The 42,803-nt window shown below is 70.2% G+C and carries 46 protein-coding genes and 1 pseudogene; 24 read left to right on the top strand and 23 right to left on the bottom strand.

Going from position 1 to position 42,803, the window contains the following annotated elements; all coding sequences use genetic code 11:
• Positions 1-807, top strand: a pseudogene (locus tag VF522_RS11945) (AAA family ATPase); the annotation flags it as partial.
• 86 nt (positions 808-893) lie between these two features.
• On the opposite strand, the gene VF522_RS11940 reads toward VF522_RS11945, so the two are convergent.
• Complete coding sequence (locus VF522_RS11940) at positions 894-1,475, bottom strand: hypothetical protein (RefSeq protein ID WP_330908488.1); 582 nt, start codon at positions 1,473-1,475, stop codon at positions 894-896.
• A 47-nt stretch (positions 1,476-1,522) separates the two neighbouring features.
• Entirely contained in the window at positions 1,523-1,726 is a 204-nt protein-coding gene (locus VF522_RS11935) for a hypothetical protein (protein ID WP_330908487.1), read from the bottom strand.
• A 246-nt stretch (positions 1,727-1,972) separates the two neighbouring features.
• On the opposite strand from VF522_RS11935, the gene VF522_RS11930 reads away from it, so the two are divergent.
• Both VF522_RS11930 and VF522_RS11925 read left to right on the top strand, forming a co-directional pair.
• Positions 1,973-2,152 (top strand): DUF3606 domain-containing protein, encoded by a 180-nt coding sequence (locus VF522_RS11930; RefSeq protein ID WP_330908486.1) that lies wholly within the window; start codon positions 1,973-1,975, stop codon positions 2,150-2,152.
• A gap of 97 nt (positions 2,153-2,249) precedes the next feature.
• Positions 2,250-4,592: a DUF3482 domain-containing protein gene (locus tag VF522_RS11925; RefSeq protein WP_330908485.1), complete on the top strand. Its 2,343-nt coding sequence runs from the start codon at positions 2,250-2,252 to the stop codon at positions 4,590-4,592.
• A gap of 12 nt (positions 4,593-4,604) precedes the next feature.
• On the opposite strand, the gene VF522_RS11920 is transcribed toward VF522_RS11925, so the two are convergent.
• A complete protein-coding gene (locus tag VF522_RS11920; protein WP_330908484.1) occupies positions 4,605-6,569 on the bottom strand; it encodes a hybrid sensor histidine kinase/response regulator in 1,965 nt (654 codons plus the stop codon).
• A gap of 185 nt (positions 6,570-6,754) precedes the next feature.
• Between VF522_RS11920 and VF522_RS11915 the strand changes: the two genes are divergently transcribed.
• On the top strand, positions 6,755-7,534 hold the full coding sequence (locus VF522_RS11915; protein WP_330908483.1) for a transglutaminase family protein: 780 nt from the start codon (positions 6,755-6,757) through the stop codon (positions 7,532-7,534).
• A gap of 60 nt (positions 7,535-7,594) precedes the next feature.
• Here VF522_RS11915 and VF522_RS11910 read toward each other — a convergent pair whose 3' ends face one another.
• The 6 genes from VF522_RS11910 to VF522_RS11885 all read right to left on the bottom strand — a co-directional run bounded on the left by VF522_RS11910 (position 7,595) and on the right by VF522_RS11885 (position 13,555).
• Complete coding sequence (locus VF522_RS11910) at positions 7,595-7,894, bottom strand: hypothetical protein (protein ID WP_330908482.1); 300 nt, start codon at positions 7,892-7,894, stop codon at positions 7,595-7,597.
• 118 nt (positions 7,895-8,012) lie between these two features.
• A complete protein-coding gene (locus VF522_RS11905; RefSeq protein ID WP_330908481.1) occupies positions 8,013-9,962 on the bottom strand; it encodes a hybrid sensor histidine kinase/response regulator in 1,950 nt (649 codons plus the stop codon).
• The gene (locus VF522_RS11900; protein WP_330908480.1) at positions 9,955-10,413 is read right to left on the bottom strand and encodes a response regulator; all 459 of its coding nucleotides are present in this window, start codon (positions 10,411-10,413) and stop codon (positions 9,955-9,957) included. The genes VF522_RS11905 and VF522_RS11900 overlap by 8 nt, the downstream gene beginning before the upstream one ends.
• A complete protein-coding gene (locus VF522_RS11895) occupies positions 10,413-12,629 on the bottom strand; it encodes an ATP-binding protein (protein ID WP_330908479.1) in 2,217 nt (738 codons plus the stop codon). The genes VF522_RS11900 and VF522_RS11895 overlap by 1 nt, the downstream gene beginning before the upstream one ends.
• Complete coding sequence (locus VF522_RS11890; RefSeq protein WP_330908478.1) at positions 12,607-13,185, bottom strand: biliverdin-producing heme oxygenase; 579 nt, start codon at positions 13,183-13,185, stop codon at positions 12,607-12,609. Before VF522_RS11890 ends, VF522_RS11895 begins: the two co-directional genes overlap by 23 nt.
• Positions 13,186-13,372: 187 nt before the next feature.
• A complete protein-coding gene (locus VF522_RS11885) occupies positions 13,373-13,555 on the bottom strand; it encodes a hypothetical protein (protein WP_330908477.1) in 183 nt (60 codons plus the stop codon).
• Positions 13,556-13,700: 145 nt separating this feature from the next.
• Here VF522_RS11885 and VF522_RS11880 point away from each other — a divergent pair, with 145 nt between their 5' ends.
• A complete protein-coding gene (locus VF522_RS11880; protein ID WP_330908476.1) occupies positions 13,701-14,444 on the top strand; it encodes an aldolase in 744 nt (247 codons plus the stop codon).
• Here the strand turns inward: VF522_RS11880 and VF522_RS11875 are convergent.
• Positions 14,348-14,668, bottom strand: coding sequence for a DUF2917 domain-containing protein (locus VF522_RS11875; RefSeq protein WP_330908475.1), 321 nt, complete (start codon positions 14,666-14,668; stop codon positions 14,348-14,350). The two genes, VF522_RS11880 and VF522_RS11875, sit on opposite strands and share 97 nt — an antisense overlap.
• 82 nt (positions 14,669-14,750) lie before the next feature.
• Between VF522_RS11875 and VF522_RS11870 the strand changes: the two genes are divergently transcribed.
• Positions 14,751-15,704, top strand: coding sequence for a LysR substrate-binding domain-containing protein (locus VF522_RS11870; protein WP_330908474.1), 954 nt, complete (start codon positions 14,751-14,753; stop codon positions 15,702-15,704).
• On the top strand, positions 15,704-16,108 hold the full coding sequence (locus tag VF522_RS11865) for an SRPBCC family protein (protein WP_330908473.1): 405 nt from the start codon (positions 15,704-15,706) through the stop codon (positions 16,106-16,108). Before VF522_RS11870 ends, VF522_RS11865 begins: the two co-directional genes overlap by 1 nt.
• Here the strand turns inward: VF522_RS11865 and VF522_RS11860 are convergent.
• The 4 genes from VF522_RS11860 to VF522_RS11845 all read right to left on the bottom strand — a co-directional run bounded on the left by VF522_RS11860 (position 16,041) and on the right by VF522_RS11845 (position 18,467).
• Positions 16,041-16,724, bottom strand: a complete 684-nt coding sequence (locus VF522_RS11860) for a hypothetical protein (RefSeq protein WP_330908472.1) — start codon at positions 16,722-16,724, stop codon at positions 16,041-16,043. The two genes, VF522_RS11865 and VF522_RS11860, sit on opposite strands and share 68 nt — an antisense overlap.
• A gap of 14 nt (positions 16,725-16,738) precedes the next feature.
• The gene (locus VF522_RS11855; protein ID WP_330908471.1) at positions 16,739-17,692 is read right to left on the bottom strand and encodes a Ku protein; all 954 of its coding nucleotides are present in this window, start codon (positions 17,690-17,692) and stop codon (positions 16,739-16,741) included.
• A gap of 107 nt (positions 17,693-17,799) precedes the next feature.
• Positions 17,800-17,970 (bottom strand): hypothetical protein, encoded by a 171-nt coding sequence (locus VF522_RS11850; protein ID WP_330908470.1) that lies wholly within the window; start codon positions 17,968-17,970, stop codon positions 17,800-17,802.
• 35 nt (positions 17,971-18,005) lie between these two features.
• Positions 18,006-18,467: a hypothetical protein gene (locus VF522_RS11845; RefSeq protein WP_330908469.1), complete on the bottom strand. Its 462-nt coding sequence runs from the start codon at positions 18,465-18,467 to the stop codon at positions 18,006-18,008.
• A gap of 59 nt (positions 18,468-18,526) precedes the next feature.
• On the opposite strand from VF522_RS11845, the gene VF522_RS11840 reads away from it, so the two are divergent.
• Complete coding sequence (locus VF522_RS11840; RefSeq protein ID WP_330908468.1) at positions 18,527-18,763, top strand: hypothetical protein; 237 nt, start codon at positions 18,527-18,529, stop codon at positions 18,761-18,763.
• Here VF522_RS11840 and VF522_RS11835 read toward each other — a convergent pair.
• A complete protein-coding gene (locus VF522_RS11835; RefSeq protein ID WP_330908467.1) occupies positions 18,760-18,963 on the bottom strand; it encodes a hypothetical protein in 204 nt (67 codons plus the stop codon). The two genes, VF522_RS11840 and VF522_RS11835, sit on opposite strands and share 4 nt — an antisense overlap.
• 86 nt (positions 18,964-19,049) lie before the next feature.
• Between VF522_RS11835 and xth the strand changes: the two genes are divergently transcribed.
• Together xth and VF522_RS11825 are read left to right on the top strand one after the other, a co-directional pair.
• Complete coding sequence (gene xth, locus VF522_RS11830; protein ID WP_330908466.1) at positions 19,050-19,853, top strand: exodeoxyribonuclease III; 804 nt, start codon at positions 19,050-19,052, stop codon at positions 19,851-19,853.
• 106 nt (positions 19,854-19,959) lie between these two features.
• On the top strand, positions 19,960-20,592 hold the full coding sequence (locus VF522_RS11825; protein ID WP_330908465.1) for a hypothetical protein: 633 nt from the start codon (positions 19,960-19,962) through the stop codon (positions 20,590-20,592).
• Here VF522_RS11825 and VF522_RS11820 read toward each other — a convergent pair.
• Positions 20,584-21,138, bottom strand: a complete 555-nt coding sequence (locus tag VF522_RS11820) for a DUF924 family protein (protein ID WP_330908464.1) — start codon at positions 21,136-21,138, stop codon at positions 20,584-20,586. The two genes, VF522_RS11825 and VF522_RS11820, sit on opposite strands and share 9 nt — an antisense overlap.
• Positions 21,139-21,206: 68 nt before the next feature.
• Positions 21,207-21,449, bottom strand: coding sequence for a hypothetical protein (locus VF522_RS11815; protein WP_330908463.1), 243 nt, complete (start codon positions 21,447-21,449; stop codon positions 21,207-21,209).
• A gap of 223 nt (positions 21,450-21,672) precedes the next feature.
• Here VF522_RS11815 and VF522_RS11810 point away from each other — a divergent pair, with 223 nt between their 5' ends.
• The 5 genes from VF522_RS11810 to VF522_RS11790 are packed head-to-tail and all read left to right on the top strand — an operon-like array spanning position 21,673 to position 24,611.
• On the top strand, positions 21,673-21,876 hold the full coding sequence (locus VF522_RS11810) for a hypothetical protein (protein ID WP_330908462.1): 204 nt from the start codon (positions 21,673-21,675) through the stop codon (positions 21,874-21,876).
• A gap of 46 nt (positions 21,877-21,922) precedes the next feature.
• A complete protein-coding gene (locus VF522_RS11805) occupies positions 21,923-22,342 on the top strand; it encodes a CHRD domain-containing protein (RefSeq protein ID WP_330908461.1) in 420 nt (139 codons plus the stop codon).
• Between the two features lie 48 nt (positions 22,343-22,390).
• Positions 22,391-23,983, top strand: a complete 1,593-nt coding sequence (locus VF522_RS11800; protein WP_330908460.1) for an FAD-dependent monooxygenase — start codon at positions 22,391-22,393, stop codon at positions 23,981-23,983.
• Positions 23,980-24,162, top strand: a complete 183-nt coding sequence (locus VF522_RS11795) for a hypothetical protein (protein WP_330908459.1) — start codon at positions 23,980-23,982, stop codon at positions 24,160-24,162. Before VF522_RS11800 ends, VF522_RS11795 begins: the two co-directional genes overlap by 4 nt.
• 5 nt (positions 24,163-24,167) lie before the next feature.
• Complete coding sequence (locus tag VF522_RS11790) at positions 24,168-24,611, top strand: MarR family winged helix-turn-helix transcriptional regulator (RefSeq protein WP_330908458.1); 444 nt, start codon at positions 24,168-24,170, stop codon at positions 24,609-24,611.
• Here VF522_RS11790 and VF522_RS11785 read toward each other — a convergent pair.
• Positions 24,608-26,227 (bottom strand): methyl-accepting chemotaxis protein, encoded by a 1,620-nt coding sequence (locus tag VF522_RS11785; RefSeq protein WP_330908457.1) that lies wholly within the window; start codon positions 26,225-26,227, stop codon positions 24,608-24,610. The two genes, VF522_RS11790 and VF522_RS11785, sit on opposite strands and share 4 nt — an antisense overlap.
• Before the next feature lie 173 nt (positions 26,228-26,400).
• Here VF522_RS11785 and VF522_RS11780 point away from each other — a divergent pair, with 173 nt between their 5' ends.
• On the top strand, positions 26,401-28,650 hold the full coding sequence (locus VF522_RS11780) for a YgiQ family radical SAM protein (RefSeq protein WP_330908456.1): 2,250 nt from the start codon (positions 26,401-26,403) through the stop codon (positions 28,648-28,650).
• 62 nt (positions 28,651-28,712) lie between these two features.
• On the top strand, positions 28,713-30,398 hold the full coding sequence (locus tag VF522_RS11775) for a hybrid sensor histidine kinase/response regulator (protein WP_330908455.1): 1,686 nt from the start codon (positions 28,713-28,715) through the stop codon (positions 30,396-30,398).
• On the opposite strand, the gene VF522_RS11770 is transcribed toward VF522_RS11775, so the two are convergent.
• The gene (locus VF522_RS11770) at positions 30,374-31,291 is read right to left on the bottom strand and encodes a CoA transferase (RefSeq protein WP_330908454.1); all 918 of its coding nucleotides are present in this window, start codon (positions 31,289-31,291) and stop codon (positions 30,374-30,376) included. The genes VF522_RS11775 and VF522_RS11770 overlap by 25 nt on opposite strands.
• Positions 31,292-31,444: 153 nt before the next feature.
• Between VF522_RS11770 and VF522_RS11765 the strand changes: the two genes are divergently transcribed.
• Positions 31,445-32,419 carry a tripartite tricarboxylate transporter substrate-binding protein gene (locus VF522_RS11765; RefSeq protein ID WP_330908453.1) on the top strand — a complete coding sequence of 325 codons (975 nt, stop codon included), beginning with the start codon at positions 31,445-31,447 and terminating at the stop codon, positions 32,417-32,419.
• 106 nt (positions 32,420-32,525) lie between these two features.
• Here the strand turns inward: VF522_RS11765 and pobA are convergent, their stop codons facing one another.
• On the bottom strand, positions 32,526-33,707 hold the full coding sequence (gene pobA / locus VF522_RS11760; RefSeq protein ID WP_330908452.1) for a 4-hydroxybenzoate 3-monooxygenase: 1,182 nt from the start codon (positions 33,705-33,707) through the stop codon (positions 32,526-32,528).
• Positions 33,708-33,817: 110 nt separating this feature from the next.
• On the opposite strand from pobA, the gene VF522_RS11755 reads away from it, so the two are divergent.
• The 6 genes from VF522_RS11755 (at position 33,818) to VF522_RS11730 (ending at position 39,152) form a co-directional block, all read left to right on the top strand.
• Positions 33,818-34,576 (top strand): IclR family transcriptional regulator domain-containing protein, encoded by a 759-nt coding sequence (locus VF522_RS11755; RefSeq protein WP_330908451.1) that lies wholly within the window; start codon positions 33,818-33,820, stop codon positions 34,574-34,576.
• Between the two features lie 125 nt (positions 34,577-34,701).
• Positions 34,702-35,691 (top strand): sulfate ABC transporter substrate-binding protein, encoded by a 990-nt coding sequence (locus tag VF522_RS11750; RefSeq protein ID WP_330908450.1) that lies wholly within the window; start codon positions 34,702-34,704, stop codon positions 35,689-35,691.
• 7 nt (positions 35,692-35,698) lie between these two features.
• Positions 35,699-36,583 (top strand): sulfate ABC transporter permease subunit CysT, encoded by an 885-nt coding sequence (cysT, locus tag VF522_RS11745; RefSeq protein ID WP_330908449.1) that lies wholly within the window; start codon positions 35,699-35,701, stop codon positions 36,581-36,583.
• 1 nt (position 36,584) lies between these two features.
• Positions 36,585-37,487 carry a sulfate ABC transporter permease subunit CysW gene (cysW, locus tag VF522_RS11740; RefSeq protein WP_330908448.1) on the top strand — a complete coding sequence of 301 codons (903 nt, stop codon included), beginning with the start codon at positions 36,585-36,587 and terminating at the stop codon, positions 37,485-37,487.
• Entirely contained in the window at positions 37,484-38,578 is a 1,095-nt protein-coding gene (locus VF522_RS11735; protein WP_330908447.1) for a sulfate ABC transporter ATP-binding protein, read from the top strand. The genes cysW and VF522_RS11735 overlap by 4 nt, the downstream gene beginning before the upstream one ends.
• Before the next feature lie 31 nt (positions 38,579-38,609).
• Positions 38,610-39,152: a disulfide bond formation protein B gene (locus tag VF522_RS11730; RefSeq protein ID WP_330908446.1), complete on the top strand. Its 543-nt coding sequence runs from the start codon at positions 38,610-38,612 to the stop codon at positions 39,150-39,152.
• Positions 39,153-39,267: 115 nt separating this feature from the next.
• On the opposite strand, the gene VF522_RS11725 is transcribed toward VF522_RS11730, so the two are convergent.
• The 3 genes from VF522_RS11725 to argA all read right to left on the bottom strand — a co-directional run.
• Positions 39,268-40,614, bottom strand: coding sequence for an erythromycin esterase family protein (locus tag VF522_RS11725; RefSeq protein WP_330908445.1), 1,347 nt, complete (start codon positions 40,612-40,614; stop codon positions 39,268-39,270).
• 23 nt (positions 40,615-40,637) lie between these two features.
• Positions 40,638-41,321, bottom strand: coding sequence for a dienelactone hydrolase family protein (locus tag VF522_RS11720; protein ID WP_330908444.1), 684 nt, complete (start codon positions 41,319-41,321; stop codon positions 40,638-40,640).
• Positions 41,322-41,474: 153 nt separating this feature from the next.
• Positions 41,475-42,803 (bottom strand): amino-acid N-acetyltransferase (gene argA, locus VF522_RS11715; RefSeq protein WP_330908443.1); only part of this gene is annotated, 1,329 nt, incomplete at its 5' end.

The raw sequence follows: 42,803 nt of genomic DNA, 5'->3' as shown, positions 1-42,803 counted from the left end.
AGCCCGGCGGACCTGGAGACGATCGTCAACCAGGCCGGCATCACCGCGGTGCAGGCGGGCGACCTGATCGACGCCGACACGCTGATGCAGGCCGGCGAGCGCGTGCTGGTGGGCAACGTCAACGGCAACACCACCAAGGAGCGCGAGCGCGACCGCCGCATCATCGCGATCCACGAGTGGGGCCACTTCCTCGTCGACTTCGAGCTGGAGCGCAAGAAGGCCGGCGGCGACTGGGAAAAGATCCTCGGCGAGATGAAGACCATCAAGATCTCGCTGAAGGCCAACCCGCGCAACAACGCGCTGGGCTTCGTCTTCCACAAGCAGGGCAACAACCTGCTGAAGACCAAGTCCGACATCGAGCACGACGTGCGCGTGCTGCTGGGCGGCATGGCCAACGAGGAACTGTTCTTCGGCGAGGAGGGCACCACCAACGGCGCCCACAACGACATCACGCGCGTCACCAAGCTGCTGCACCACGCGGTGGCCGAGATGGGCATGTACCGCAAGACGCGCCTGAACTTCGGCGCGCTCAACGAGGGCAGCAGCCGCACGGTGGACGAAGAGACCCGCTCGATCATGGAGATGCAGAGCGAGCGTCTCTACGGCGAGACCAAGGCCACGCTGGCGCGCCTGAAGCCGCTCACCGAGCACCTCGCGGGCAAGCTGATGGAGCAAAGCGAGATGAGCCTGAAGGATGCGCTGCACGAGATCCGCGCCTTCGAGGCGGCCTGCTTCACCTTCAACAGCAAGGTGGGCCTGAACGGCGCGACGAACAACGCGCTGCCGGCGTCCGACGAGGCGGCCTGAGCCGATCGAACGGCAAGTGAAAAGCGGCCCCGCAGGGCCGCTTTTTTTCTTCGTCATTCCCGCCTCCGCGGGGATAACGGGAGGCTTTACTTCTTGGGCGCGGCCGGCTTGGCCGGGGCGGCGGCGGCGTTCGGCGGCGGCACGCCCAGCTTCTTGGCGAAGCTGTCTTCCAGCGCGCGCAGCTTGGGCTCCACCTGCGGGCGGGTCTCGGCCACCAGCTTTTCCACCATGGTGCGCTGGATGTCGTTGCCGAGGGCGTTGAACTTGGCCAGCACCGGCGACTCCAGCAGCGTCGCGAGCTGCTTGAGTTCCTCCTCGCTGAACTTTTCCTCCAGCAGCGGGCCGACGGTGGTCGGCGCGAGCTTGACGGCGCGGTCGCGCACCATCGTGGAGGTGTCGTCCACGTACTTGCGGGCCTCGGCCTGCATCTCCTTGCCCAGGGCTTCGCGCTTGTCGGCGGCCACGCGCTGCTGCAGTGCCCCACCGGCGGCGTCCATCAGCGGGACGACCGAATCCTGCACCAGGGCACGGGCCATGTTCTCGATGCCGGGCTGCTGCACTTTCAGGATGCGCGCGACGGCTTCCTTCTTGCCCGGGGTGGATTGGGCCAGCGCGGGTGCGCTGGCTGCGGCGGCGATCGCGAGGATCAGCAGGGATTTCTGGAACATCGCGGCAGTGTAATGCCCCGACGTAACGCCCTCGTTACGGCCCCCCGCTACGCGGCCGGTCCTTCGCGGCGGCGGCGCGCGCCGATCCTGCGCATGCCGCGGCGCTCGGCGGGGTCGGCCGTCGCCACGGGCCGGGCGACCACCTCGGTGATGTCGACGGGCAGCGTCTGCTTCGGCCCGCGGTAATGGTCCCAGGCCTTCTTCGCGATGCCGGAAGTGACGGCGAAGACGAACAGCTTGCGCAGCAGCATGGTGAATCTCCCTGTTCGCCGCATCCTCGCCGCCGGCGCGCGGCGGGCCTGTAGTCGCAGCGCCCAGGCGGGGGCAGGACGCCCGCTACGCGGGGACAGCCGCATGCGCCCCCGGCAGGCGCAAGCCCGGCCGAGCGTCCTACGCCCCGCCAACACGTGGTCGCACGGCAGCGCGCTGGAGTGTCCTGCCGCGCCATCCCGGCGCCTCCACTAATCTGAACGCATCGGAAAAGGGGGATAAAGACCATGTCCGAAGACGCCAACAAGATGGGTACCGAGCAGCTCCTGATCCACCTGGAGCCCGAATGGGAACGCCGCAACTGGTGCAACTGGCTGGGATGCAGCGAGGACGAACTGGAGCACGCCGTGACCTATGTGGGCCACGACCCCGACAACGTGCGCCGCTTCCTGCGCCAGGCGCGCTGAAGCTCCGGGCGGGGCCGCCCGGAAAATCCATGTAGAACGGTTACCGCTTGTGTCCACGCGTCATGCGTGCCCGGCCGCGCCCTAGACTCTGGCCACGGTGGAAGACGGAATCCTGCATCTCGACGAGGCCCGTGCGCGCCAGCTGGTGCTGGTGCGCGCGATCGACGATGTGGATACGCAGGGCAAGCTGCTGAGCGAGCCCGAACGCGACCGGCTCGAGCAGGAAGCGGCTGAATCCAGCCGGCGCACGGCCGGCGCGATCGACTTCGGCGAATACCTGCAGCAGCGCGCGCGCCGCGTGCTGCAGGCCGTGGAGAACCGCAATCCGCGGGTGGCGGCGCTGCAGGACCGCGAGTCCTGGAGGCCCTGGCTGACCGTGGGCCTGCCGCTCGCCGCCGTCGTCCTGGGAACGGTCCTCGACCGCATCGACAACCCGCACCAGGTCAACATGCTGTCGCCGCCGCTGCTCGGCGTGCTGGCCTGGAATCTCGCGATGTACCTGCTGCTGCTGGTGTCGGCGGTGCTGCCGGCGCGCTGGTGGCAGCGCACGCCGGTGGCGGCCGTGCAGCGCTGGCTGTCGGGCGTGCCCGCGGGCCGGCGCCGCACCGGGCGCCTGCGCGCGGACGTCCTGGCGCGGTTCCACGAGCAGTGGCTGCGGGCCGCCGGCGCGCAGCAATGGCTCTGGTGGAAGCAGCTGCTGCACCTCTCCGCCGCCGGCTGGGCGCTGGGGCTCGCCTTCTCGATCGTCCTCGGCGGCGTGGTGCGCGAATACCGCGTCGGCTGGGAAAGCACGCTGCTGGGCGTGCAGCAGGTGCACGCCTTCCTCAGCGCGCTGTTCGCGCCCGTGGTGGCGCTGCTTCCGTTCGAGCCCTTCAGCGTGGGCGACCTGCAGCGCATGGCCTTCCGCTCCGGCGCCGACATCGGCGTCGACGAGGCGCGCCGCTGGGTGTGGATGTACGTCGCGCTGCTGTTCGTGGCGGTGATCGTGCCGCGCCTGCTGCTCGCGGCCTGGGCCGCCTGGCAGCGCCGGCGCCGCAGCCGCGCGATCGCGATCGACCTGCGCGATCCCTACTACGTGCAGGTGCTGGCGCGCGTGAGTCCGGCGCGCGTGACCTTCGCGATGGTCGCGGCGCAAGGACGCGGGCGCGAAGCCGTGATGCGGATGCTGCGGGAAGTCGCCGACCGCTCGCCAACGCGCGACCCCGAAGACTGGAACGTGCTGGGCACCGCGCGGGGCGACGTGCTGCGCGTGCTCGACGTGCCCCCCGGGTTCCGGCCGCCGGCGCCGGCGCTCGCCGCGCATGCGGGCGGCCCGGCCGCGGCGCAGGCCTGGCTGCAGGACCTGCTCGGTCGTTTCCGCGCGCCGGCACGGGCGCAGGAGCGCGACGCCGTGCATTCCGCGTTGTCCGAGACCGACGTGATGCTGGTGGTGCCCGGCCGCCCGGCGGACCTGCAGGAGCTGATGCGCCTGCTGCATTGGGTCGCGCAGCCCGCGATCGTGCTGGCGCCGCAGGACGCGCCGGATTACCGCTCCGCGGTGCATCGGCTGGGTCTCGCCGCCGACGTCCTGCCGCTGGAAGAGGCCGTGGGCCATTGGGGGCGCGATGCGCTGCTGCTGGACGCCGTGCTGGCACGCATCCCTTCGGGCAAGCGCGCCGGCTTCGAGCGGATCGCGGCGGCCTGGAAGGACCGCCAGGCGGCGCGCTTCGCCGAGGCGATGCGCATGCTGGCCTCGGAACTCGTGCGCGCGGCGCGCGACAGCGAGGAGGTGGGCAGCGCGCCGGTGAGCCTGCGCCAGCTGGTGAGCGCCGCCGAGCGCGACGTGGCGCAGCGTGCCCGCGAGGGCGCCCGGGCCGCGCTGCTGCAAAGGTTGCGCGCCGGCGAGGCGGCCTTCTTCGCGGAACTGGTGCAGTTGCATCGCAGCGGCACGCCCCTGGCGCCCGTGCCCGCGGCGCGCGTGGACGGCGGCTTCACCGAGCACCAGCCCGTCGACACGCCGCAGGCCGGCATGGCCGGCGCCGCCACGGGCGCGGCGATGGGGGCCGGGCTGGACCTGCTCACTGGCGGCCTGACGCTGGGGGCGGCGACGGCGCTGGGCGCGCTGATCGGCGGCGGCACCGCCTTCGCCGCCGCGGCCTGGCGCAATCGCTCCAGCGTCAGCGGCCAGCCGCAGGTGCAGCTGGGCGACGAGCTGCTGCAGAACTTCACCGAGGGCCTGCTGCTCGCCTACCTGGTGGTGGCGCACCGAACCGTGCGCGAAGGCGAGGAAGCAGCGCCCGCGGCCTGGCGCAGCGAGGTGATCGCCGCGGTGGAGGCGCGCCGCATGGAGCTCGCCGCGCGCTGGCAGCAGGCGCGCATCGCGGGCGATCCGGCGACCGCCGTCTCGCCGCTCGCGTTCGAACTGGAAGAGATCGCGCGGGGATTGCTCGCCCGCGTCTAGGGCGGCGCCTGCCTAGCCGGCGTTCTTCGCCGCGGCTGCCGCGCGCAGCAGCTCCTCCACCGCCGGCAGTTCCGCCGGTTTCGTGAGGTGCCGGTCGAAGCCGGCTTCGCGCGTGCGCTGGCGGTCGTCCTGCGTGCCCCAGCCGGTGAGCGCCACCAGCAGCGTCTTCTGCATGTTGGGCAGCAGGCGCATGCGCCGGGCGACGTCGTAGCCGGTCATGTCGGGCAGGCCGATGTCGAGGAACACCACGTCGAGCGGCTGGGACTGCGCGAGCTGCAGGGCCTCGGCGCCGTTGTGCGCGATGTGCGCGGCGTGGCCCTCGATGTCCAGCAGCACGCCGAGGCTTTCGGCGGCGTCGGTGTTGTCGTCGACGACCAGCACCTGGAGCTGGCCGGGTTTGGTGGTTGCGGAAGCGGAGCTGGACTCTGGGTTCATGTCTTTTCCCTCCGAAAGCGGCAGGCGCACGCTGAATGTGCTGCCTTCGCCGGCGCCGGGGCTGGCGGCCGACACGCTGCCGCCATGCAGCGCCACCAGGCTCTGCACCAGCGACAATCCGATGCCGAGTCCGCCCTGCGGCTTGCCCGCGCCGGGCACCTGGGCGAACATCTCGAACACCTTGGTCAGGGCCTCGGGTTCGAGCCCGATGCCATTGTCCGTCACGGACAGGACCGCCTCGCCGTTTTCCACCCCGACCCTGAGGGCGATGCGGCCCCCCTGCGGCGTGTACTTGGCGGCATTGTTCAGGAGATTGCTGACCACCTGCGCGATGCGCGTGGGATCGGCGTCGATGGGCAGCGGCTGCGGCGGGACCTCCACCGTGAGCTTGTGGCCGCTGGAGTCGACCAGCGAGGCGCTGGTCTCCACCGCGGTCGCGATGATGTCCTTCAAGTCGATGCGCTGGCGGCGCAGTTCGACCTTGCCAGTGCTGATGCGCGCCACGTCCAGCAGGTCGTCGACCAGGTGGACCATGTGCTGGATCTGCCGCTCCATCATCAGGCGCGTCTTTTCCATCAGCTCCGGCTTGCTGCCGGCCATGCGCATCAGGTGCAGGCCGTTGGACAGCGGCGCGAGGGGATTGCGCAGCTCGTGCGCCAGCGTCGCCAGGAACTCCGTCTTGCGCCGGTTGGCGTGGGCGAGCTCCTCGTTGAGCCGCCGCATGTCCTGTTCGGCGACGAGCCGCTGCGTGATGTCGGAGAACAGCACCGCGACCAGGTCGCTGCCGGGGCCGCCCAGCCGCGTGGCATAGACGTCGAACCAGCGGTTCATCGCCTTGGCCTCCTGCACGAAGCGGGTGGCCTCGCCGGACCGCGCCACGCGGTCGTAGATCTCGAACCAGTGCGCGTCGTGGCCCGGCACCATGTCGCGCACCGTCTTGCCGACCGCATCGGCGAGCCCGGTGTGGCTTGCGAAGGCCTCGTTCGCTTCCTCGAAGCGGTAGTCGCGCACGCTGCCGGGGGCGTCGCGCAGCAGCTTGATCACGCAGAAGCCTTCGTCGATCGACTCGAACAGCGCCCGGTAGCGCTCTTCCTTCGCTTCTAGCTTCTGCTCGAAGTCGCGCCGTTCGCGGGCCCGCAGTTCTTCCTTGCTGCGGTACAGCTCGACGAAGACGCCGACCTTGGCCTTGAGCATCTCGGTGCGCAGCGGCTTGGCCAGGAAGTCGACGGCGCCGAGCGCGTAGGCCGAGCGCATCGCGTCGTCCGGATCGTCACCGGCCGTGACGAACAGGATCGGGGTGAAACGGGAGCGGGGCCGCGAACGGATCTCGCGCGCCACCTCGAAGCCGTCCATGCCGGGCATGCGCACGTCCAGCAGCACGGCGGCGAAGTCCTGCCTGTCGAGCGCGGCCAGCGCCTCGGGACCGGACTGGGCGCGCACCATGTCCACGCCCAGGGTATCCAGCGCGGCCTCCATCGCGAGCAGGTTCGCGGGCTGGTCGTCGACGAGGAGGATCTGGGCGGGGATGGCGGAATGTGGCACGGCGTGAATGGGCCGGACAGCGCACCGGCAGGCCGGAGTCTAAGGCTTGCCCGGACCACGGTTGGGCCGGGCGGTTCAGGTAGCGGAGTTGTCCTGCACGCGTGCCGGAAAACACCTCGCCGGCGCGCAGGGGCCGCTCCTACGGCAGAGCCATCGCCAATGGCTCATCATCCGCGCGCACGCCCATGAGACTCCGCACCCGCAACCGCATCGCCATCCACTGCGAGGAAGACTGTCCCCTCGCCGCCATCCTCCGGCCGCGCAGCGGCCCCGACCAGTGGGTCGTCGCGGAGCGTTACGAGATCTCGCCCACCGTGCCCGCCAGCGAGTACGTGGATGGCTTCGGCAACCTGTGCCAGCGCTTCACGTTGCCGCAGGGGGACAGCGTGCTCACGGTGGAACACGAGGTCGAGGTCGCCGAGCAGATCGCCGTGGACCGCCGCGCACCGCGCGTCCCGCCCGCGCAGCTGCCCGACGAAACGCTCGTCTACCTGCTGCAAAGCCGCTACTGCCCGAGCGACAAGATGGAAGAGCGCGCCAAGGCCATCGTGCAGGGCTGCGCCCCCGGCTACCCGCAGGCCCAGCGGATCGCCGAGTGGATCCGCGACAACATCGAATACAGCTATGGCGTGAGCGAGGAAAGCACCTGCGCGCTCGACACGCTGGACCAGCGCGCCGGCGTCTGCCGCGACTTCGCGCATGTCGGCGTGGCCCTGTGCCGCAGCCTGCTGCTGCCGGCGCGGGTGGTGGTCGGCTACCTGCACAAGCTCGACCCGATGGACATGCACGCCTGGTACGAGGTCTTCCTGGGCGGCCGCTGGTATGCCTTCGACGCGACCCAGGCCCGTCCGCGCGGGGGCCGCATCGTCGTCGCCCACGGGCGCGACGCGGCCGACGTGGCCTTCCTCTCCAACTACGGGCCGCTGGAGATCACGGACATGGAGGTGAGCGTCGTCGCCGTGTGAACGGCGCGCGCATGAAAAAGGGCCGGCAAGGCCGGCCCCCGGAACCAGGCAGCACCCGGCTTACTTCTTGGCGGCCTTCTCGTCGGCCGGAGTGACTTCCACCTTCGGCACCGTCAGCGTTTCCTTCTCCGTGTACACGCCCACCTTCGGAACGTTGACGTCCTTCTTCTCGGTCGTGACGTCCACGCTCGGGGCGGTGACGTCGTACTTCGGCAGCGTCACGTCGCCGTCCTGGGTCTTGGACACTTCGTACTTCGGGGCATCGACGTTGCCTTCCTGCGTCTTCTGCACGTCGCAGCCCACCAGGGCGAACGAGGCGGCGGACACCAGGCCGGCAATCACGAAAACGGTTTTACGCATGGCTAGACTCCCTTGGGTTTGTATGCCCGGAAGTATGGGCAGCCTCCGAAAGCCCGGCTGTAAGACCCGGACGGCATCGGCCGTCCGACGCGGACAACCCGATGTGCTTGGCGCGGACCTACGCGTCGAGGGACTGGCCCGACAGCACCTCGCTGAGCTTGGCATGGACTTCGGCGGGATCCGCAGGCTTGACCAGGTGGGCCACGAAGCCGGCCTCGGCGGAGCGGGCGCGGTCCTGCTCGCGGCCGTAACCGCTCAGCGCGAGCACCGGCAGGTCCCTGGACAGCGCGCGGCCGACGTCGATGCCGCTGCCGTCGGGCAGGCCCAGGTCCGTCAGCACCGCGTCGAACCGGCCCGCACGCGCGGTGCTCAGCGCCGCGGCGCAGGTCGCCACGTGCTGCACGACGTAGCCGTACTCCTCCAGGCACATCGCGAGCGCCACGGCCGCATCCTCGTTGTCCTCCACCAGCAGCACGCGCTTGCGGTCGCTCGCGGGGGTGTCGACCGGTACCCGATGGGCCGACGGCGACTGCGGCGCCGCCGCGCAGGGCAGGGTGATCGTGAAGGTCGCGCCGTGGCCGCGGCCCTCGCTGTTCGCGTGGATCTCTCCGCCGTGCTGCGCCATCAGGCCGTGCGCGATCGCGAGGCCGAGACCGAGGCCGCCGTAGCTGCGCGAGACCTCGGCATCCGCCTGCTCGAAGGGTCTGAAGATGCGCGGCAGCGCCTCGGGCGCGATGCCGATGCCGGAGTCGGTGCAGGCCAGCACGAAGTCGCCGCCGCGGTCTTCGGTGCGGATCAGGATGCGACCGCCCTCGGGGGTGAACTTGGCGGCGTTGCGGATGATGTTCCACAGCACCTGCTGCATGCGGGCCTGGTCCGCGTCGACATGGGGAGAGCGTGCATCGAGCTCCAGCTCGAGCCGGATGGACTTCTGCTCCAGCGTCTCCGCGACCATCGTGACGACGGCGCGGGCGAGGTGGTGCATGTCGACGTGCTCGCGGCGCAGGTTCACCTTGCCGGCGCCGATCGCCGTGAGATCCAGCAGGTCGTCGATCAGGCGGGCTTCCAGCGCCACGTTGCGCCGGATCATGGGCAGCAGGTCGCGGTGGCGCGCGTCGAGTTGCGCCGCCTTCTCCAGCACGTGCACCGCGGTGGTGATCGGGGCGAGCGGCGTGCGCAGCTCGTGCGACAGCACGGCGAGGAAACGGTCCTTCGCCTGGTTGGCGCGGTCGGCTTCTTCCTTGGCGGCGCGCAGCTTCTCCGCCGCGAGGTAGCCTTCGGTGCGGTCGTGCACCAGCTTGCAGAAGCCGCCCGGGCCGCCGTGCCGGTCGTCGAGTGCGGTGACCACGCCTTCGGCCCACAGCCGGCGGCCGTCCTTCGCCACCAGCCAGCGGTTGTCGCTGGCCTTGCCGCTGGCGCGGGCCTGCCGCAATTCCTGCTGCAACGCGCATTCGGGCTGCGCCTCGGGCGGGAACAGCAGGGCGGCGGACCGGCCGATCACCTCGCGGGCGTCCCAGCCGAACACCTCGCGCGCCGCGCGGTTCCAGGACTGGATGCTGCCGTCCTCGGCCAGCAGGATCACCCCGTAGTCGCGCAGCCCGTCGACCACCTTGGCGAAGGTGACGTCCGCCTGCTGCAGCTGGCGCTCGGCCTCCTCGCGAGCGCGCCGCTCGCGCACCTCGCGCATCGCGCGTTTGAGCACCGGCCCGAGGCGGGCGAGCCGCGCCTTGCTGACGTAGTCCGTCGCGCCGCGCTTGAGGAGCTCCACCGCGTTGTCCTCGCCGATCACGCCCGAGACGAAGATGAAGGGCGTGGCCGCGGCGATCCGGTTGCGGTGGTCCAGGAGGTCGGAACCGGTGAAGCCGGGCAGCTCGTAATCGGACAGGATCGCGTCCCAGTCGCCAGCGCCCAGCGCGTCGACGAAGGCGGCCTCGTCGCGCAGGACCGTCAGGTCGACGCCCGGCCAGGCGCGCTCCAGCTGCACGCGCAGCAGCTCCACGTCGAGGCGCGAGTCCTCGACGAGCAGTGCGCGCAGGGGGCGCCCCTCGGCCGCCGCCGCGTCACTCATGCCGGCGCCTCGTGCGCAGGGAACCCGGCGGCGGCTCGTTGAGCACCGCCCAGAAGATGCCGAGATCCGCGATGGCCTCGACGAACTGCTTGAACTCCACCGGCTTGACCACGTAGGCGTTGACGCCCAGCTGGTAGCTGCGCAGGACGTCCGACTCCTCGTGCGAGGAGGTGAGCATCACCACCGGGACGCTGCGCAGCGGCTCCGTGTTGCGCACGGTCTGCAGCACCTCCAGCCCGTTGACCTTGGGCAGCTTGAGGTCCAGCAGGATCACGGCGGGGTTGCCCTCGGAGCGCGAGGCGTACTCGCCGCCGCGGGTGAGGTATTCCAGGGCGGCTTCGCCGTCGCGCACGATGATCACCTCGTTCGCGAGCTGGCTGCGTTCCAGCGCCACGAGGGTCAGTTCGAGGTCGCGCGGGTCGTCCTCGACCAGCAGGATGGGCTTGAGCATCAGGCAGGCTCCTCGTTGCGCGCGCCGGGCGCATCGTTGTTCTTGGGGGGATGGGGCGGCAGCACGAAGCCGAAGGTGGCGCCGCGGTCCGGTTCGCCGCGCGCCCAGACGAGGCCGCCATGGCGTTCGACGATCCGCTTGACGTTGGCCAGCCCGATGCCGGTGCCGTCGAAGTCCTCGGTCCGGTGCAGCCGCTGGAAGACGCCGAACAGCTTGCCGACGTACTTCATCGGGAAGCCCACTCCGTTGTCGGTGATCTCCAGGCCCTGGCCGCCAGGCAGCGCCACCGCGGCGACCCGGATGCGCGCCGGGTCGCGGCCCCGCGTGTACTTGACCGCGTTGGCCAGCAGGTTGCGGACGGCCACCTGGAGCAGCAGCGGGTCGGCCCACAGGCGCGGCAGCTGCGGCTGCACTTCCCATTCGATGCGCCGGCCCCCTTCCTGCTGCCGCAGTTCCTCGATGAGGTCTTCCACCACCAGCCGGCTGTCCACCTGCGAGGGCTTCAGCCCGGAGCGGCCCAGGCGCGAGAAGTCCAGCAGCGCGTCGACCAGCTGGCCGGCATAGGAGGCGGCGTCCTTCACGTGGCGCAGGTAGCGGTGCGCGCGCTCGTCGAGCTTGTGCGCGTTGTCCTCCATCACCAGGTCCACGTAGCCGGCGATGTGGCGCATCGGCGCGCGCAGGTCGTGCGACACCGTGTAGCTGAAGGCTTCCAGTTCCTTGTTGACGCGCCCCAGCTCGATGGCGTGCCCCGCCATCTCCTCGGCGCGGCGCAGCACCAGGGAGAGCAGCGCCTGCCGCAGCTCGCTCACCGCGGCCTGTTGCGCGAGCAGCCAGGGCGCGCTGCGGCCACGCACGCGCTCCTGCCAGCTCTCGAAGCTCTGGCGCGGATGGATGCGGCCGGCGGCCGGCAGGGTCTTGCGCGGATCGCCGGCCCACCGGATGGTCTGCACGAGCTCGGGCCGGAACCACATCGCCACGTGGCGGTGGACCTGCGAGATCGAGACGGCGAGCACGCCCGCGCATTGCGGCAGGAGGGCGTCGCCCCCGGCGTAGACCTGCGGCAGCCGGTCGGTCACGAACAGGTCCTCGCCGCGGTCGACGATCCAGTGGGCGAGCTGCCGCATCGCGTCCACCGGCGGCGTCGTGCCGATGCTCCAGCAGGTGTCGTTGAGGACCACGGCGGCGCCGGCCGCGCCGGCCAGGTCGTGGATTGCCAGTTCGGGATCGGTGAGCCGCTGCAGCGTGCCGTCGGTTTCGGCCATCAGGGCCACCACGGTGAGCACGCGCTGGTGCAGGGCGAGCCGCTGCGCCACCTCGGCGTTGTCTTCCTGGGCCTGGATCTGCAGCGACAGCAAGCGCCCGAGGTGCTCGCAAGCCACGCGCGTCTGGAACGACAGGTGCTTCGGGTCCCGGTCGTGGCAGGAGATCAGCCCCCACAGCCGGCCGCCGACGACGATGGACACCGACATCGATGCGGCCGTGCCCATGTTGCGCATGTATTCGAGGTGCACCGGCGAGACGCTGCGCAGCGCCGCGAAGCTCAGGTCCAGCGGCGCGGGATCGGCGGCGCCGGCCGCCGCCAGCAAGGGCACCGGCGTGTACGAGGCATCGGGGATCAGCCGGATGTGGTTGGCGCGGTACAACTCGCGCGCCTGCGCCGGCACGTCGCTCGCCGGGAAGCGGTGTCCCGCATACGAGTCGTAGCCTTCGTCGCGGCGCTCGGCGAGCACTTCGCCGTGGCCGTCGGCGTCGAAGCGGTAGATCAGGCAGCGGCCGAAGCCGGTCAGCCGCTTCATCTCGCGCGCCACCGACTGGCACAGGCCGGAAATGGAAACCGCCTCCTGCAGCAGGGGCAGCAGGTCGCGCGCCACGGTGTAGATCGGCGCGTGCAGGTTGGCGACCCCGCCACCCGGCTCGTATTCGACCAGCACGACGTCGCCCTCGCGGTGCGCGGCGACGTCGTAACTCCGGCCGTCCACCGGCAGCGTGCCGATCCAGGATGGACCGCGCCCCGGTTGCAGCCGGCCGCTGTCGACGGGCAGGCCCGCGATGGCGTCGCGCGCCGCTTTTTCGGACGGCCAGTTGGCGCTGTAGGCGAGCACCTTGCCCGAATCCGCCGCGAGCGCGATCAGGCGGCCGTGCGGCTGGATCGCGCCGGGCACGCGGATCGGTTCGTCCGCGCACTGCGCGAGGTCAGGCAGCGGGAGTGCGCTCATGCAACGAGATTTCGAGGAGGTTGGACAAGGTATCGAAGGTGCGGCAGGCGGCGTCGCAGGCATCGCCGACGGCGCCGGGCCCGGCGAGCTGCGCATCCAGCAGGGCGCGGAATTCGCGCCACATCGCCCCCGTCGCTTCGCCCCAGCCATGGAAATAGGCGCTTCCGAGCCCGGGCCGCAGGCCCGCGTCGGCGAGGCTGCGCGCGATCGCCTGGCCGCCGAGGGCGGAGCCTTCCATCACGTACAGGGAACCCCAGGCCGCCGCGGCGCCGGCCAGGGCGGGGACCCCGGCATCGCGCGGGCCGGGCGGGACGCCCAGTGCCTGCAGGTCGGCGCGCAGGAAGGGCCGGCGCGAACGCGCCTGCAGCCAGCCATGCCAGCGAGCCGGCAGCGCCGCGATCACCGCGGGCTCCCAGGCCGCCAGGAAGGCATCGAATACGCGCAGGACCTCGGCGTAGTGCCGGCGATCGCGCATGCGGCGCAGGTCCATCAGGCGATCGATGCGGGCATGGTGCTCGCGCGTCGCCGTACGCAATTGCGGCAGGGGACCTTGCAAGTCGGGATGGGATCGGGGCAGGGCAAGCAAGGAATGGAACCGGGTCGTGACGCGAAGGGGGATGCGGCGATCCTGTCATCTCGCGGCCGACGCGTGTGTAGGACGACGTCCCGCCACGTGCCGAGGCATGGCAATGACATGTGCATCCATGTGTGCATGCCAACACATGCGGGATGCGCCCGGGAGATCAGCGCTTCGGGTCTTCGTGCGGATCGGCGGGCTTGCTGCTCACGCGCCGCTTCTCGATCTTCTGCAACACCTCCAGCGCGCTCGCGGAGCCCTCGCCGCTATGGCGCTCCAGGGGCCACAGGGGCTTGTCCTCCTGCTTGCCGGGAGGCTTGCCTGACCCGGTGCGCTGCGAGCGTTTCACGGCTGGTGTCTCCAGGCTGTGGTTGTCCGGCAGTCTGGACCTTGCGCCAGCTCAGCCTGTCAGTCCCCCAGCATGGGCAGGGTAGGACAAGACCTCATCCAGCGGAACGCGCGACCGTTACGATGCCGGCCAGGAGGTGACCCCCATGCAAGACGCCGCGCCCGACGAAGCCCAGGCCCTGTTCCATCGGTCCGACCTGCGCGCGCTGCGCAACGACCTGGCGCTGGCATTGCGCGCTGCCGCCCACCACGGGCTGGGCGAAGGCGTGTGCAACCATTTCAGCGTCGCCTTGCCGCAGCGGCCCGACTGGTTCCTGCTCAATCCGCGCGGCCTGCACTGGGGCGAGGTGCAGGGGCACGACATCGTGCTGGTCGACGCGCAGGGCCGGCGGCTGGCGGGCAGCCACGAGATCGAACCGACGGCGCTGTTCATCCACGCCGCCGTGCACCGCATCGCGGGCAAGGCCTGCGTGATGCACACCCACATGCCGTACGCGACCGCGCTCACCCTCACGGACCTGCGCGGGCTGGACCCGGCGCTGTCCCAGAACGCGATGCGCTTTTACGGGCGGGTGGCGGTCGACGCCGCGTACAACGGGCTCGCCCTCGACGCCGGCGAGGGCGAGCGCATCGCCCGCGCCATGCAGGGGGCGGACGTGGCGTTCCTCGGCAACCACGGGGTGATCGTCTGCGGCGAGAAGGTGTCGTACGCCTTCGACGACCTCTACTACCTGGAGCGGGCCTGCCAGGCGCAGGTGCTGGCGCTGTCGACCGGCCGGCCGCTGCAGCCGGTTCAGTCGGAGCTCGCCGCGCGCGTCGCCGCCCAGACGATGGGCGAGCGGCTCCAGTCGGAGCTGTTCTTCGAGAGCCTGCGGCGCTCGCTGCGCTGAGGCTGCGCCAGCAGCGTGAAGGTGGACGGCTCCGTCGCGTAGAGCAGGGCGCGGCGCGCATCTTCGCCTTCGAAGCTGTCGCCGGGCCGCAGGATCACGTCGCGCAGGTCGTGGTCGACCGTGATCCACAGGCAGCCGGCCGTGCAAAGGATGCGGGCGGCGCTGGCGTCGGGCAGCGCGAACAGCTGGCGCGCCGGCAGGGAGATGGTCGGTCCTGGAAGCATCGCGGGCTCCTTGGCATGCATGGTGCGAATCAATATACTGGCCGCTCCTCCCCGTGAGAAACGGTGGTTTTGCATGGTTCGCATGCATCCAGCGAATGCGAAAGCGATGGAGCCGCGGTCCCGGCAACTGCGCCTGGACCTGCTGCACACCTTCGAGGCGGCGGCGCGCCACCTGAGCTTCACCCGTGCCGGCGGCGAGCTCGCGCTGTCGCAGTCGGCGGTGAGCCGGCAGATCCGGCAGCTGGAAGACAGCGTCGGCGCCGCCCTGTTCGAGCGGCGGCACCGTGCGCTGGCGCTGACCGAGGCCGGCCGCGTGCTGCATCGCGCGGTGGAGGACAGCCTGGAGCGCCTGCGCGACGCCGCCGCGCGCGTGCGCAGCACCGCGGCGCGCCAGGAACTCACCATCACCTGCACGCCGGGCTTCGCTTCCTTCTGGCTGATTCCGCGGCTCACGCGCTTCACCGCGGCGCACCCGGAGGTGGAAGTGCGCATCTCGGCGACGCTCGAACTGGTCGACCTGGAGCGCAGCAACGTCGACCTGGCGGTGCGCTTCGTGCCGAGCGCGCAAGGCGCGGGGCCGCTGCTGTTCGAGGAGGAAGTGCAGCCGATGTGCTCTCCGAAGCTGCTGCGCGACCCGGCGCGGCCGCTGAAGACGCCGGCGGATCTCGAACGCCACACGCTGCTGACCGTGGAGATGCACGACGCGCCGCTCACCGTCGACTGGGAGCCGTGGCTGCGCCTGATGGGACTCGCCTCCGTGCGCATGGCGCACACGCTGCGCTTCACGCGCTATGGCGAGGCGGTCGCCGCCGCGGTGGCGGGGCAGGGCGTCGTCATCGGGCGGCTGCCGCTGCTGTCCGGCCTGCTGCGCAGCCGCCAACTGGTCGCGCCCTTCCGCACGCCCGCCGCTTCGCGGCGCGGCTACTTCGTCACCCTGTCGGCGCATGGCGCGCACAACGCGCATGCGCTGGCGTTCGCCGACTGGCTCGTGGCCGAGGCCCGGGCCGAATCGGTTCCCGCTGAAAGGAGGGCCTGATGGCCACCATCCGCAAGGAATTCGAGGTGCCGCTCGATGCGGACACCGTCTGGAAGGCGCTGCGGGATTTCGGCGCCGTGGACCGCCTCGCGGCCGGCTTCGTCACGCAAAGCGTGGCCGAGGAGGAGGGCGCGGTGCGGCTCGTCACCTTCTTCAACGGCATGCAGGTGCGCGAACGGCTCGTCGGCCTGGACGATGCGCAAAGACGCATCGCCTACACCGCCGTCGGTGGCCGCGCGACGCACCACAATGCCTCGGCGCAGGTGCTCGAGACCGGCCCGGGGCGCAGCCGCTTCGTGTGGATCACCGACCTGCTGCCCGACGCGCTGGCGCCGGCTATCGGGCAGATGATGGAGCAGGGAGCGCAGGCGATGCGGACGGCGCTGGCGCCGCCGGCTCGCTAGCCGCGCGGCTCCAGCCCTCGCTGCCGGTCCAGCGCGCCGTCTGCGATTCGTTTGCTTGAAAGCCGCTGGCCCATTCGGCCACGACATCGCCTTGCGCATCCATCCGCAGGCGCGGCGCGTCGCGCGTGCCGGTGCGGTCGTCCGGCCGCGGCAGCGCGCCCGGCATCACGTCGGGCGCGGTCCAGCCGTCCTGGCCGTGGTGGCTGAAGCGCAGGCTCTCGATCTTGCCGACGGTGTGGCGCCACACGGCCATCGCCTGGCCCTGGCCGTTGCTCGCCAGCTGCGGGTCGCTGGCCTGGCCGTAGATCTCCTCCAGTGCACGCGCCGGGGTCCAGCCGCCGTCGCGCGTCCACGACGACGCCATCACGCGGCCGTCCTGCAGCCAGAGCGCGAGGGCGGCTTCTTCGCCCGATCGCACGGCTTGCACCCGCGCCGTCGCCGGTGCGGGCGGCGCAGGAATGGCGCGGCCCCGCGCATCGGTGAGGGGAGATGCGACGCCGCCGGGCGCCTGGGCCGGGCCCCGGGCTCCGAGCACCGAAGTGTCGTGGGCAGGCGCGCCGCGATCGCACGCGGCGAGCGCGGCCGCCACCGCCAGCAGCAAGGCCGGAAACCTCATGGGACGCTCCGGGATCAGCCGCTCTTGCGCCGCGCCGATGGCTTGGTGGAGGCGCGCGCGGTGGTCGCGGTCTTGCGCGCCGCCGCCTTCTTCAGCGGGGCGGCTTCGTCGTTCGCTGCTTCCTCCCGCCGTGCGGCCGTCTTCTTCGCGGTCGCGGCGGCGGGCGCGTTGCCCTTGAGGCTGCGGCGCAGCAGCTCGGTGAGGTCGATGACTTCGGCGCTCTCGGCGACGTCCTCGCCCGGCAGCGGGGCGACGGCGCGCAGGCCGCCTTCCTTCGACTTCCGTTCCACCAGCGCCATCAGCTTCTCGCGGAATTCGTCGTGGAACAGGTCCGGCTGCCAGTCGCCGGCCATCGCGTCCACCAGTTGTTCGGCCATCTTGAGTTCGGCGGCGCTGACCTTGACGTCCTCGCCGGGCCAGGCGAGGCCCGCGGTGTCGCGCACTTCGTCCGACCAGCGCAGCAGGTTGAGCACCAGGCCTTGTCCTTGCGGCAGCAGCATCGCCAGGTGCTGCTTGGTGGAGATCACCACCTTCGCGATGCCGACCTTGCCTGTGCGCTCCAGCGTTTCGCGCAGCAGCGCGAAGGGCTTCTGCCCGCCCTTGCCGGCCGGGCTCACGAAGTACGGCTTGTGGAAGAAGACGCTGGGGATCTGCTCGCGGTCGACGAAGGCTTCGATGTCGATCGTCTGGGTGGAGCGGGGCAGGGCCGCCTTGATCTCCTCGGGCGACAGGACGACGTACTGGTCCTTCTCGACCTCGAAGCCCTTGACGATCTCTTCCCTGGCCGCCGCTTCGCCGGTGGCCTTGTCCACCTGCTGGTTGCCCACGCGCGTCATGGTGGACTTGTTCAGCAGGTTGAATTTCATGCGGCTTTCGGCCGTGGCCGAATGCAGCGTCACGGGGATGTGCACCAGCCCGAAGCTGATGGCGCCTTTCCAGAGGGTGCGGGAACTGGTGGGTGCGGGCATGCGTCTTCCTTTGCAGCCCATCCACCGTAGGTGAGGCCCCGGGCGCGCGCTGTAGGACGGCACAGGGACCGGGTGCAGGGCGCGCGAGGCGCCCGGCACCGGGTGGCTCAGCCGCCCTTGTGGGAGCGCTTGCCCGGGTTCTTCTTGCTGCGCGTCGCGGTGCCGCGTGCGCGGCTGATCTTCTGGCCGGTGCTTTCCTTCGAGAGGCGCAGGCCTTCGGCGGTGTTCGGCGTCAGGGTGCGCTTGCGGTCGGCTTCGGTCACGAGCTTGGTGCCCATCTTTGTGGTTTCCTTGTGGATAGTGGATTGCAGGGCTACGGACAATACACCATGCCGCCCTGCGGGAAGCAGAGGCCCCTGGGCCCGGCCCCTCCGGGCGGCAACTGGCGCAGCTGGCTGCCGTCGTTGGTCCAGCATCCGCCCGCATCGCAGGTGGCCGGTACCGCGGGGCGCTGGATCGCCACCGGCGGCGGCGGCAGGACCGGGGCGGGCAAGGGGGCGACCGGCTGCGGCAGTTCGATCTGCGTCGGGGGCACCACCGTCGGCGCCTGCAGCACGCGCGAGGGCCGCGTTGGCGCAGAGGCGTTGCCGAGACAGGCGCCGGCCGCGGCCGTGCGCAGGTCCTGCACCGAGGCCGGCGCGGCGGGGGCATCGTGGGCCGCCTTCAACCGCGCGAGCGCGGCGGCGCACGCTTCGGACTTGAGCGGGTCGTCCTGCTGCGCGCCGGCCGGCGCGAGCGCCGCCAGGGTGAGGGCGAGGGCAAGGGCGATCTTCATGGTCCGGTACGCGGGCTTGTCCGACAGTCGCGTGCAAGGCCCTTGGCTAATTTTCCGCCATGAAGTCCCACGATACACGTTCCAGCCACGCCAAGCTCGGCGAACGGCCGACGTCTTCCGTGCCCGCGGGTTCCGGCCACGGCGAGAACTCGGCGAGCACGATCGTCGAGGCGCCCCAGGGCGCGAAGAAGAAGGGAAAAGGGCCGCTGGACCCGCACGACTTTCCCGACGGCGGCGGCAGCGGCGGCGCCGAGGCCTTCAGCCGGCGCCGCCTCGACGACCGCCTCAAGCGCTAGCCCTTGTCGCTGTCGCTGTCGCTGTCCTTGTCGCGTGTCGTGCCCATGCCGTCGCGGTCCTTGAGGAATCCGGCCTGGTTCTCGCCCTTGCCGGGCGTGCTTTCGATCTCGGTGTCCTCGGCACCGGCCGGGCCGGTGTCCTCGACTTCGGGCGGATGGACGTCGCCGCTGTGCTTCGACCTGTCCTTGGGAACGGGCATGGACTGTTCTCCTGCTGATGTCGCGGCCCAATCTACCCCGCGACCGATCGTCCCTCTGTAGGATCGGGCCGCAGCGGAAGCCATCGATGAAGATCGCCACCTTCAACGTCAACGGCATCAAGACGCGCCTCGCGCACCTGCTGCGCTGGCTCGAGCGCGAGCAGCCGGACGTCGCCTGCCTGCAGGAGCTCAAGTCGATCGACGAAGGCTTCCCCGCCGATGCGATCCGCGACGCCGGCTACGGCGCCTTGTGGAAGGGACAGCGTTCCTGGAACGGCGTGGCCATCCTCGCGCGCGGCGCCACGCCGGTGGAAGTGCGGCGCGCGCTGCCGGGCATGGAGGCCGACGACCAGAGCCGCTACCTCGAAGCCGCCGTCGACGGCGTCGTCGTCGGTTGCCTCTATCTCCCCAACGGCAATCCGCAACCCGGCCCGAAGTTCGACTACAAGCTCGCGTGGTTCGAGAAGCTGAATGCCCATGCGCAGACGCTGGTCGGCTCCGACCATCCGGTGGTCCTCTGCGGCGACTACAACGTGGTGCCCACCGATGCGGACATCTACAACCCGAAGTCCTGGCGCAAGGACGCGCTGCTGCAGCCGGAGACCCGCGAGTGCTACCAGCGCCTGCTCGCGCAGGGCTGGACCGACGCGATCCGGCAGCTCCATCCGGACGAGCCGGTCTACACCTTCTGGGACTACTTCCGCCAGCACTGGCAACGCAATGCCGGCCTGCGCATCGACCACCTGCTGCTGAATCGCACCCTCGCGCCCGCGTTGCGCGCCGCGGGCGTGGACGCCTGGGTGCGCGGGGAGGAGAAGGCGAGCGACCATGCGCCGACCTGGGTGGAGCTGGAGCTGAAACCTGCAGCGAAGAAGGCGGCCCGCCGATGACCCTGCCGCTGTTTAGGCAATTCACCTAGCTGCTCCGCCGTTTTCCCTATCGCGTCGGTTTGCCCGGCCGTGGTTTCATTCGGTTACGTCGAAACCGGAAGGAAGCATGGACGCGAACCAGGACACGGCACTCCTGCTGGAGGCACTCTCGGACAAGGTGCTGCACCAGTTGCCGCCCGCGGTCTGGAAGGACCTGTTCGTCGGCGCCGAGCGCGACAGCATCCGCTTCGAACGACGCCGTCTCACCCTCGTGCATGCCGAGGCGGGCGTCCTGCCCGGCGAGCCCGGCAGCCTCACCGAGAGCTTCTACCAGGACCTGCAGCGGCTCAACGGCCGGCATGGCGGCCGCCTCGATCCTTACGTGAACGCCACCGCGCTGGCGACCTTCGACGATCCCGGCGCAGCGGTGCGTTTCGCGCTCGAACTGCAGCGCGCCGCGCAAGGCGTCGCGCTGCGCATCGGCGTGGCGAGCGGCGTCTGCACGCTGGCCTTTTTCCGCGTGCAGGGCCGGCTGTGGTGCACCCCGCTGGGCACGCAGCCCGCGCGCGCGGCCGACGTCGCCGCCAGTGCCGACGTCGGCGGCATCGTGATCTCGCCCGAGACCTGCGATCCCACGGACTTCAGCGTGCGGCTGCGCGCGGACACGCACGCGTCGCTCGACTTCCACGACTCGGAGATCGACCTGTCGACGCTGGCGATCGACGCCGCCATCGACGGCGTCGACATCGTCCTAGCCTGAGAAGCCGCCCTCCGCGAGAAAGCGCTCCTCTTCGGCCGTGCTCGCCCGGCTCAGGATCGCATTGCGGTGCGGAAAGCGCCCGAAGCGCGCCACGATGTCGCGATGGTGCCTGGCCCAGCGCAGCGACTCGCCGCCTTGCGCTTCGTTGAGCGTGACGCAGCGTTCCAGGTCGCCCAGCACTTCGGAATGCGCGAAGGGCAGGTAGAAGAAGGGGCGCAGCCCGGGATCGACCATGCGGTCGAAGCCGGCGCGGATCGCGCCGTCGGCGATCTGGCGCGCGTGCGGGTCGGTCGCATACACGCGCGGCGTGCCGCGAAAGACGTTGCGCGGAAACTGGTCCAGCAGGAGCACGAGCCCGAGCGCTCCTTCGGGCGTGGCGCCCCAGGCCTGCAGCCGGCCGGCGGCCGCGGCTTCATGCGCCGCGAGAAAACCCTCGCGGAAACGCGCATCGAAATCGTCGTCGCGCCGGAACCAGCGCCTGGGGCCGGCATCGCGCCAGAAATGCACGACGTCGGCCGCGGTGGGGAGGGGCGGGGCGGTGTCCATGCCGCAAGCCTAAGCGCCCCATGAAAAAGCGGGGCGAGGCCCCGCTTCTTGCCTTGGATCGAAAGGGGTCAGCTCTTGCGCGACTGGTCCTGGCGCTGCTGGTCCTGCTTCTGCTGGTCCTGGCTCGTGCCGCTCTGCTGGCGCTGCGGGTCCTGGCGCTGCTGCTCCTGCTGGCGCGAAGCCTGGCCGCGATCCTGCTGCTGGTCCTGCTGCCGATCCTGCTGCATGCCGCCGCCGCCCTGGCTGCTGCTCTGGTTCTGTCCGCCCTTCTGCTGGTCCTGCTGACGATTCTGGTCTTGCCCTTGAGCCATGGAACACTCCTTGAAGTTGCTGGGAAACGGCCCTTGGCCGCGCCCCGAAGTCCAATGTAAGAAGGGGCGTGCGCCGTGCATGTCGGACGGCGGCTTCCTGGCGGTAGGAGTTGGCCTGCGCAGGGGTGATGCCTCGGCCGTGCGTGGCGCAGCAGTACCGTCCTACAACGGCCCGGCGGCAGCGCTTGCAGGCGCGCGCGCCCGCGCAGCCTAGATTGCGCCCATGAACACGGACACGAGCATCGGCCCCGAAGGCATGGAGGGCGGCAACGAGGACCACGGCAACGCGGACGGCCGGGGCAACAAGACGCTCGGCGAGCATTCGACGCAGCAGCCGCCGGCGGGCGCGGACACGGTGCTGGACGAAGCGGGCGCGCAGGCGCCGGCAGGGGACGCGGCGCGCGGCAAGCTGACGAAGGACCGCTGAGTCGCGCGCGCTCGTCATGCATCTTCCTCCTCGCCTTCTTCCGCGCATGGCCGTCGCCGGCCTGCTTGCCGTGCTGGCCGGTTGCGCGCAGACCCGTGGCGAGCCGCCCGAGAGCTTCGAAGCCCAGCTCACCGGCGCGCAGGAAGTACCGGCGGTGGCGAGCGCCGCCAGCGGCCAGGTGGAAGTGGAGTTCGTTCCCTCCACCGCGATGGTGCGCTGGCGCATCTCGCATGCTGGACTGAGCGGTCCCGTGACCGGCGCGCATATCCATGGGCCGGCCGGGCCGGGGCAGAACGCGCCGGTCGTGATCCCCTTCGGGAGCCTGGGCGCCAATCCCCTCCGCGGCGAGGCGCGCATCACGCCCGAGCAACTCGGCCAGCTCAACTCGGGCCAGTGGTACGTCAACCTGCATACCGCGGGCCATCCCAACGGCGAAATCCGCGGACAGCTTCGTCCCCGCCGGTGAGGCGGCACCATGGTTGCGCCCGCAACCATCCGGTCTTAAAGTCGCCGCGTGGACTCCGCACCAACGCTGCCGGACGCCGTGCCGGTGCTCATCGCCGGCGGCGGTCCGGTCGGCCTGACGCTGGCGGCGCTGCTCGCGCGCCACGGCATCGCATCGCTGGTGGTCGAGGCCGACGCCGGCTACTGCAGCGGCAGCCGCGCCATCTGCATCTCGCGCCGCTCGCAGGAGATCCTGTGGACTGCCGGCGCGGGGCCCGCGCTCGCCGAGAAGGCCTTGCCCTGGACCGGCGGCCGCAGCTACTGGCGCAACCGCGAGGTGCTGCATTTCGAGATGCCCAGCGAGCCGACGCAGCGCTTCGCGCCGATGGCGAACATCCAGCAGTACCACGTCGAGGCTTTCGTGCACCAGGCGCTGCAGCAGGTGCCGCAGCTCGTGCAGGTGGCGTGGTCCGCGCGTGTCGTCGACCTGCAGGCGTCCGGCGAAGGTGTGACGGTGGAAGTGGAAACGGCCGAAGGACGCCGGCAGGTCCGCGCCGACTACGCGGTGGCGTGCGACGGCGGCCGCAGCACCGTGCGCGAGCGGCTGGGCCTGCAGCTGGAGGGCACGCAGTACGAAGGCCGCTACGTGATTGTCGACATCGTGCAGGAAACGAAGCGCCCGGTGGAACGCCTGGCCTGGTTCGACCCGCCGTCGAATCCGGGCTCCACGCTGCTGATGCACCGCCAGCCGGACTCCGTCTGGCGGATCGACTACCAGCTGCGTGACGACGAAGACGGCCAGGAGGCGCTGAAGCCGGAAAACATCCTGCCGCGCGTGCAGAGCCACCTGGCCATGATCGGCGAGGCTGCCCCGTGGCAGCTGCAATGGGCGTCGATGTACAACGCCAAGTGCCTCACGCTGCCTTCCTATCGCGCGGGACGCGTTCTCTTCGCGGGCGACGCGGCGCACCTGGTTCCGATCTTCGGCGTGCGCGGGCTCAACTCGGGCCTGGACGACGCGGCGAATCTCGCGTGGAAACTCGCGCTGGTGCTGGAGGGCGCGGCGCCCGACGGCCTGCTCGACACCTATTCGACCGAGCGCGTGCACGCCACGCGGGAGAACATCGCCTACGGCGCGAAGAGCACCGAGTTCATGGCGCCGCCGGACTTCGCGTTCCGGCTGATGCGCGAGGCGGCCCTGCGCCTGGCGGTCGACGAGCCCGCCGTGCGATCGCTGATCAACCCGCGGCAGTCCGCCCCGGTCGCGTACGCCGGCTCCGCGCTGAACGGGCCGCAGTCCGGCGAGTGGACCAGCGACCTGGCCGTGCCGGGGCAGCCCGCGCCCGAGGCGCTGCTGCGCGGCGCGCAGGGCGAGTTCCACCTGACGCAGTGCTTCGGCACCGAGTTCACCTGCCTCGTGTTCGGCGACGGCCCGTTGCCGCACGCGCTGGCGGATCTCGCCGCGCAGGGCGTCGCGGTGCTGGACATCGCGTCGCAGGCCGACGCGCTGGGGCAGGCGCGCCTGCGCTACGGGCTGCCGGGCGGGCAGGGCGTCGGCGCCCTCGTGCTGGTGCGCCCCGACGGCTACGTGATGGGCCGCTGGCGCGGTCTCGACGCGCAGGCGGTCCGCGCCTGCCTCCAGGAGAAAGGGATCCAGCCATGACCGAGGCCGACCTCGATCGCAGCTACACCGCCCTGTGCCGCGCGCTCGGCGACGTGGGGCCGCAACGCAGCGAGATGCTGCTCGCCATGGTGGCGCTGGCGCTGATCGCCCGCCAGGACAGCGCCGGCGACGTCCTCGCGCTGCTGGAACGCTCGCGCGAGCGCTGCCTGCAGGAATGAGCGCGATGGCGCGCCGCACCACGCCGCCGCTGGACCGCTTCCTGAGCTACCGCCTGCACCAGCTCCACAAGATCACCGACCGTGCGAGCAGTGCGGCGTATGCGGCGGAGTTCGGGCTGCCGGTCGGCGAGGCGCGCTGCCTCGCCGCGATCGGCACCTTCGCGCCGCTCTCGGTGAACCAGCTGGCCGCGAGGGCCAACCTCGACAAGGCGCAGGCGAGCCGCGCCACGCAGGGCCTCGTCGAGCGCGGGCTGGTGGTGAAGGAAGCCCACCCCGAGGATGCGCGGGGCGTGCTGCTGCTGCCGACGCCGGAGGGAAGGCGCCTGTGGAACCGCGTGATGCGGCTGATCGCGCGCCGCAACGAGGAGGTGTTCGGCTGCCTCACGCGCACCGAGCAGGCGCAGCTGGCGGCGCTGCTCGATCGCGTGCTGGAGAACGCCCGGGCCTAGTTCGGTGCGGGTTGCAGCATCAGCGGCTGCGTTTCCACGATGTCGGCTTCGACGGCCTCGCTCGTGTCGCCTTCCAGGCGGAAGCGGCTGGTCGCGTCGGAGAGGTCGCGCGCCTGATCCAGCAGGCCTTCGATGAAGTCGTTGATCTCCTGCACCAGCGCGGCGTTGCTCTGCGTGGCGGTGTCCATCTGCGCGATGGTGGAGTTCACCTGCTCGATGCCGGAGCGCTGCTCGGCGCTGCCCCGCGCGATGTCCGACACCAGCTGGGCCAGCTGCCGGGCCACCTGCACGACGCCCGCCATCGACTCGCCGGCGCTCTCGGCGGCGCGCGCACCGTGGTCCGCTTCGCCCACGGCACTGGCGACCAGCTTCTTGATGTCGCGCGCCGCCTCGGCGCTGCGCTGCGCCAGCCCGCGGACTTCGGCGGCCACCACCGCGAAGCCGCGTCCCTGTTCGCCGGCGCGCGCCGCCTCGACGGCGGCGTTGAGCGCCAGCAGGTTGGTCTGGAAGGCGATCGCGTCCATCACGCCGACGATCTCGGACACGTCGCGCGAGGCCTTCTGGATGCCGCCCATGGTGCGGACCACGCCGGCGACGGCCTCGCCGCTGCCTTCCGCCAGCCGGGCGGCTTCGCGGGCCAGGTCGCTGGCTTGTCCGGCGCTCTCGCTGTTCTGCTTCACGATCGCGGTGAGCTGCTCCACGCTGGCCGCGGTCTCTTCCAGGGCGGCGGCCTGCTCCTCGGTGCGCGCCGCGAGGTCGGTATTGCCCGCGGCGATCCTTTGCGCGCTGCGGCCCACCGAGTCGGCGCTGCGCCGGATCGCGTGCACCAGGCCGTTGAGGCCGCTGCGCATCGCCTGCAGCGCGGTGATCAGGCGTCCCATCTCGTTGGTGCGGCGGGTGGCCTTGACCACCGTGAGGTCGCCGTCCGCCACGCGCTCGGCGACGTGCACCGCGGAACGCAGCGGCCGCACGATGCTGCGCGTGATGGCCAGCGTGGCGAGGATGCCGATCGCCAGCGCCACCACGGCCATGGTGACGAGGCGCTGCTGGGTGCGTTGCGCCTCGGCACGGGCGGCGGCGAGCCGCTCGCTGGCCGCGGCGTTCGAAGCGGTGACCAGCGCCTGCAGGTCACCGGCAATCGCCGCCTGCAGCGGCCGCACCTGGTCGTACACGATGGCTTGCGCCTCGGCATATTCGGCCTGGCCCGACAGCTCCATGGCCTCGTGCAGCTTGCGGGTGATCGGTGCGTTGGCGCCCTCGAGCTTCGTGACCAGGGGCCGCAGCTGCGCGTGCTGGCCGCCGAATCCGACCAGCGATTCGAGGGTATTCGCGGCCTCGGCGTAGGCCTTCTCGCTGGCGCCGAGCGCGTCGAAGGCGATGCGCTGGCGTTCCACGTTGGTCTGGCCGACGAAGTCGCGGATCGCGACGGCCGCATTGAGCTGCGCCGCGCGCATGGCGTTGGCCGTGCGGAGGATCGCGTTCTCCTGCTCGAGTTGCGCGGCCTGTTGCTGCGCGCCGCGCATGGCGAGCACGGCGAGGCTGACCGCGACGAGCAGGAGCGCCAGCACGAGGCCGAAGGCGATCGCCAACCGGACCCCCAACTTGAGATTGCCCATCCCTGGAGCTCCTGTGGAAGAGCTGGTCAGGATGCCAGCCGCTCCAGGGGGTGGCAAGCAAGGTGTGGCGCATTTGCGCCGCACGCCGCAGCAAAGCTGGGCCTTTGGTAATAACCATTCGGCCGTCCGGACGGGGTCCACGGCCTAGAATCGCGGGTTCCCCCGAAAGCTCCATGAACGCCCCCGTCGACGTTTCCTTTTTCGCGCGCGCCGCCAAGCCGATCACCAGCTACCGCAAGTACTGGGCGCATCGCTTCGGCCCGGCTCCCTTCCTGCCGATGAGCCGGAAGGAGATGGACGCGCTCGGCTGGGACAGCTGCGACATCGTCCTCGTCACCGGCGACGCCTACGTGGACCACCCGAGCTTCGGCATGGCGGTGATCGGCCGCGTGCTGGAAGCGCAGGGCTTCCGGGTCGGCATCATTTCGCAGCCGGACTGGCAGAGTGCCGAGGCCTTCAAGGCGCTGGGCAAGCCCAACCTGTTCTGGGGCGTGACCGCCGGGAACATGGACTCGATGATCAACCGCTACACGGCGGACCGGAAGCTGCGCAGCGACGATGCGTACACGCCAGGCGACGTGGGCGGCAGGCGGCCCGACCGCGCTGCGATCGTGTACAGCCAGCGCTGCCGCGAGGCGTTCAAGGACGTCCCGATCGTCCTGGGCGGCATCGAGGGCAGCCTGCGCCGCATCGCGCACTACGACTACTGGTCGGAGAAGGTGCGCCACAGCATCGTGCTGGACGCCAAGTGCGACCTCCTCCTGTACGGCAACGCCGAACGCGCGATCGTCGAGATCGCCCACCGCCTCGCGGCGAAGGAGCGGGTGGACGAGATCGCCGACGTGCGCGGCACGGCCTTCATGCGCCGTTCCACGCCCGAGGGCTGGATGGAGATCGACTCCACCAGCGTCGACGCGCCGGGCCGCGTGGAGGAGCACGTCAGCCCCTACATGACCATCGCGGACCAGGCGAAGGCCAAGGGCGAGAGCTGCGCGAAGGAAGACTCTTCACTCCCTCCCCCTCAGGGGGAGGGCTGGGGTGGGGGCGCAGGGGCGAAGCCGCTGCAGTTCATGCCCAACCCGCGCGTCAAGCTGAACCGCGACCGCACCGTCATCCGCCTGCCTTCCTACGAAGCCGTCAAGTCGGACCCGGTGCTGTACGCCCACGCCAGCCGCGTGCTGCACCTGGAGACCAATCCCGGCAACGCGCGGGCACTGGTGCAGGCCCACGCCGAGCGCGACGTCTGGCTGACGCCGCCGCCGATCCCGCTCACCACGGCGGAAATGGACGAAGTGTTCGGGCTGCCCTATGCGCGCGCGCCGCATCCGGCGTACGGCGACGCGAAGATCCCGGCCTGGGAGATGATCCGCTTCAGCGTGAACATCATGCGCGGCTGCTTCGGCGGCTGCACCTTCTGCTCGATCACCGAGCACGAGGGCCGCATCATCCAGAGCCGCAGCGAGGACTCGATCATCCGCGAGGTGGAGGAGATCCGCGACAAGGTGGAAGGCTTCACCGGCGTCATCTCCGACCTCGGCGGCCCGACGGCCAACATGTACCGCATCGGCTGCAAGTCGCCCGAGATCGAGGCGGCCTGCCGCAAGCCCAGCTGCGTGTATCCCGGCATCTGCCAGAACCTGAAGACGGACCACGGTCCGCTGGTCCAGATCTACCGCCGCGCCCGCGCGCTCAAGGGCATCAAGAAGATCCTGATCGGCTCCGGCCTGCGCTACGACCTCGCGGTGCAGTCGCCCGAGTACGTGAAGGAGCTGGTGCAGCACCACGTGGGCGGCTACCTGAAGATCGCCCCCGAGCACACCGAGCAGGGCCCGCTGTCGAAGATGATGAAGCCGGGCGTGGGCAGCTACGAGCGCTTCAAGCAGATGTTCGACAAGTTCTCGAAGGAGGCGGGCAAGGAGCAATACCTGATCCCGTACTTCATCGCGGCGCATCCGGGCACCAGCGACGAGGACATGATGAACCTCGCCATCTGGCTCAAGCGCAACGGCTTCCGCGCCGACCAGGTGCAGGCCTTCTACCCCAGCCCGATGGCCACGGCCACCGCGATGTACCACTCGGGCAAGAACACGCTGCGCAAGGTCACGCGCGACAGCGAGGGGGTCGACATCGTCCGCGGCGAGCGCCGGCGGCGCCTGCACAAGGCTTTCCTGCGCTACCACGACCCGAACAACTGGCCGATGCTGCGGGAAGCGCTCAAGGCCATGGGCCGCGCCGACCTGATCGGCAACGGCAAGCACCACCTCGTCCCGACGTACCAGCCGGTCACCGACGGCAGCTACGCGAGCCCGCGGCGCAAGAACTCGACGCCGGTCGCGGCAAAGAAGGGCCGCATGCTCACGCAGCATACCGGCCTGCCGCCGCGCGACACCGGCGCCGCGAAGCCGCCACGCAAACCGCGCTGACGCGCTCGCGCAACAAAGTCCTTCCTACAATGCGCACACAGCTGTCGAGCTGTGGAGGGCACATGTCGAACCGGCACTGGCGCATCCGCCTGCCAGCCCATGGCGGCGCGGTGATCGCACTCGCATCCGGGGTCTGGCTGCTGGTGGCGGTGGTGCTGGCCGTCGCCGTCTGGCAGGAGCGCGGCCGCGAGATCTCGCGTGCCAGGTTTTCGGCCGCCGCGACCACCGCCCTCATGGAAGCGCACACCGCCAACACCTTCCAGGTGGTGGACCTCGCGCTGCAGGAAGTCGCGCACCGCATCGAGGGCCAGTCCTCGTGGAAACGCCACGACGCCGGCGTGCGCTCGCTGATGACCGAGCGGCTGGACGGCATGCCTTACGTGCGCGCGCTGTACGTGATCGGCCCCGACGGCTTCATCCAGCACGATACCGATTTCCCCGGGACGCCCGACGTCACGCTCGCCGACCGCGACTACTTCCAGGCGCACGTGCAGGATCGTTCGCTCGTGCGCTCGATTTCCGGTCCGCTGCAATCGCGCTCCGGCCTGGGCTGGTTCGTGGCGGTCACGCGGCGCATCGGGCAGGGGCCCGAGTTCCGCGGCATCGCCGTGGCGGCGATCCAGCTGCGCTACTTTTCCGACCTGTACGAACGCATCGGACTGGCGGCCGGCCATCGCATCGTGCTGTTCCACCGCGACGGCCGCCTCATCGCCCAGTTCCCGCAGGAGTACGGCGTCGTCGGCAGGACCTATGCGGATTACCCGCTGTTCCGCACCCACCTGCCGCACGGGCCGCGGGGCGTCTACCTTTCGGGCGGACCACCCGTGCCGTACGCGCGTGTCTTCAGCTACAACGCACTGGAGTCGCAGCCGCTGGTGGTCGCGCTCGCCCACGACATGCGCGATGTGCTCGCGGCCTGGCGCAAGACCGCCGGCGCCGCGGTCATCCTGCTCCTGATGCTCCTGCTGTTGCTCGCGGCGGCGGCGGCGCAGTTCCTGCGCAGCCAGGCGCACCGCCAGCAACTGCGCGACCGCATCGTGCAGGGCGAGAAGATGGAGGCGCTCGGTCAGCTGACGGGCAGCATCGCGCACGACTTCGGCAACCTGCTGACCATCCTGTCCACCAACCTCGAGGTGCTGCAGCGCACCGGGGCGCAGGATCCGCGCGCGGCGGCCGCCATCGACCGTGCACGGCACGCGATCGACAACGGCAAGGGCATGACGCGCCAGCTGCTTTCCTTCGCGCGCCAACGCGAACTGGCGCCGGTGGATGCCGACCTCAATGCGGTGCTGCAGGCGGTGCTGCCCCTGCTGCAGCAGGCCGCGGGCCGCGGCGCACCCGTCACGTTCACGCCGGGCGATGGGCTGCGGCCTTGCCGCCTCGACCGCAACCAGTTCGATGCCGCACTGATCAACCTCGTCGTGAACGCGCGAGATGCCATGGGCGGCACCGGCAACGTGGCGATCGCCACGGCGAACGCGCAGCGCGAGGTGCCCGACGCGGCTGGCCGCATGCAGCTGCGCCACTTCGTGTGCGTGCGCGTGCAGGACGACGGTCCCGGCATGACGGAGGAAGTGCGGCGCCGCGCGCTGGAACCGTTCTTCACGACCAAGGGCGAGGCGGGCACCGGCCTGGGACTGCCGCAGGTGTACGGCCTGCTGCGGCAACTGGGCGGCGACGTCGCGATCGAGAGCCAGCCCGGTGGCGGCACCACCGTGGAGCTCTACTTCCCCGCCGCGCGTTCCTGAGCGTTCGCCATCGTGTGCAGCGGCAGGTCCTTCTCGGTCGCCAGCGCGTCGAGCTCGGCGCGGGTCTTCGCGGCGAAGAACGCGGCCACCGCCGCATGCGTGCCGCTGGCGAACATCGTGCTGCCGTCGCTGCCCGGCACCCCGGCGGCCTCGCACAGGGCCGCCGCGAAATGCGGCTCCAGTGCCGCGACCGCGACGCGGCCGTCCCGGCAGGGATAGAGACGGTAGCCGGCATGCGCACCGCCGACCGAGCCGCTCGCTTGCGTGAGGCCCCAGCGCCGCGGCAGCGCGAGGTAGCCCGCGGCATCCGAGAGCGCCACTTCGAGGTACAGGCCTTCCGGGTGCGGATCGCCGCTGCCGCCGTAGCGTTCGTGCTTGCGCAGCGCTGCCTGCAACACCGCTTCCGAGGCCATCAGCGAGCCGCTCATGTCGGCATACAGCGTGGCGGGGAGTTCGAGGCCGGGAACGAGGCCGTTGTCGGCGAGGTAGGTGAGGTCGTGCCCGGGTTCTTCCGCGCGCGCGCCCGGGGCGCCGACGATCGCCACCTGGCTCAGGCCGGGATAGCGGCTGTGCAGTTCCTTCCACGCCAGCCCGAGCTTGCGCAAGGCCGAGGGCCGGAAGGACGTGAGCAGCACGTCCGCCTTCGCGAGTTCGCGATGCACCGCATCGCGGCCGGTCTCCGTCTTGAGGTCGGCCTGCAGCACCTTCACCCCTTCGTGCAGTTCCGCGTAGGCGCCCGGGTTGTAGTGCCCCATGGGATCGCCGCCGGGCGGCTCGATCTTCACGCAGGTGGCGCCCATGCGGCGGCAGCGCATCAGCGCCGCCGGTCCCGGCAGGTTGAGGGCGAGGCTCAGGATGCGCAGGCCGTGGAGCGGGGCGTGGGTGCGGGTCATGTGCTTCGGGTTGGTGCGCCGCAAGGCTAGCAGACGGCTCCCCCCGGCGTCGCAGCTCTGCCTTTGGGGTACTTACCGATGCCGCGAAGCCACCGTGTCGCTACCCTGCGGGTCCCCGGCCGGCCCCCCGCCGGTCCCCACAGGAGAACAGCGATGCAGTTCAAGCGCACCCTCGTCACGCTGCTGGCCGTTGGAACGGCAGCGCTCGCCCATGCGCAGGGCAACTGGCCCACCAAGCCGATCACGCTCGTCGTGCCGTTCGCGGCCGGCGGCCCCACCGACGTCGTGGCCCGCACCCTCGGCGCCTCGATGACCAAGGCCCTCGGCCAGACCGTCATCGTGGAGAACAAGCTGGGTGCCGGCGGCAACGTCGCCGCGGCCTATGCGGCCAAGGCGCCGGCCGACGGCTACACCTTCTTCATCCACCACAACGGCATGGCGACCTCGACGGCGCTGTACCGCAAGCTGAGCTACGACGCGCTGAAGGACTTCGAGTACGTGTCGCAGGCGGTGGAAGTGCCGATGACGCTGCTGGCCCGCAAGGACTTCCCGGCCAACAACTTCCAGGAGCTGGTCACCTACGTCAAGGCCAACAAGGAGAAGATCAACCTCGCCACCGCGGGCCTGGGTGCCGTGTCGCAGCTGTGCGGCATGATGTTCCAGCGCGCGATCGGCGTGACGCTGACCGAAGTGCCGTTCCAGGGCACCGGCCCGGCGATGAACGCGCTGCTGGGCGGCCAGGTCGACGTCATGTGCGACCAGACGACGCAGACCGTGCCGCAGATCAAGGCCGGCTCGGTGAAGCTCTATGGCGTGACCACCAAGGACCGCGTGAAGGTGCTGCCCAACGCGCCGACGCTGGCGGAGCAGGGCCTGAAGGACTTCGAGGTGGTGGTGTGGCACGGCATCTACGCGCCCAAGGGCACGCCCAAGGCCGTCGTCGACCGCATGAATGCGGCCGTGCGTGCGGCGCTGAGGGATCCCGACGTGGTCAAGCGCATGGACGACCTCGGCGCCGAGATCGTGCCGGACGCGAAGAACACGCCCGAGGCGCTGCACGTCCTGCTGAAGTCGGAGATCGACAAGTGGGGCCCGGTGATCCGGGCGGGCGGCAAGTTCGCGGATTGATGCTTCGTCATCCCCGTACAGGCGGGGAACCAGGGCTTCAAAGAGAAGGGCCGCGGTTGCGGCCCTTTTTCAATGCCCTGGGCCCCCGCCTGCGCGGGGGTGACGACTACAAGGGCAGGCCCACGTAGTTCTCCGCCAGCGCCGTGCTCGCCGCCTTCGAGTTCACCAGGTAGTCCAGCTCCGCCTCCTGCAGCTTCTGCGCGATCGGGCCCTCGCCGGGGAACTGGTGCATGAGGCCGGTGAACCACCACGAGAAGCGTTCGGCCTTCCAGATGCGGCGCAGCGCGCGGTCCGAGTAGTGGTCCAGGCCGGCGCTGCTGCGTTCCCCGTAGAACTCGATGAGTGCGGAGGACAGGTACTTCACGTCGGAGGTGGCGAGGTTCAGGCCTTTCGCGCCGGTGGGCGGCACGATGTGGGCCGCGTCGCCGGCCAGGAACAGGCGGCCGAAACGCATCGGCTCGGCGACGAAGCTGCGCAGCGGCGCGATGCTCTTTTCCAGCGCCGGGCCGGTGACCAGCCGCTCGCGCGCCTCGGGATCGAGCCGGCGCCGCAGCTCGTCCCAGAAGGCCGCGTCCGACCACTGGTCCACCTTCTCCTCCAGCGGCACTTGCAGGTAGTAGCGGCTGCGCGTCGGGCTGCGCATGGAGCAGAGCGCGAAGCCGCGGCCGGTGTTGGCGTAGATCAGCTCGTGGAACACCGGCGGCACGTCCGCCAGCAGGCCCAGCCAGCCGAAGGGATAGACCTTCTCGTATTCGGCGATCGCCCCCTTCGGCACGCTGGCGCGGCTGACGCCATGGAAGCCGTCGCAGCCCGCGATGAAGTCGCAGGCGATCTCGTGCTCCTGGCCGTCCTTGCGATAGCGCACGCGCGGGCTCGCGCCGTCGAAGTCGTGCAGCGTGACGCTGTCCCCGACCTCGTACACGGTCTGCAGGCCTGCCGCGGCGCGGGCCGCCATCAGGTCGCGCGTCACCTCGGTCTGGCCGTACACCGTCACCGTCTTGCCGCCGGTGAGGCCGGGCAAGTCGATGCGGTGCCGCTGCCCCTTGAACAGCAGCTCGATGCCCTCGTGCACCAGGCCTTCTCGGTGCATGCGCTGGGCCACGCCGCATTCCTCCATGAGGTCGACCGTGACCTGTTCCAGCACGCCGGCACGGATGCGCCCGAGCACGTAGTCGGCGCTCTGGCGTTCGAGGATCACGTTGGCGATGCCGGCCCTGGACAGCAGCTGGCCGAGAAGCAGCCCGGCGGGGCCGGCGCCGACGATGGCGACCTGGGTGCGCGTGGTCATGGGGTTCGTCTCCTGGGCGCCAGCTTAGGACGGCGCGGGACGCATGAACAGGGCAGGGCGCAGGCGTTGTGCGATCATTGCGCGCGCTGCGCGATGATCGCGCAATCTCCATGACCATCGCGAAAGCCGACTTCATCGCCGGCATGGCCAAGGGACTGGCCGTGCTGGAAAGCTTCGACACCGAGCGCCAGCGCCTCAACGCCACGCTGGCCGCCGAGCGCGCCGGGCTCACGCGCGCCGCCGCCCGCCGGCACCTGCTGACCCTCGCGCACCTCGGTTACCTGGAAACCGACGGCAGCTGGTTCTGGCTGGCGCCCAAGGTGCTGCGCTTCTCCGGCAGCTACCTCGGCTCGGCCCGGCTGCCGCGGGTGGTGCAACCCACGCTCAACCGGCTCGCGGCGCAGACCGGCGAGTCCTTTTCGGTGGTGGTGCTGGATGGCGAGCACGGGGTGATCGTGGCGCGCAGCGGCACCGGCCGCCTGCTCGCCTACGGCCTGCACCTGGGTGCGCGCCTGCCGGCGCACGCCACCTCCACCGGCCGCGTACTGCTCGCGGCCAGGAGCCGCAGCGAGTTCAACGCCTGGATGAAAGGCCGGGAGCTGGCCCGCCTCACCGCCCACACCACCGTCGAACCGCGCGCTTTCAAAGCCCTGATCGACGAGGTCCGCCAGCAGGACTGGTGCGTGGCCAGCGAGGAGCACGAGCTTGGGGTCCATGCCCTGGCGGTTCCGCTGAGGACCATGGACGGCCGGACGGTGGCCGCCCTGAACGTGGTGGCGTCGCCCCAGCGGCTGGAACGGCGTGCCCTGCAGAAGGACCTGCTGCCCCTGCTGCTGGAAGCCGCCCGCGAACTGCGGCCCCTCCTGTGAAGTTCATATGCCGCGAATACAATAAATTAACAACGAGATATTCGTTGCAGCTTTAAGCCAGCGTCCCCACAATCCCGGTACCAGAAAAAATTCGGGGCCTTGCGCCCCGATTCCTCTTCTCATCCATGACCAAGTTCAAGCTCCTCCTGGCCTCCGTGGCCCTGGCCACCAGCGGCCTGGCCTCCGCGCAGCAGTCCCTGCTGAACGTCTCGTACGACGTGGCGCGCGAGTTCTACAAGGACGTCAATGCCGCCTTCGTGCCCTGGTACAAGAAGACCACCGGCAAGGACGTGAAGATCGAGCAGTCGCATGCCGGCTCCAGCGCGCAGGCGCGCGCCGTGGCCGACGGCCTCGACGCGGACGTGGTGACCATGAACACCACCACCGACATCGAATTCCTGGCTGACAAGGGCATCGTGGCCAAGGACTGGGCCAAGCGCTTCCCGCACAACGCGGCGCCGACCACGTCCACCATGCTGTTCCTGGTGCGCAACGGCAACCCCAAGGGCATCAAGGACTGGGACGACCTCCTCAAGCCCGACGTCAAGGTCGTGGTGGTGAACCCCAAGACCGGCGGCAACGGCCGCTACGCCTACCTCGCCGCCTGGGGCTACATCAAGAAGAAGGGCGGCACCGACGTCCAGGCCGCCGAGTTCGTCTCCAAGCTGTACAAGAACGTGCCGGTGCTGGCCCGCGGCGGCCGCGACGCCACCAGCGCCTTCCTGCAACGCAACATCGGCGACGTGCTGATCACGTTCGAGTCCGAGGTGGAATCGGTCAACCAGGAATTCGGAGCCAACAAGGTGGACGTGGTGTACCCGTCCGTCAGCATCGTGGCCGCCAATCCGGTGGCGGTGGTCGAGCGCACCGTCGCCAAGAAGGGCACGGGGGACCTGGCCAAGGCCTACCTGAACTTCCTGTACTCGGACGAGGGGCAGGAGATCGCCGCCAAGCACTACATCCGTCCGACCAGCGAAGCGGTGCTGAAGAAGCACAGCAAATTCAAGCCGATCAAGCTGTTCACCGTGCAGGAACTGTACGGCTCGCTGGCCGAAGCGCAGAAGGTGCACTTCAACGACGGCGGCCAGTTCGACAAGATCTACACGGTCAAGTAAGGCTTCCATGAGTGGCGCCATCACGGCGCCGCTGCCCGGTGCGGCGGCGGCGTCTTCTTCACGTCCAGGCGGCAGCCGCAAGGTGCTCCCGGGGTTCAACCTGACCCTGGGCTACACGCTGTTCTGGCTGTGCCTGATCGTGCTGATCCCGCTGTCGGCGCTGGTCCTCAAGACTTTCACGATGTCGTGGGACCTGTTCTGGGCGGCCGTGAGCTCGCCCCGCGTGCTGGCTTCCTATCGCCTCACCTTCGGCGCGTCGTTCATCGCCGCGCTGGTCAACGTCTTCTTCGGCCTGCTGGTCGCGTGGGTGCTGGTGCGCTATTCCTTTCCGGGCAAGCGCATCGTCGACGCGCTGGTGGACCTGCCGTTCGCGCTGCCCACCGCCGTCGCGGGCATCTCGCTCACCGCGCTGCTGGCCGGCAACGGCTGGATCGGCCAATACCTGGAGCCGCTGGGCATCCAGCTCGCCTTCAACCCCAACGGCGTGGTGATCGCGCTGATCTTCATCGGCCTGCCATTCGTGGTGCGCACGGTGCAGCCGGTGCTGGAGGAGTCCGAGAAGGAACTGGAAGAGGCGGCCATGTGCCTGGGCGCGACGCGCTGGCAGACCTTCACCAAGGTGATCCTGCCCTCGATCACGCCGGCGCTGCTGACCGGCTTCGCGATGGCCTTCGCCCGAGCGATCGGCGAATACGGCTCGGTGATCTTCATCGCCGGCAACATGCCCATGGTCTCCGAGATCACGCCCCTGATCATCATCGGCAAGCTGGAGCAGTACGACTACGCCGGCGCCACCGCGGTCGCCACGGTGATGCTTCTGTTCTCCTTCCTGCTGCTGTTCGTCATCAACGGCCTGCAGGCCTGGCAACGCCGCCGTGCCGGAGGCAAGTGACATGGCGACGACGGACCTGAGCAAGAAGCGCGTGTCGACCACCGAAGCGCCCTGGGTGCGCCACACGCTGATCGCGATCGCGCTGCTGTTCCTGCTGCTGTTCCTGCTGCTGCCGCTCGCGGCCGTGTTCACCGAGGCGCTGCGCAAGGGATTCGGCGCCTACCTCGAAGGCCTGCGCGAGCCCGACGCCTGGTCCGCGATCCGGCTCACGCTGATCACGGCGGCGATCACCGTGCCGTTGAACCTGGTCTTCGGCGTCGCCGCCGCCTGGTGCATCGCCAAGTACGAGTTCCGCGGCAAGGCCTTCCTGACCACGCTGGTGGACCTGCCGTTCTCGGTGTCGCCCGTCGTGGCGGGCCTGATCTACGTGCTGGTGTTCGGCGCGCAGGGCTGGTTCGGCCCCTGGCTGTCGGATCACGACATCAAGATCATCTTCGCCGTGCCCGGCATCGTGCTGGCGACCGTCTTCGTCACCTTCCCCTTCATCGCGCGCGAGCTGATCCCGCTGATGCAGGCGCAGGGCAGCGAAGAGGAGCAGGCCGCGATCGTGCTGGGGGCCACCGGCTGGCAGACCTTCCGGCACGTGACCCTGCCCAACATCAAGTGGGGCCTGATCTACGGCGTGATCCTGTGCAACGCGCGCGCCATGGGCGAGTTCGGCGCGGTGTCGGTGGTGTCCGGCCACATCCGCGGCCAGACCAACACCATGCCGCTGCACGTGGAGATCCTCTACAACGAATACCAGTCGGTGGCCGCCTTCGCGGTGGCTTCCCTGCTGGCGCTGCTCGCCCTGGTCACGCTGGTGATCAAGTCCGTGGCCGAGTGGCAGCACGAACGCGAAATGAAGGCGGCCAACGAGCTGCCGCCGGAGCGCCCGGTCGGGGCGCTGGAGAAAGCTGCATGAGCATCGAGATCCGCAATGTGACGAAGCGGTTCGGGGACTTCCGCGCCCTGAACGACGTGTCCCTCAACATCCAGTCCGGCGAGCTGGTCGCGCTGCTCGGGCCTTCGGGGTGCGGCAAGACGACGCTGCTGCGCATCATCGCCGGCCTGGAGACGGCCGACGCGGGGAGCATCCTGTTCGCCGGCGAGGACACCACCGACGTGCACGTGCGCGAGCGCCAGGTGGGCTTCGTGTTCCAGCACTACGCGCTGTTCCGCCACATGACCGTGTTCGAGAACGTCGCCTTCGGCCTGCGCGTGAAGCCGCGCGGCCAGCGTCCCCCGGAAGCGCAGATCAAGCAGAAGGTGCACGAGCTGCTGAAGCTGGTGCAGCTGGACTGGCTGGCCGACCGCTTCCCCTCGCAGCTCTCCGGCGGCCAGCGCCAGCGCATCGCGCTGGCCCGGGCACTCGCCGTGGAGCCCAAGGTGCTGTTGCTGGACGAGCCTTTCGGCGCGCTCGACGCCAAGGTGCGCAAGGAACTGCGCCGCTGGCTGCGCCGCCTGCACGACGACCTGCACGTCACGTCCATCTTCGTCACGCACGACCAGGAAGAGGCGCTGGAAGTCGCCGACCGCGTGGTGTTGATGAACGCCGGCAACATCGAGCAGGTCGGCTCGCCGCAGGAGGTGTGGGACCATCCGGCCAGCCCCTTCGTCTACGGCTTCCTCGGCGACGTGAACCTGTTCCACGGCCGTGCCCACGAGGGCGAGGTGCAGTTCGGCGGCGTGCAGCTGGACTCGCCCGAACATGCGGCGGCGCAGAACGCCAAGGCTTCGGCTTACGTGCGTCCGCACGATCTCGACGTGCAACGCTACGCGCCGGGTGCGAGCGGCATCGTGGTGAACCTGGAGCGCGCCATCGTGGTCGGGCCGATCGCCCGCCTGGAGCTGATGCCGGTGGAGGGTGGCTCGCCCGCCAACGGCGCCGACCCGCTGATCGAGGCGCAGATCCCGGCGCAGCAGTTCCGCGACATGGGCCTGCGCGAAGGCGAGAAGCTGGTGGTCAGGCCGAGGCAGGCGAGGGTGTTCCTGGAGACGGGCGCGGGAATCTGAGATCATCGCCGCGTTGGGGGAAACGAGAACGATGTCCGCAATCCTGAACTGGTTCGACACCGCGCCGCGCCGCGTCCTGGCCCTGGTGGCCGCCGCCTGCGTGGCGCTGCTGGCCTTCGGCCTCTACCTGCAGCACGTCGTGGGGCTGGAGCCCTGTCCCATGTGCATCGTGCAGCGCTATGCGTTGACGCTGGTGGCGATCGTCGCCGCGGCGAGCGCGCTGCTGCGCTCGCGCGGCGCGCATGTCGGGGGCGCGGGCCTCGTCGTCCTGCTGTCCGGGTTCGGCGCCTTCGTGGCCGCCCGCCAGAGCTGGCTGCAGTGGCATCCGCCGGAGTTCGCCTCCTGCGGCCGCGACTTCTACGGGATGATCGAGACCTTCCCGCTGCGCCGGGCGGTGCCGATGATCTTCCGCGGCAGCGGCGACTGCACCAAGATCGACTGGACCTTCCTCGGCCTGTCGATCGCGAACTGGTCGTTCCTCTGTTTCGTTTTCTTCGCGCTGGTGGCGCTCGTGCTCATCGCGCGGCAGGTGCGGCGCGCGCCGCCTGCGGGCGGCACGCCGGTCACGGCGTAAGGATCCACGTCCTTCGGGCCTGTGTAGGGTGGGCAAGCTTGCTTGCCCGCCATCGACGGCTCCACGGTGGGCAAGCAAGCTTGCCCACCCTACGCGAAATCGAGCGCTCGGACGCTCACAAACCGCTCGGATACGTCTCCGCCGGCTCGCCGGCGTGCCACGTCGGCTCGGGCACCAGCGGTTCCACCGCCCGGGTCTCGTCGATGTGGATCATCGCGTCGAACTGCAGGGGCAGCCGCGTGTGGAAGTAGTGGCTCATGCGCTCGGTCCGCGGCTGGTAGATCACGCCGATCGCGCGCTGCAGCCGGCGCTCCTCCAGCAGCTCGCCCAGTTCCGGGTTGTCCCGTAGCGGCAGCCAGAAGCGCTCTTCGCCCGCGCGGTGGAAGAGGTCCTCGTAGCTGCCCTCGAGGCCGGGGCGCACCCTCTTGCGTTCCGCGGTGCCGTCCCATTCGGAGGCGGCCGTCACGGTGCCGCGGTGGGTGCTGAAGCCGACCAGCATCGCCTCGCTGTCCCAGCGGTCGCGCGCCAGCTGGCCCACGTTCCATTCGCCCATGTCGCCCATCTCGGTGGCGCTCGCGTCGCCGACGTGCGAGTTGTGGGCCCAGACGACCATGCGGGTGGGACTGCCCAGGGCCGAGAGGTGCTTTTCCAGGGCCTGCAGCGTCTCCACCATGTGGCTGTCCCGCAGGTTCCACGACGACACGCGTCCGTGGAACATGGTGCGGTAGTACTCCTCGGCGTTGCGCACCAGGCGCGCGTTCTGCTGCGCGAAGAACATGTCCGCGCGGTCCTGGCCCGATCCCGCCACGAGGTCCGCCGCGCGCCGGTTCATCTCGCGCAACTGCTGGATCACCTCGTCCTCGCAGCTCGATTGCAGGCCGAAGCTCGCCGCATAGCCGTAGGCCTGGCTGTCTTCGCCGAAGTGGTCGAAGCAGGCGTAGCGGCTGCGGGCGCGCAGCGCCGCTTCGGGATCCACGCGATCGAGGTAGCCGAGCACGGCGCCGATGGAGTTGTAGAGGCTGTACAGGTCCATGCCGTAGAAGCCGACCTGCTGCGACGGCGCCCGGTCGCGGTTGCACTCGCGCATCCATTCGACGAAGTCGCGGACCGCGGTGTTGCGCCACATCCAGGTGGGGAAGCGCTCGAACCCGGAGAGGGCGGCTGCCGCGTCCGCGTCATCGGACACGCCGCGGATGTAGCGGTTCACCCGCCAGGCATCCGGCCAGTCGGCTTCGACGACCACCGCATTGAATCCATGGTCCCGGATCAGCCGCTGGCTGAGCGCGGCCCGTTCCGCGTAGAACTCGTGGGTGCCGTGCGAGGCCTCGCCGAGCAGCGCCAGCCTGGCGCGGGACAGCTGCCGGACCAGCAGTTCGTCCTGCGCGGCGGCGCCCCTCAGCGTGCGGAGATGTCCGCGCAGGCCTTCCAGCAGGGTGTCTTCACGGGTCGGGAACAAGGCCATCGCGGGACTCCTTCGTCGCGTTCCTAGGCCGGGTGCTCCACGCGCTGCAGGTGCCGCTCGAACCACGACGAGGCGAGCTCCGAGACACGTTCCAGCGTGCCGGGCTCCTCGAACAGGTGCGTCGCACCGGGCACCACCATCAGCTCCCTGGGGCAGGCCAGGTGGCGCAGCGCCTCTTCGTTCAGCGACAACACCTGCGGGTCCGCGCCGCCCACCAGCAGCAGGGTGGGCGCCGTCACGGCCGCAAGCGCGGCGGACCCCGCGAGGTCCGGGCGGCCGCCGCGCGACACCACCGCGGACACGTGCTGCGGCAACTGCGCCGCGGCGATCAACGCCGCGGCACTGCCGGTGCTGGCGCCGAACAGGCCCAGCGGCAGGTGCCGCGTGAGCTCCTGCGCGCGCGTCCAGGCGACCGCCGTTTCCATGCGCCGCGTCAGCAGCGCGATGTCGAAGCGGTGCTCGCGCGTGCTGGCGTCGACCCTTTCCTCGTCGACCGTCAGCAGGTCGAAGAGCAGGGTGGCGAGGCCGGCCTCTTCGAGCCGGCGGGCCACCTGGCGGTTGCGCGCGCTGTGGCGGCCGCTGCCGCTGCCGTGGGCGAACAGCACCAGCCCCCGCGGTTCGCGCGGCAGGCCGAGGTCGCCATACAGCCAGGCCGGCCCGGTGGGGATGCGGACTTCCTGCAGGGACGCGGGGGTGCTCGTCGTCATCGCTGTCACTCCTTTCGAAGCTAAGGCAGCGGCGGATGGGCGCGCGTCGGCGCCAGGCGCCGGTGCTGTAGGACGTGGACCCCGCTGCCGCGAAACACGACGATAGGCCGCCGCGGCGTGCTTGTCACGCCGGGACGCAGCGCGACAGGAGGCTCAGGCGAGCTTCTTGACGAACACCATGCTCTTCCGGTCCCAGTTGTACTTGCGCTTGCGCGCCTCGGGGAGCCAGTCCGGGTCCACCTGCACGAAGCCGCGCTTGAGGAACCAGTGCATGGTGCGGGTGGTGAGCACGAAGATGCTATCCAGGCCCATGGCCCGCGCGCGCTGCTCGACGCGCCGCAGGATCTTCTCGCCGTCGCCCTGGCCCTGGCTCTGCGGCGAGACGGTGAGCGCCGCCATCTCGCCTGTGCGCGCCTCGGGATAGGGGTAGAGCGCCGCGCAGGCGAAGATCACCCCGTCGTGTTCGACGATCGTGTAGTTGGCGATGTCGCGTTCGATCTCGGTGCGGTCGCGCTTGACCAGCGTGCCGTCCTTCTCGAAGGGTTCGATCAGCTGAAGGATGCCGCCCACGTCGTCCGCGGTCGCCTCGCGCAGTTCCTCCAGCTTCTCGTCCACCACCATCGTGCCGATGCCGTCGTGCACGTAGACCTCCAGCAGCAGCGAGCCGTCCACCGCGAAGGGGATGATGTGGCTGCGCTCGACGCCGGCCTCGCAGGCCTTCACGCAGTGCTGCAGGTAGAAGGCGGTGTCGCTGGGGTTCTGCGCCGGGGGCAGGCTGGCCAGCAGCTGCTTGGCGGCGGCCAGCGGCAGCTCGGTGTCGATCGGGTTGTCCTCGTGCTCCGGATCCAGCGGCTTCACGCGCACGCCGGGGACCTCGGTGAGGAAGATCAGCTTGTCGGCCTGCAGGGCGATCGCCACGCTGGTGGCGACCTCCTCCATGGTCAGGTTGAAGGCCTCGCCGGTGGGCGAGAAGCCGAAGGGCGACAGCAGGATCATCGCGCCGAGGTCGATCGTGCGCGAGATGCCGGCGACGTCCACCTTGCGCACCAGCCCGGAGTGCTGGAAGTCGATGCCGTCCAGGACGCCGACCGGCCGCGCGGTGACGAAGTTGCCGGAGATCACGCGCACGGTGGAACCCGCCATGGGCGTGTTCGGGAGTCCCTGGCTGAAGGCCGCCTCGATCTCGTAGCGCAGCTGGCCGGCGGCTTCCTGCGCGGAATCGAGCGCCACTTCGTCGGTGATGCGCATGCCGTGCGAGTAGCGCGCCGCATGGCCCTTGGCCTTGAGCTGCTCGTTCACCTGCGGCCGGAAGCCGTGCACCAGCACCACCTTCACGCCCATGCTCTGGATCAGGGCGAGGTCCTGCGCGATGTGGTGCAGCTTGCCCGCGGCGATCGCCTCGCCGGCCATGCCCACCACGAAGGTCTTGCCCCGGTGCATGTGGATGTACGGCGCCACCGAGCGGAACCAGGGCACGAAGGT

Source organism: Ramlibacter sp., assembly GCF_036383835.1.
Lineage (GTDB): Bacteria > Pseudomonadota > Gammaproteobacteria > Burkholderiales > Burkholderiaceae_C > Ramlibacter.
This window is presented reverse-complemented; position numbering and strand designations above follow the sequence as displayed.

Bases quoted from the DNA above. Each gene is read 5' to 3' on its own strand.
- VF522_RS11940 (WP_330908488.1), bottom strand. From the start codon at position 1,475: ATGTTCCAGAAATCCCTGCTGATCCTCGCGATCGCCGCCGCAGCCAGC.
- VF522_RS11935 (WP_330908487.1), bottom strand. From the start codon at position 1,726: ATGCTGCTGCGCAAGCTGTTCGTCTTCGCCGTCACTTCCGGCATCGCG.
- VF522_RS11930 (WP_330908486.1), top strand. From the start codon at position 1,973: ATGTCCGAAGACGCCAACAAGATGGGTACCGAGCAGCTCCTGATCCAC.
- VF522_RS11915 (WP_330908483.1), top strand. From the start codon at position 6,755: ATGAGACTCCGCACCCGCAACCGCATCGCCATCCACTGCGAGGAAGAC.
- VF522_RS11910 (WP_330908482.1), bottom strand. From the start codon at position 7,894: ATGCGTAAAACCGTTTTCGTGATTGCCGGCCTGGTGTCCGCCGCCTCG.
- VF522_RS11905 (WP_330908481.1), bottom strand. From the start codon at position 9,962: ATGAGTGACGCGGCGGCGGCCGAGGGGCGCCCCCTGCGCGCACTGCTC.
- VF522_RS11900 (WP_330908480.1), bottom strand. From the start codon at position 10,413: ATGCTCAAGCCCATCCTGCTGGTCGAGGACGACCCGCGCGACCTCGAA.
- VF522_RS11895 (WP_330908479.1), bottom strand. From the start codon at position 12,629: ATGAGCGCACTCCCGCTGCCTGACCTCGCGCAGTGCGCGGACGAACCG.
- VF522_RS11880 (WP_330908476.1), top strand. From the start codon at position 13,701: ATGCAAGACGCCGCGCCCGACGAAGCCCAGGCCCTGTTCCATCGGTCC.
- VF522_RS11875 (WP_330908475.1), bottom strand. From the start codon at position 14,668: ATGCTTCCAGGACCGACCATCTCCCTGCCGGCGCGCCAGCTGTTCGCG.
- VF522_RS11870 (WP_330908474.1), top strand. From the start codon at position 14,751: ATGCATCCAGCGAATGCGAAAGCGATGGAGCCGCGGTCCCGGCAACTG.
- VF522_RS11865 (WP_330908473.1), top strand. From the start codon at position 15,704: ATGGCCACCATCCGCAAGGAATTCGAGGTGCCGCTCGATGCGGACACC.
- VF522_RS11860 (WP_330908472.1), bottom strand. From the start codon at position 16,724: ATGAGGTTTCCGGCCTTGCTGCTGGCGGTGGCGGCCGCGCTCGCCGCG.
- VF522_RS11855 (WP_330908471.1), bottom strand. From the start codon at position 17,692: ATGCCCGCACCCACCAGTTCCCGCACCCTCTGGAAAGGCGCCATCAGC.
- VF522_RS11850 (WP_330908470.1), bottom strand. From the start codon at position 17,970: ATGGGCACCAAGCTCGTGACCGAAGCCGACCGCAAGCGCACCCTGACG.
- VF522_RS11845 (WP_330908469.1), bottom strand. From the start codon at position 18,467: ATGAAGATCGCCCTTGCCCTCGCCCTCACCCTGGCGGCGCTCGCGCCG.
- VF522_RS11840 (WP_330908468.1), top strand. From the start codon at position 18,527: ATGAAGTCCCACGATACACGTTCCAGCCACGCCAAGCTCGGCGAACGG.
- VF522_RS11835 (WP_330908467.1), bottom strand. From the start codon at position 18,963: ATGCCCGTTCCCAAGGACAGGTCGAAGCACAGCGGCGACGTCCATCCG.
- xth (WP_330908466.1), top strand. From the start codon at position 19,050: ATGAAGATCGCCACCTTCAACGTCAACGGCATCAAGACGCGCCTCGCG.
- VF522_RS11825 (WP_330908465.1), top strand. From the start codon at position 19,960: ATGGACGCGAACCAGGACACGGCACTCCTGCTGGAGGCACTCTCGGAC.
- VF522_RS11820 (WP_330908464.1), bottom strand. From the start codon at position 21,138: ATGGACACCGCCCCGCCCCTCCCCACCGCGGCCGACGTCGTGCATTTC.
- VF522_RS11815 (WP_330908463.1), bottom strand. From the start codon at position 21,449: ATGGCTCAAGGGCAAGACCAGAATCGTCAGCAGGACCAGCAGAAGGGC.
- VF522_RS11810 (WP_330908462.1), top strand. From the start codon at position 21,673: ATGAACACGGACACGAGCATCGGCCCCGAAGGCATGGAGGGCGGCAAC.
- VF522_RS11805 (WP_330908461.1), top strand. From the start codon at position 21,923: ATGGCCGTCGCCGGCCTGCTTGCCGTGCTGGCCGGTTGCGCGCAGACC.
- VF522_RS11795 (WP_330908459.1), top strand. From the start codon at position 23,980: ATGACCGAGGCCGACCTCGATCGCAGCTACACCGCCCTGTGCCGCGCG.
- VF522_RS11790 (WP_330908458.1), top strand. From the start codon at position 24,168: ATGGCGCGCCGCACCACGCCGCCGCTGGACCGCTTCCTGAGCTACCGC.
- VF522_RS11785 (WP_330908457.1), bottom strand. From the start codon at position 26,227: ATGGGCAATCTCAAGTTGGGGGTCCGGTTGGCGATCGCCTTCGGCCTC.
- VF522_RS11780 (WP_330908456.1), top strand. From the start codon at position 26,401: ATGAACGCCCCCGTCGACGTTTCCTTTTTCGCGCGCGCCGCCAAGCCG.
- VF522_RS11775 (WP_330908455.1), top strand. From the start codon at position 28,713: ATGTCGAACCGGCACTGGCGCATCCGCCTGCCAGCCCATGGCGGCGCG.
- VF522_RS11770 (WP_330908454.1), bottom strand. From the start codon at position 31,291: ATGACCCGCACCCACGCCCCGCTCCACGGCCTGCGCATCCTGAGCCTC.
- VF522_RS11765 (WP_330908453.1), top strand. From the start codon at position 31,445: ATGCAGTTCAAGCGCACCCTCGTCACGCTGCTGGCCGTTGGAACGGCA.
- pobA (WP_330908452.1), bottom strand. From the start codon at position 33,707: ATGACCACGCGCACCCAGGTCGCCATCGTCGGCGCCGGCCCCGCCGGG.
- VF522_RS11755 (WP_330908451.1), top strand. From the start codon at position 33,818: ATGACCATCGCGAAAGCCGACTTCATCGCCGGCATGGCCAAGGGACTG.
- VF522_RS11750 (WP_330908450.1), top strand. From the start codon at position 34,702: ATGACCAAGTTCAAGCTCCTCCTGGCCTCCGTGGCCCTGGCCACCAGC.
- cysT (WP_330908449.1), top strand. From the start codon at position 35,699: ATGAGTGGCGCCATCACGGCGCCGCTGCCCGGTGCGGCGGCGGCGTCT.
- cysW (WP_330908448.1), top strand. From the start codon at position 36,585: ATGGCGACGACGGACCTGAGCAAGAAGCGCGTGTCGACCACCGAAGCG.
- VF522_RS11735 (WP_330908447.1), top strand. From the start codon at position 37,484: ATGAGCATCGAGATCCGCAATGTGACGAAGCGGTTCGGGGACTTCCGC.
- VF522_RS11730 (WP_330908446.1), top strand. From the start codon at position 38,610: ATGTCCGCAATCCTGAACTGGTTCGACACCGCGCCGCGCCGCGTCCTG.
- VF522_RS11725 (WP_330908445.1), bottom strand. From the start codon at position 40,614: ATGGCCTTGTTCCCGACCCGTGAAGACACCCTGCTGGAAGGCCTGCGC.
- VF522_RS11720 (WP_330908444.1), bottom strand. From the start codon at position 41,321: ATGACGACGAGCACCCCCGCGTCCCTGCAGGAAGTCCGCATCCCCACC.